Annotated in this window: 53 protein-coding genes, 4 tRNA genes and 1 other RNA gene (1 of these 58 only partly in view); 45 read left to right on the top strand and 13 right to left on the bottom strand. The window is 56.7% G+C overall.

Translation table 11 applies throughout. The features are described from left to right. The 13 genes from wecC to AAE045_RS21470 all read left to right on the top strand — a co-directional run. Nucleotides 1-593, top strand: the 3' portion of a protein-coding gene (gene wecC, locus AAE045_RS21530; RefSeq protein WP_455549437.1) for a UDP-N-acetyl-D-mannosamine dehydrogenase. The gene continues 670 nt to the left of window position 1, outside the view; the window shows 593 of its 1,263 coding nt (coding positions 671-1,263); the start codon falls outside the window, past its left edge; it ends in the stop codon at nt 591-593. Nucleotides 594-615: 22 nt separating this feature from the next. Beyond that, a complete protein-coding gene (gene rffC, locus AAE045_RS21525; protein ID WP_455549436.1) occupies nt 616-1,296 on the top strand; it encodes a dTDP-4-amino-4,6-dideoxy-D-galactose acyltransferase in 681 nt (226 codons plus the stop codon). Between the two features lie 4 nt (nt 1,297-1,300). Then, nucleotides 1,301-2,431: a dTDP-4-amino-4,6-dideoxygalactose transaminase gene (rffA, locus tag AAE045_RS21520; protein ID WP_455549435.1), complete on the top strand. Its 1,131-nt coding sequence runs from the start codon at nt 1,301-1,303 to the stop codon at nt 2,429-2,431. A 1-nt stretch (nt 2,432) separates the two neighbouring features. Then, nucleotides 2,433-3,683 carry a lipid III flippase WzxE gene (gene wzxE / locus AAE045_RS21515; RefSeq protein ID WP_455549434.1) on the top strand — a complete coding sequence of 417 codons (1,251 nt, stop codon included), beginning with the start codon at nt 2,433-2,435 and terminating at the stop codon, nt 3,681-3,683. Beyond that, nucleotides 3,680-4,759, top strand: a complete 1,080-nt coding sequence (locus AAE045_RS21510) for a TDP-N-acetylfucosamine:lipid II N-acetylfucosaminyltransferase (RefSeq protein ID WP_455549433.1) — start codon at nt 3,680-3,682, stop codon at nt 4,757-4,759. Before wzxE ends, AAE045_RS21510 begins: the two co-directional genes overlap by 4 nt. Then, nucleotides 4,756-6,120, top strand: coding sequence for an ECA oligosaccharide polymerase (gene wzyE / locus AAE045_RS21505; protein WP_455549432.1), 1,365 nt, complete (start codon nt 4,756-4,758; stop codon nt 6,118-6,120). The genes AAE045_RS21510 and wzyE overlap by 4 nt, the downstream gene beginning before the upstream one ends. Before the next feature lie 11 nt (nt 6,121-6,131). After that, a complete protein-coding gene (wecG, locus tag AAE045_RS21500; protein ID WP_455549431.1) occupies nt 6,132-6,872 on the top strand; it encodes a lipopolysaccharide N-acetylmannosaminouronosyltransferase in 741 nt (246 codons plus the stop codon). Nucleotides 6,873-7,084: 212 nt separating this feature from the next. Further along, a complete protein-coding gene (gene thrP, locus AAE045_RS21495; RefSeq protein WP_455549430.1) occupies nt 7,085-8,470 on the top strand; it encodes a bifunctional threonine/serine APC transporter ThrP in 1,386 nt (461 codons plus the stop codon). A 102-nt stretch (nt 8,471-8,572) separates the two neighbouring features. Then, a tRNA-Arg gene (locus AAE045_RS21490) sits at nt 8,573-8,649 on the top strand. A 62-nt stretch (nt 8,650-8,711) separates the two neighbouring features. After that, nucleotides 8,712-8,787, top strand: a tRNA-His gene (locus AAE045_RS21485). Between the two features lie 19 nt (nt 8,788-8,806). Beyond that, nucleotides 8,807-8,893 (top strand) — tRNA-Leu (locus AAE045_RS21480). Between the two features lie 48 nt (nt 8,894-8,941). Beyond that, nucleotides 8,942-9,018 (top strand) — tRNA-Pro (locus AAE045_RS21475). A 34-nt stretch (nt 9,019-9,052) separates the two neighbouring features. Beyond that, a non-coding RNA gene (locus AAE045_RS21470) (RtT sRNA) lies at nt 9,053-9,166 on the top strand. Between the two features lie 626 nt (nt 9,167-9,792). Here AAE045_RS21470 and hemY read toward each other — a convergent pair. The 4 genes from hemY to hemC are packed head-to-tail and all read right to left on the bottom strand — an operon-like array spanning nt 9,793 to nt 13,869. Further along, complete coding sequence (gene hemY, locus AAE045_RS21465) at nt 9,793-10,989, bottom strand: protoheme IX biogenesis protein HemY (protein ID WP_455549429.1); 1,197 nt, start codon at nt 10,987-10,989, stop codon at nt 9,793-9,795. 2 nt (nt 10,990-10,991) lie between these two features. Further along, the gene (hemX, locus tag AAE045_RS21460; RefSeq protein WP_455549428.1) at nt 10,992-12,167 is read right to left on the bottom strand and encodes a uroporphyrinogen-III C-methyltransferase; all 1,176 of its coding nucleotides are present in this window, start codon (nt 12,165-12,167) and stop codon (nt 10,992-10,994) included. A 23-nt stretch (nt 12,168-12,190) separates the two neighbouring features. Then, complete coding sequence (hemD, locus tag AAE045_RS21455) at nt 12,191-12,931, bottom strand: uroporphyrinogen-III synthase (protein ID WP_455549427.1); 741 nt, start codon at nt 12,929-12,931, stop codon at nt 12,191-12,193. Beyond that, nucleotides 12,928-13,869, bottom strand: a complete 942-nt coding sequence (gene hemC / locus AAE045_RS21450) for a hydroxymethylbilane synthase (RefSeq protein WP_455549426.1) — start codon at nt 13,867-13,869, stop codon at nt 12,928-12,930. The genes hemD and hemC overlap by 4 nt, the downstream gene beginning before the upstream one ends. A gap of 284 nt (nt 13,870-14,153) precedes the next feature. On the opposite strand from hemC, the gene cyaA reads away from it, so the two are divergent. After that, a complete protein-coding gene (gene cyaA, locus AAE045_RS21445; protein WP_455549425.1) occupies nt 14,154-16,697 on the top strand; it encodes a class I adenylate cyclase in 2,544 nt (847 codons plus the stop codon). On the opposite strand, the gene cyaY is transcribed toward cyaA, so the two are convergent. Next, nucleotides 16,694-17,020: an iron donor protein CyaY gene (gene cyaY / locus AAE045_RS21440; protein WP_455549424.1), complete on the bottom strand. Its 327-nt coding sequence runs from the start codon at nt 17,018-17,020 to the stop codon at nt 16,694-16,696. The two genes, cyaA and cyaY, sit on opposite strands and share 4 nt — an antisense overlap. A gap of 128 nt (nt 17,021-17,148) precedes the next feature. Between cyaY and lptM the strand changes: the two genes are divergently transcribed. From lptM to corA, 8 genes are all read left to right on the top strand, one after another. Further along, nucleotides 17,149-17,358: an LPS translocon maturation chaperone LptM gene (gene lptM, locus AAE045_RS21435; protein WP_455549423.1), complete on the top strand. Its 210-nt coding sequence runs from the start codon at nt 17,149-17,151 to the stop codon at nt 17,356-17,358. 38 nt (nt 17,359-17,396) lie between these two features. Continuing rightward, nucleotides 17,397-18,221, top strand: coding sequence for a diaminopimelate epimerase (dapF, locus tag AAE045_RS21430; RefSeq protein ID WP_455426189.1), 825 nt, complete (start codon nt 17,397-17,399; stop codon nt 18,219-18,221). After that, the gene (locus AAE045_RS21425; protein ID WP_455549422.1) at nt 18,218-18,922 is read left to right on the top strand and encodes a DUF484 domain-containing protein; all 705 of its coding nucleotides are present in this window, start codon (nt 18,218-18,220) and stop codon (nt 18,920-18,922) included. The genes dapF and AAE045_RS21425 overlap by 4 nt, the downstream gene beginning before the upstream one ends. Beyond that, entirely contained in the window at nt 18,919-19,824 is a 906-nt protein-coding gene (xerC, locus tag AAE045_RS21420) for a tyrosine recombinase XerC (RefSeq protein WP_455549421.1), read from the top strand. The genes AAE045_RS21425 and xerC overlap by 4 nt, the downstream gene beginning before the upstream one ends. Beyond that, nucleotides 19,824-20,540, top strand: coding sequence for a 5-amino-6-(5-phospho-D-ribitylamino)uracil phosphatase YigB (gene yigB, locus AAE045_RS21415; RefSeq protein ID WP_455549420.1), 717 nt, complete (start codon nt 19,824-19,826; stop codon nt 20,538-20,540). Before xerC ends, yigB begins: the two co-directional genes overlap by 1 nt. Nucleotides 20,541-20,716: 176 nt before the next feature. Then, nucleotides 20,717-22,879: a DNA helicase II gene (gene uvrD / locus AAE045_RS21410; protein WP_455426185.1), complete on the top strand. Its 2,163-nt coding sequence runs from the start codon at nt 20,717-20,719 to the stop codon at nt 22,877-22,879. Between the two features lie 114 nt (nt 22,880-22,993). Continuing rightward, nucleotides 22,994-23,086, top strand: a complete 93-nt coding sequence (gene ysgD / locus AAE045_RS21405) for a YsgD/CorL family protein (protein WP_455426184.1) — start codon at nt 22,994-22,996, stop codon at nt 23,084-23,086. 162 nt (nt 23,087-23,248) lie between these two features. Further along, entirely contained in the window at nt 23,249-24,199 is a 951-nt protein-coding gene (corA, locus tag AAE045_RS21400; RefSeq protein ID WP_455549419.1) for a magnesium/cobalt transporter CorA, read from the top strand. Between the two features lie 50 nt (nt 24,200-24,249). Here corA and rarD read toward each other — a convergent pair whose 3' ends face one another. After that, complete coding sequence (gene rarD / locus AAE045_RS21395) at nt 24,250-25,146, bottom strand: EamA family transporter RarD (protein ID WP_455549418.1); 897 nt, start codon at nt 25,144-25,146, stop codon at nt 24,250-24,252. Between the two features lie 51 nt (nt 25,147-25,197). Next, entirely contained in the window at nt 25,198-25,668 is a 471-nt protein-coding gene (gene yigI / locus AAE045_RS21390; protein WP_455426182.1) for a thioesterase family protein, read from the bottom strand. A 174-nt stretch (nt 25,669-25,842) separates the two neighbouring features. Here yigI and pldA point away from each other — a divergent pair, with 174 nt between their 5' ends. The 3 genes from pldA to rhtC all read left to right on the top strand — a co-directional run bounded on the left by pldA (nt 25,843) and on the right by rhtC (nt 29,291). Next, a complete protein-coding gene (gene pldA, locus AAE045_RS21385; protein ID WP_455549417.1) occupies nt 25,843-26,712 on the top strand; it encodes a phospholipase A in 870 nt (289 codons plus the stop codon). 64 nt (nt 26,713-26,776) lie between these two features. After that, a complete protein-coding gene (gene recQ, locus AAE045_RS21380) occupies nt 26,777-28,603 on the top strand; it encodes an ATP-dependent DNA helicase RecQ (RefSeq protein WP_455549416.1) in 1,827 nt (608 codons plus the stop codon). Between the two features lie 67 nt (nt 28,604-28,670). After that, nucleotides 28,671-29,291: a threonine export protein RhtC gene (rhtC, locus tag AAE045_RS21375; protein ID WP_455549415.1), complete on the top strand. Its 621-nt coding sequence runs from the start codon at nt 28,671-28,673 to the stop codon at nt 29,289-29,291. Between the two features lie 3 nt (nt 29,292-29,294). On the opposite strand, the gene rhtB is transcribed toward rhtC, so the two are convergent. Continuing rightward, a complete protein-coding gene (gene rhtB, locus AAE045_RS21370; protein WP_455549414.1) occupies nt 29,295-29,915 on the bottom strand; it encodes a homoserine/homoserine lactone efflux protein in 621 nt (206 codons plus the stop codon). Nucleotides 29,916-30,014: 99 nt separating this feature from the next. On the opposite strand from rhtB, the gene pldB reads away from it, so the two are divergent. The 3 genes from pldB to AAE045_RS21355 all read left to right on the top strand — a co-directional run bounded on the left by pldB (nt 30,015) and on the right by AAE045_RS21355 (nt 32,850). Next, entirely contained in the window at nt 30,015-31,007 is a 993-nt protein-coding gene (gene pldB, locus AAE045_RS21365) for a lysophospholipase L2 (protein WP_455549413.1), read from the top strand. A gap of 28 nt (nt 31,008-31,035) precedes the next feature. Beyond that, a complete protein-coding gene (gene yigL / locus AAE045_RS21360; RefSeq protein ID WP_455549412.1) occupies nt 31,036-31,842 on the top strand; it encodes a sugar/pyridoxal phosphate phosphatase YigL in 807 nt (268 codons plus the stop codon). Nucleotides 31,843-31,950: 108 nt separating this feature from the next. Next, nucleotides 31,951-32,850 carry a carboxylate/amino acid/amine transporter gene (locus tag AAE045_RS21355; RefSeq protein WP_455549411.1) on the top strand — a complete coding sequence of 300 codons (900 nt, stop codon included), beginning with the start codon at nt 31,951-31,953 and terminating at the stop codon, nt 32,848-32,850. Here AAE045_RS21355 and metR read toward each other — a convergent pair. Next, nucleotides 32,738-33,691 carry an HTH-type transcriptional regulator MetR gene (gene metR / locus AAE045_RS21350; protein ID WP_455549410.1) on the bottom strand — a complete coding sequence of 318 codons (954 nt, stop codon included), beginning with the start codon at nt 33,689-33,691 and terminating at the stop codon, nt 32,738-32,740. The genes AAE045_RS21355 and metR overlap by 113 nt on opposite strands. Before the next feature lie 124 nt (nt 33,692-33,815). Here metR and metE point away from each other — a divergent pair, with 124 nt between their 5' ends. After that, complete coding sequence (metE, locus tag AAE045_RS21345; protein ID WP_455549409.1) at nt 33,816-36,077, top strand: 5-methyltetrahydropteroyltriglutamate--homocysteine S-methyltransferase; 2,262 nt, start codon at nt 33,816-33,818, stop codon at nt 36,075-36,077. Nucleotides 36,078-36,158: 81 nt separating this feature from the next. Here metE and AAE045_RS21340 read toward each other — a convergent pair whose 3' ends face one another. Continuing rightward, entirely contained in the window at nt 36,159-36,986 is an 828-nt protein-coding gene (locus tag AAE045_RS21340) for a dienelactone hydrolase family protein (RefSeq protein WP_455549408.1), read from the bottom strand. A 248-nt stretch (nt 36,987-37,234) separates the two neighbouring features. Between AAE045_RS21340 and udp the strand changes: the two genes are divergently transcribed. The 10 genes from udp (at nt 37,235) to hemB (ending at nt 46,303) form a co-directional block, all read left to right on the top strand. After that, nucleotides 37,235-37,996: a uridine phosphorylase gene (gene udp / locus AAE045_RS21335; RefSeq protein ID WP_202306998.1), complete on the top strand. Its 762-nt coding sequence runs from the start codon at nt 37,235-37,237 to the stop codon at nt 37,994-37,996. Nucleotides 37,997-38,203: 207 nt separating this feature from the next. Continuing rightward, a complete protein-coding gene (gene rmuC, locus AAE045_RS21330; RefSeq protein ID WP_455549407.1) occupies nt 38,204-39,631 on the top strand; it encodes a DNA recombination protein RmuC in 1,428 nt (475 codons plus the stop codon). A gap of 97 nt (nt 39,632-39,728) precedes the next feature. Then, the gene (ubiE, locus tag AAE045_RS21325; protein ID WP_202306986.1) at nt 39,729-40,484 is read left to right on the top strand and encodes a bifunctional demethylmenaquinone methyltransferase/2-methoxy-6-polyprenyl-1,4-benzoquinol methylase UbiE; all 756 of its coding nucleotides are present in this window, start codon (nt 39,729-39,731) and stop codon (nt 40,482-40,484) included. Between the two features lie 13 nt (nt 40,485-40,497). Further along, complete coding sequence (ubiJ, locus tag AAE045_RS21320) at nt 40,498-41,103, top strand: ubiquinone biosynthesis protein UbiJ (RefSeq protein ID WP_455549406.1); 606 nt, start codon at nt 40,498-40,500, stop codon at nt 41,101-41,103. Then, nucleotides 41,100-42,740, top strand: a complete 1,641-nt coding sequence (gene ubiB, locus AAE045_RS21315) for a ubiquinone biosynthesis regulatory protein kinase UbiB (RefSeq protein WP_455549405.1) — start codon at nt 41,100-41,102, stop codon at nt 42,738-42,740. The genes ubiJ and ubiB overlap by 4 nt, the downstream gene beginning before the upstream one ends. A gap of 79 nt (nt 42,741-42,819) precedes the next feature. Next, on the top strand, nt 42,820-43,080 hold the full coding sequence (tatA, locus tag AAE045_RS21310) for a Sec-independent protein translocase subunit TatA (RefSeq protein WP_202306974.1): 261 nt from the start codon (nt 42,820-42,822) through the stop codon (nt 43,078-43,080). Nucleotides 43,081-43,083: 3 nt separating this feature from the next. After that, nucleotides 43,084-43,638: a Sec-independent protein translocase protein TatB gene (tatB, locus tag AAE045_RS21305; RefSeq protein ID WP_455549404.1), complete on the top strand. Its 555-nt coding sequence runs from the start codon at nt 43,084-43,086 to the stop codon at nt 43,636-43,638. A 2-nt stretch (nt 43,639-43,640) separates the two neighbouring features. Then, a complete protein-coding gene (gene tatC, locus AAE045_RS21300; RefSeq protein ID WP_455549403.1) occupies nt 43,641-44,438 on the top strand; it encodes a Sec-independent protein translocase subunit TatC in 798 nt (265 codons plus the stop codon). 47 nt (nt 44,439-44,485) lie between these two features. Beyond that, the gene (gene tatD / locus AAE045_RS21295; protein ID WP_455549402.1) at nt 44,486-45,265 is read left to right on the top strand and encodes a 3'-5' ssDNA/RNA exonuclease TatD; all 780 of its coding nucleotides are present in this window, start codon (nt 44,486-44,488) and stop codon (nt 45,263-45,265) included. 15 nt (nt 45,266-45,280) lie between these two features. Next, nucleotides 45,281-46,303, top strand: a complete 1,023-nt coding sequence (gene hemB, locus AAE045_RS21290) for a porphobilinogen synthase (protein ID WP_202306967.1) — start codon at nt 45,281-45,283, stop codon at nt 46,301-46,303. A 60-nt stretch (nt 46,304-46,363) separates the two neighbouring features. Here hemB and rfaH read toward each other — a convergent pair whose 3' ends face one another. Then, a complete protein-coding gene (gene rfaH / locus AAE045_RS21285; RefSeq protein WP_455549401.1) occupies nt 46,364-46,852 on the bottom strand; it encodes a transcription/translation regulatory transformer protein RfaH in 489 nt (162 codons plus the stop codon). Between the two features lie 178 nt (nt 46,853-47,030). Between rfaH and ubiD the strand changes: the two genes are divergently transcribed. Further along, nucleotides 47,031-48,524, top strand: coding sequence for a 4-hydroxy-3-polyprenylbenzoate decarboxylase (gene ubiD / locus AAE045_RS21280; RefSeq protein ID WP_455549400.1), 1,494 nt, complete (start codon nt 47,031-47,033; stop codon nt 48,522-48,524). A gap of 47 nt (nt 48,525-48,571) precedes the next feature. Then, nucleotides 48,572-49,273, top strand: a complete 702-nt coding sequence (fre, locus tag AAE045_RS21275; RefSeq protein WP_455549399.1) for an NAD(P)H-flavin reductase — start codon at nt 48,572-48,574, stop codon at nt 49,271-49,273. A gap of 102 nt (nt 49,274-49,375) precedes the next feature. On the opposite strand, the gene fadA is transcribed toward fre, so the two are convergent. Both fadA and fadB read right to left on the bottom strand, forming a co-directional pair. Further along, nucleotides 49,376-50,539: an acetyl-CoA C-acyltransferase FadA gene (gene fadA / locus AAE045_RS21270; protein ID WP_455549398.1), complete on the bottom strand. Its 1,164-nt coding sequence runs from the start codon at nt 50,537-50,539 to the stop codon at nt 49,376-49,378. A 9-nt stretch (nt 50,540-50,548) separates the two neighbouring features. Beyond that, nucleotides 50,549-52,738: a fatty acid oxidation complex subunit alpha FadB gene (gene fadB / locus AAE045_RS21265; protein ID WP_455549397.1), complete on the bottom strand. Its 2,190-nt coding sequence runs from the start codon at nt 52,736-52,738 to the stop codon at nt 50,549-50,551. A 190-nt stretch (nt 52,739-52,928) separates the two neighbouring features. On the opposite strand from fadB, the gene pepQ reads away from it, so the two are divergent. The 4 genes from pepQ to hemG are packed head-to-tail and all read left to right on the top strand — an operon-like array spanning nt 52,929 to nt 56,914. Beyond that, nucleotides 52,929-54,260 (top strand): Xaa-Pro dipeptidase, encoded by a 1,332-nt coding sequence (gene pepQ / locus AAE045_RS21260; protein WP_455549396.1) that lies wholly within the window; start codon nt 52,929-52,931, stop codon nt 54,258-54,260. Beyond that, entirely contained in the window at nt 54,260-54,874 is a 615-nt protein-coding gene (locus AAE045_RS21255; protein WP_455549395.1) for an IMPACT family protein, read from the top strand. The genes pepQ and AAE045_RS21255 overlap by 1 nt, the downstream gene beginning before the upstream one ends. A gap of 42 nt (nt 54,875-54,916) precedes the next feature. After that, nucleotides 54,917-56,368 carry a Trk system potassium transporter TrkH gene (trkH, locus tag AAE045_RS21250; protein ID WP_455549394.1) on the top strand — a complete coding sequence of 484 codons (1,452 nt, stop codon included), beginning with the start codon at nt 54,917-54,919 and terminating at the stop codon, nt 56,366-56,368. A gap of 12 nt (nt 56,369-56,380) precedes the next feature. Continuing rightward, nucleotides 56,381-56,914 (top strand): menaquinone-dependent protoporphyrinogen IX dehydrogenase, encoded by a 534-nt coding sequence (hemG, locus tag AAE045_RS21245; RefSeq protein WP_455549393.1) that lies wholly within the window; start codon nt 56,381-56,383, stop codon nt 56,912-56,914. The last annotated feature ends 293 nt before the right edge of the window (nt 56,915-57,207 follow it).

Raw genomic sequence — 57,207 nt, 5'->3', positions numbered from 1 at the left:
CTTTTGCCAACGAACTCTCGCTGATTTGTGCCGATCAGGGTATTAACGTGTGGGAACTGATTCGTCTGGCAAATCGCCATCCTCGCGTCAACATTCTTCAGCCCGGGCCAGGCGTAGGCGGGCACTGTATCGCGGTCGATCCCTGGTTCATCGTGGCTCAGAACCCGGCGCAGGCGCGCCTGATTCGCACCGCCCGTGAAGTCAACGACGGCAAGCCGCACTGGGTCAATAATCAGGTTAAAGCCGCCGTGGCCGACAGCCTTGCAGAAAGCGGCGGTCGTGCAAGCGAGCTCAAAATCGCCTGCTTCGGCCTCGCCTTTAAACCCAACATCGATGACCTGCGTGAAAGCCCGGCGATGGAAATCACCCGGATGATTGCCGACTGGCACAGCGGTGAAACGCTGGTAGTCGAGCCAAATATCCATCAGCTGCCGAAAAAGCTGCAAGAAAATTGCCAGCTGGTAACCCTGGACGCCGCTCTGCAACAGGCAGATGTGCTGGTAATGCTCGTTGATCATAACGAGTTTAAAGCCGTCGCGGCGGATAAAGTCCAGCAGCGCTGGATTGTCGATACTAAAGGCGTCTGGCGCTAGCTCGCCGCGCTGAGGCCAAATCATGATTGCTCAGCTACGCGCACGGCTTGAAAGCCTGGACTGGGAGAACCAGTTCTTTAGCGTCCACAGCGGCATCGTTCGCTTTGCGGATAATGCCCCGGCGCTTACGCTGGAACAGCTGGCCGCGTACGGAAGAGTGCAGGCTAAAATCCCTGCCCATCGCACCGACTGGCTCGACGGCCTTCAGCAGCTCGGCTTTCAGCTGGTAGAAGGGGAAGTCGATTTGGTGATGGATGTTGGCATGAATCATGCTCGTTCTTCTGCAATAAGGGCGCAATCCGCTGACATTCCCAGGCTGCGCGCTATGGCCGCTCAAATCTTTACCCAGAGCCGCTTTCGCGCACCGTGGTATCAGCCCGACGACAGCGGACGCTTTTACGCACAGTGGATTGAAAACGCCGTGCTCGGCACGTTTGATCATGAGTGTCTGCTGCTTAAAACGGGCGATGAGATAAACGGTTTTGTCAGCCTGCGCCAGCTAAACGATAAAGAAGCTCGCGTGGGATTGCTGGCGGGGCGTGGCGCAGGAGAGAAATTGATGAATGCTGCTGCGGAGTGGTGCCAGCACCGCAATATCTCCACTTTGCGCATCGCCACGCAGATAAGCAATACCGCCGCGCTGCGACGCTACATTCAAAGCGGTGCCACAGTAGAAAGCACCGCCTTCTGGTTATACAGGTGAAAAAATGATCCCATTTAATGCTCCGCCGGTTGTAGGTACGGAAATCGAATACATGCAGGCTGCGATGGGGAGCGGCAAGCTCTGCGGCGACGGCGGCTTCACGCGTCGCTGCCAGCAGTGGATGGAACAGCGTTTTGGCAGCAAAAAAGTGTTGCTGACGCCGTCCTGTACCGCCTCCCTGGAGATGGCCGCCATTCTGCTGAACATTAAGCCCGGCGATGAGGTCATCATGCCGAGCTACACCTTCGTTTCGACCGCGAACGCCTTCGTGCTGCGCGGGGCGACCATCGTCTTTGTGGATATCCGCCCGGATACCATGAACATCGACGAAACGCTGATTGAAGCGGCCATCACCGAAAAAACCCGCGTAATCGTGCCGGTCCACTATGCGGGCGTCGCCTGCGAGATGGACACCATTATGGCGCTGGCGAAGAAGCACGACCTGTTTGTTGTGGAAGATGCCGCGCAGGGCGTGATGTCTACCTATAAAGGCCGCGCGCTGGGTTCAATTGGTCATATCGGCTGCTTCAGCTTCCACGAAACCAAAAACTATACTGCCGGCGGTGAAGGCGGCGCGACGCTGATTAACGACCCATCGTTGATTGAACGTGCGGAGATCGTCCGCGAAAAGGGCACTAACCGCAGCCAGTTCTTCCGTGGTCAGGTCGATAAGTACACCTGGCGCGATATCGGCTCCAGCTATCTGATGGCGGATCTCCAGGCTGCCTATCTCTGGGCGCAGTTAGAAGCCGCGGAGAAGATTAACCAGCAGCGCCTGAAGCTCTGGCAAACCTACCACGACGCGCTGGCCCCGCTTGCACGCGCCGGACGTATCGAACTGCCTTCGGTGCCGGAAAACTGCGTGCAGAACGCCCACATGTTCTACATCAAGCTGCGCGACGTAGAAGATCGTACGGCCCTGATCTCATATCTGAAAGAAGCTGAAATTTTGGCGGTGTTCCACTACATCCCGCTGCACTCCTGCCCCGCAGGGGAGAAGTTCGGTTACTTCCACGGTGAAGATCGTTTCACCACTAAAGAGAGCGAACGCCTGGTGCGCCTGCCGCTGTTCTACAACCTCGCCCCGGCTAACCAGCGTACCGTTATCAATACGCTGTTAAGCTACCTCTCCTGAGATGTCTTTAGCTAAAGCTTCGGTGTGGACCGCAGGGTCCACGCTGGTAAAAATTGCCGTTGGTTTGCTGGTGGTGAAGCTGCTGGCGGTGGCCTATGGGCCAGGTGGCGTTGGCCAGGCGGGTAACTTCCGGCAGCTGGTTACGGTACTGGGCGTGCTGGCCGGCGCCGGTATTTTCAACGGCGTAACCAAATACGTAGCTCAGTACCATGACGACCCGCAGGAGCTGCGCAAAGTCCTCGGCACCTCGTCTGCCATGGTGCTTGGTTTTTCGACCCTGCTGGCGATTATTTTCGTGGCGGCGGCTAAGCCCATCAGCATCGGTCTGTTCGGGCATGAGCAGTATCAGAACTTAGTCCGCCTGGTGGCCCTGGTGCAGATGGGCATCGCGTGGGCGAACCTGTCGCTGGCCATCATGAAAGGCTTCCGGGACGCGGCGGGTAACGCGCTGGCGCTGATTGGCGGGAGCCTTATCGGTGTGGTTGCCTACTATCTTTGTTACCGTCTGGGCGGCTACCAGGGGGCGCTGCTTGGCCTGGCCCTGGTGCCTGCGCTGGTGCTTATTCCGGCGGGCTTCATGCTGGTGCGCCGCGAACACGTCCCGTTAAGCTACCTGAAGCCGCAGTGGGATAAAGTCTACGCCAGCAGCCTGGGCAAATTCACGATTATGGCGGTCATCACCTCCATCACGCTGCCCGTCGCATACGTGATGATGCGAAACCTGCTTGCGGAACATTACAGCTGGAACGACGTGGGTATCTGGCAGGGCGTGAGCAGCATTTCAGATGCTTACCTCCAGTTCATCACCGCATCTTTCAGCGTTTATTTGCTGCCAACGCTCTCGAGACTGACCGCAAAACAAGACATCTCGCGCGAGATTGTGCGTTCTCTGAAGTTTGTGCTGCCAGCGGTGGCCGCCGCGAGCTTCACCGTGTGGCTGCTGCGTGATTTTGCTATCTGGCTGCTCTTCTCCCATAAGTTTATTGCCATGCGCGATCTCTTTGCCTGGCAGCTTGTGGGCGATGTGCTGAAGGTTGGCGCCTATGTTTTCGGTTATTTAGTCATCGCAAAGGCGTCGCTGCGCTTTTATATTTTGACTGAAATCAGCCAGTTTGCTTTATTAACCGGCTTTTCACGCTGGTTGATCCCGGCCCACGGCGCTCTTGGCGCCGCGCAGGCCTATATGGCGACGTACATTGTGTACTTCACCCTGTGCTGCGGCGTGTTTCTTATTTATCGTAGACGACCATGACGACACTGATTCACGTTCTGGGATCGGATATCCCTCATCATAACCAGACGGTTCTGCGCTTCTTTAATGACGCTTTAGCCGCCTCCACGCCGCACGCCCGCCAGTTTATGGTGGTCGCGACGGACAGCGCCCTGGCTTCGGCATTTCCGGAGCTTGCGATTGAGCTTTTCCCGACGAAGAAAGCGCTGTCGCAGGCGGTGGTGGCTAAAGCTCGTGCGGACCGCCAGCAGCGCTTCTTCTTTCATGGCCAGTTCAACAGCCCGCTGTGGATTGCGCTGCTGACCGGCGGTTTAAAACCCGCGCAGGTTAGCTGGCACATCTGGGGGGCGGATTTGTATGAAGCCTCCCGCAGCCTCAAGTTCCGCCTGTTTTATATCCTGCGCCGTATTGCGCAGGGGCGCGTCGGGCGTGTCTTTGCGACGCGGGGAGATCTCACGCATTTCCACCAGAGCCATCCGCGCGTACCGGGCGAGCTGCTCTACTTCCCGACCCGCATGGATCCTTCGCTCAATACGCTGAGCGTTGAGGAAAAAACAGATGGCAAGCTAACGCTGTTGGTGGGTAACTCGGGCGACCGTAGCAACCAGCACATAGCCGCGCTTCAGGCGATTCATAGCCAGTTCGGCGACACCGTACGGGTTGTCGTCCCGATGGGCTATCCGGCCAATAACAGTGCCTATATCGGGGAAGTGCAGCAGGCGGGAAGCGCCTTGTTCAGCAAAGACAATTTGCAGGTGCTGACCGAAAAAATCGAATTTAACGACTATCTGGCGCTGCTTCGCCAGTGCGATTTAGGCTATTTCATCTTTGACCGACAGCAGGGGATCGGCACGCTTTGCCTGCTGATTCAGGCGGGGATCCCGTGCGTGCTGAGCCGCAAAAATCCATTCTGGCAGGATATGGTCGAACAGCATGTTCCCGTGCTGTTTACCGGCGACCCGCTCAATGAAACGGTGGTACGCGAAGCGCAGCGTCAGCTACGGCTGGTGGATAAGCAGCAGATCGCCTTCTTCAGCCCTAACTATCTTGACGGCTGGCATCAGGCGTTAGCGATTGCATCAGGAGAGACCGCATGAGTTTGCCCGAATTTGGCGGTCTGTTTGTCGTGTGGTTTGTCTCGGTGATGTTCATCGGGCTGCTGACGTACCAGGAATTCCGCCGGGTGCGTTTTAACTTCAACGTCTTCTTCTCGCTGCTGTATTTACTGACCTTCTTCTTCGGCTTCCCGTTTACCTGCACGCTGGTATTCAGGTTCGGGGTAAGCGTGGTGCCAGCAGATGTGCTGTTGCAGGCGCAGCTGGCGGCGACGTGTTTTTACGCCATCTACTACGTTGCCTATAAAACCCGGCTGCGCGCGAAGCGAGACGCCGCAGTTCCACGCCGACCTGTCTTCACCATGAACCGGGTCGAAACCCACCTCATGTGGGTGATGCTGGCGACGGTTGCGCTGGTGAGCGTTGCCATCTTCTTCATGCACAACGGTTTCCTGCTGTTTAAGCTGCACTCGTACAGCCAAATCTTCTCAAGCGAAGTCTCCGGCGTGGCGCTTAAGCGCTTCTTCTACTTCTTCATTCCGGCGATGCTGGTGATTTATTTCATTAAGCAGGACGGGCGGGCGTGGATGTTCTTCCTGGTCAGCACCGTGGCGTTTGGCCTGCTGACCTACATGATTGTTGGCGGCACGCGCGCCAATATCATTATTGCCTTCGCCATCTTCCTGTTTATCGGCATTATCCGCGGCTGGATTTCACTGTGGATGCTGGCGGCCGCGGGGGTATTCGGTATTGTGGGCATGTTCTGGCTGGCGCTGAAACGCTACGGCCTTAACGTCAGCGGCGACGAGGCGTTTTATACCTTCCTGTACCTGACGCGAGATACCTTCTCGCCGTGGGAAAACCTGGCGCTGCTGCTGCAAAATTACGACAAAATCGATTTTCAGGGGCTCGCGCCGATCGTGCGTGATTTCTACGTCTTTATCCCGACCTGGCTGTGGCCGGACCGTCCGGGCATCGTGCTGAACAGCGCCAACTACTTTACCTGGGAAATCCTCAACAACCATTCAGGACTGGCGATATCGCCAACGCTGATTGGCTCGCTGGTGGTGATGGGCGGCGTCTGGTTTATCCCGCTGGGTGCGGTAGTCGTGGGCCTTATCATCAAATGGTTCGACTGGCTGTACGAGCTGGGCAATAAAGAATCTAACCGCTACAAGGCAGCGGTTCTGCACAGCTTCTGCTTCGGCGCGATTTTCAACATGATAGTGCTGGCCCGTGAAGGCGTGGACTCGTTTGTGTCCCGCGTTGTTTTCTTCCTGATGGTGTTCGGTATCTGTCTGCTGTTGGCTAAACTTCTGTACTGGTTATTTGAAAGCGCGGGTCTAATCCACCAAAGAATGCGGCGCGCACCGCGAGTGGAGGCGAAAACGCAAAACGCATGACAAGGGATATGATGAACGAATCGGTTACCGCGCCTGAATACAGTATCCGCGGCCTGAAGCTGCTGGGCTGGCGTGATATGCAGCACGCGCTGGATTATCTTTATGACGGCGGGGCGCTAAGATCTGGCACGCTGGTGGCGATCAACGCTGAGAAAGTGCTGACGGCCGAACGCGAGCCGGAAGTGCGCAGGCTGATTGAGGCTGCTGAATTTAAATATGCCGACGGCATCAGCGTCGTGCGCTCTATCCGTAAAAAATTCCCGCAGGCTAAAGTCTCCCGCGTACCGGGCGCCGATCTGTGGGAAGCCCTGATGGAGAGGGCTGGCCGCGAAGGCACGCCGGTCTTCCTCGTCGGCGGCAAGCCTGAAATTCTGGCCCAGACGGAGGCAAAGCTCCGCAAACAGTGGAACGTCAACATCGTCGGCAGCCAGGACGGCTATTTTAATGACGGACAGCGGCAGGCGATGTTTGAACGCATCCGCGACAGCGGGGCGGCGATAGTTACCGTGGCGATGGGCTCCCCTCGTCAGGAAATCCTGATGCGTGACTGCCGCGTGGTTTATCCGCAGGCGTTATACATGGGCGTAGGCGGGACCTACGATGTGTTCACAGGCCACGTTAAACGGGCACCAAAGATCTGGCAAAAACTCGGTCTGGAGTGGCTTTACCGGCTGCTTTCCCAGCCAAGCCGCCTCGGACGACAGCTCAAACTTCTGCGGTATCTGGCCTGGCACTATACTGGCCGACTCTGAACTTCCGAACGCGCTCAAATGGGCGCGTTTTTATTTTCCTCCGCCGTGAATCTGACCAACACTGTAATAGTGGATTTGTAATTTCCTGGAAAATGCGAAACCATTGCGCCCCTTTGAGGCTATGCACGCGAATATCCTCAGCAATCAGGTGGTTAATATCACTGCATGAGCCGGTTTAAACCGGACAGTTTGCGAAGACACTCAGAGGAACTATGGCAGAGAAAGAAGCAGAGCTGCAGCGTGGGCTGGAAGCTCGACATATCGAACTGATCGCTCTCGGCGGCACTATCGGTGTGGGATTATTTATGGGGGCGGCCAGCACGCTCAAATGGGCAGGCCCTTCAGTTTTACTGGCATACATCATCGCAGGCGTGTTCGTCTTCTTAATCATGCGATCCATGGGCGAGATGCTGTTCCTGGAACCTGTAGCAGGTTCGTTCGCCGTGTATGCGCATCGTTACATGAGCCCCTTCTTTGGCTACTTCACCGCCTGGTCCTACTGGTTTATGTGGATGGCGGTGGGCATATCAGAAATCACCGCCATCGGCGTCTACGTTCAGTACTGGTTCCCGGACTTACCCCAATGGCTGCCCGCTTTACTTGCCGTAGGGCTGGTGGCACTGGCGAATCTGGCCGCGGTGCGTCTGTACGGCGAAATTGAGTTCTGGTTTGCGATGATCAAGGTCACCACCATCATCGTGATGATTGTGGTTGGCCTGGGCGTTATCTTCTTTGGCTTTGGCAATCAGGGTCAGGCGATTGGGTTTGGCAACCTGACCGACCACGGCGGCTTTTTTGCCGGGGGCTGGAAAGGATTTTTAACCGCGCTATGTATTGTGGTGGCATCTTACCAGGGCGTCGAGCTGATAGGCATCACGGCGGGTGAAGCGAAGAACCCGCAGGTCACGTTGCGCAGTGCGGTAGGGAAAGTGCTCTGGCGAATTCTGATTTTCTACGTCGGGGCCATCTTCGTGATTGTGACGATTTTCCCGTGGAACCAGATTGGCAGCAGCGGTAGCCCGTTTGTTCTGACCTTTGCGAAGGTGGGTATTACGGCCGCGGCGGGGATCATTAACTTTGTGGTGCTGACGGCAGCCCTGTCGGGCTGCAACAGCGGGATGTATAGCTGCGGGCGAATGCTGTATGCGCTGGCGAAGAACCGTCAGCTCCCGGCTAAGATGGCTAAAGTATCCCGAAGCGGCGTGCCGGTGGCGGGCGTTGCGGTCTCCATTGCTATTCTGCTGCTGGGTTCATGTCTGAACTACGTCATTCCAGACCCGCAGCGCGTGTTTGTCTACGTCTACAGCGCCAGCGTGCTGCCGGGAATGGTGCCCTGGTTTGTGATTCTGATAAGCCAGCTGCGCTTCCGTAAAGCCCACCGCGAAGCCATCGCCAGCCATCCTTTTAAATCAATTATGTTCCCCTGGGCGAACTATCTGACGATAGCCTTCTTAATTTGTGTTCTTGTCGGTATGGGTTTTAACGAAGACACGCGATTATCGCTGCTGGTAGGGATGGGCTTTATGCTGATGGTGACCCTTGTTTACAAGGTTTTTGGCCTGAATAAACAGTATTCTCGGGAAAATCCGGACGGATAAACGGCATAATGCGCAAAGCGTAACCAAACGCGCATTTTATTTAAATAACCACTAGACAGCTGAGCATGAAGGCCGTAATATCCGACCCCGCAACGGCGCTACGCGCCCGTAGCTCAGCTGGATAGAGCGCTGCCCTCCGGAGGCAGAGGTCTCAGGTTCGAATCCTGTCGGGCGCACCATTCCGAGAATGGCGCTAGAGCTGCGGTGGTAATTAACGTACCGCGTGAAAGATTTTACAGTGGTGGCTATAGCTCAGTTGGTAGAGCCCTGGATTGTGATTCCAGTTGTCGTGGGTTCGAGTCCCATTAGCCACCCCATTAATTTAGTGGTTATGATGCGAAGGTGGCGGAATTGGTAGACGCGCTAGCTTCAGGTGTTAGTGTTCTTACGGACGTGAGGGTTCAAGTCCCTCTCTTCGCACCAATCATCTAAATTAAGTAAAATGGGTAGTAAGCAGTAAAAGCAGTATTTCGGCGAGTAGCGCAGCTTGGTAGCGCAACTGGTTTGGGACCAGTGGGTCGGAGGTTCGAATCCTCTCTCGCCGACCACATTTAAGAAACCCCGCTTTTTAGCGGGGTTTTTTGCATCTGTAGTTTCAAGAGGATGAGAATCTCCGAAGGAGGTTTGAGCCGAGCGCAGCGAGACAACGTTGCTTTAGCAACGGCCCGCAGGGGGATAATCCTCTCTCGCCGACCACATTTAAGAAACCCCGCTTTTTAGCGGGGTTTTTTGCGTCTGTATCTCGGGAAAATCGGCGGATGGCACTTCGTTTATCTGCCCTACGCTAATCGTGAAGTAGCCTTCACCTATGTCTTACGCCCCTGGCGTCGTTAATCGACAACAATCGTGTAAACCCTGTCTCTGTTTGGCGACGCATAATCTACTGATAATTATAAATAAATAATTTAACGTTATTTACTGTCTCCAGCAGGAGACAGACGAGGTGGGGCGGATAGCATGCAGGAAGGGCAGAAATTCCGTTATAGAAGGCCTGATAACTAGCTGAATTAGCAGGTAACGCACGAATAAGCCAATTCTTGTTTAAAACCTGGCATGCATCGTGCAATAATAACCGTGTAGATGCTCATTCCACTTCTTATGCTTGCTTCGGCTTCATAAACCCAGGAATGACGCAGAGCCAATTACGGTGCTTATCGTCCACCGACAGATGTCGCCTCAGGCCTCATCCGACACCATGGACATAACGTTGAGTGAAGCACCACTTAGTTGTCAAAAGACCTGTTTTAACACCTGCCAATCGGCAGGTGTTTTTTTTTGTATCGGCGCAATGAAGAAGGGCGAAAGGACTTCGCCCTGAAGGTTTAAGCGTTGGGATTGTTTTGCAGGGTTAACAGCAGGCCGTCGCGGCGCATCAGAGCAGCCTCTTCCGGCTGGTGCAGCCTGTCCAGCGAATCCGCAAGCCATGCGTAATCGAAGGCGTCCGGGCGCTGTTTGATCGCTTCGCGGAAGGCTTCGCTCGCCTGCTGCCATTCGCCGTGCTTCATCAGTAGCTGGCCAAGCGTGCTGTACAGCAAAGGACGGTCGCCCTGGGTTTTAATCTGCTGGCGCAGCGCTTTCTCAAGCTGTTCCGGATTGCCCGACTTCAGGCGAGGCATCAATAGCACCAGACGTTCGTCATACTGGCGCTTCAAACCATCCAGAATGATTTCCTGCGCCGCTTCATGATCGTCACACTCAATTAAATGCTCCGCCATCGCTACCTGTAGCGTGGTTTCCTGACGCGTTTTACGGCTCTGGTTACGCCACCAGGTTTTCAGCCCGTCGTTGCCCTGAACGGCCATCGCGCCATTCATCAGGCCAATCCATGCCTGCTCCTGAAGCGCCGCGCGGTGTGCAGGATCGGCAACCTGTACTTTTTCCATTGCCGGCAGGATATCCAGCACCGAACTCCAGGCACCGGTCCGGACGTAGGCCTGCTCTGCCAGACGCAGCACTTCCGGGTGACGAGAAGCGATCTCAAGCAGCTTGTCCACGCCATGACGTGCGGCGTGGTTTTCGTTGCGGGCGAGCTGCAAACGAACGCGCGTGATCTCAACGGGCAGCTGGTCGCCATCCGCCAGCTCCGCAGCGCGTTCCAGATGCTGGTTGGCACGAATTTCATCGCCACGTTGCTGCGCCGCTTCGGCTGCCAGCAGGTAGTTCACCACCGGCTGTTCCGCATGATCGGCATTCTTCGCCATCAGCTTCTCAACCTGCTGGTAATCCCCCTCCGCCAGCTTCAGCAGCGCGGCTTTCGTTTGTTTGCGGGCACGGCTACTTTTGCGGCCGACAAACCAGCCACGGGTGCGGGCACCGGTATGGAAGACGCGGCGCAGGATCCACTCAATGGCAAACAGCACTACCATGGCGAGGATCAGAACGATCGCAAGGCCCGTCACGCTGGTTTCCACGTTGTAGTTGTCGGTCTGGATCAGGACGTAGCCCTGATGCCCTGCCAGCATTGGCCCGAGAACGATCCCAGCGATCAGCAGCAGGAAAAGTATTAAGACTTTAACCATGCCTATTCTCCCTGGCTTTCGGCTGGAGCCGGTGCGGGCGCTGCTTCAGCTGACGCAGCGTCTGCGGTAGCTGGCTGAGCGAGTAAATTGCGAACGCGGGTCTGCATCAGTTTCTCCAGCAGCGGCTGACTTTGCAGGCTGTCCGGGACATCCATATTGATGCTCTGCTGGCTCAGCGTGTCCAGCTGCTCCAGGAAGGCTTTGGTGGTCGCATCATCGGTATCGTAATAAGCGCGAACCCATGTGGACACGCTCTCCAGAGACTGCTTATAAATCTCTTCCTGATGACGCGGCACGGCCTGAGCGGCAATCAGCAGGCGCGAACGAATATTTTCACGCAGATAGATGTCCTGGTTCGGTGCCAGCAGCGGTACCGCAGTTTCATCACGGCGGCGAATAGTAATGAAGCTGTCCATAAAGCTGTGCCAGCTCTTCACCAGGTTCTGGCGCCATTCGGTCACCGTGCTGGAGAGCTCGCTGCCGTCGGAGTCCATCGGCGTATCGTCATTGTCGTTATCGGCCAGGCGCAGGTTATCCACCTGGTTCGCCAGCTGATTAACCTTCAGAATAATGCCGTCGTAATCGACCTGTGAAACACCGGACAGCGCGCTGATATCGTCGGTGATGGCGCGACGAGCGGCAATCAGGCTTGAATCATTCATATCAGCCAGACTGGCGTCGGCGCTTTTCAGCAGCGCGGCGGCCGTGGTGACGTCCTGGTCGCTCCAAAGCTTACGCCCGGCTAATTTGACCAGGAAGTCCGCCTGGGCCAGCAGCCAGGTTTTAGCGTCGCTGCCTGAAATCGTGGCGACTTTTTGCTGTACCTCGTCGAGCTGACGAGCCAGGCTCGCCTGCTGGCGATTGGCTTCATCCAGCGCGGTGGCCTGCTGTTTGATAGTATTTTCCAGCTCGGTCTTCTGCTGATCCTGCTGCTTTTGCAGCGTGGTGAGCTGGGTGACCAGCGCATCGTTAGCCGCCGTTTGTGCGGAAGCCTGGTGTTTGCCATAGCTGTACAGTCCGCCACCGATCGCCAGCGCGATAGCAATGGCGATAGCCCCCAGCGCAATGCCCGCCACGCCACTGCGATTCTTCTGTGGAGGCTGCTCTGGCAGCGGTGCGCTTTCCACCGCGGGTTTGGTCTCTTCAACCATGGCGGAGGAAGTATTTTGTTCCGTCATTGTGGCGTCCCATATTGTTAGGTTTATTGTAACGCGCGGAGCAGCGCGTCATTGTCTGCGTTATCGGCGACCCGAATATCCTGCCAGCCCAAATCCCGGGCAACGATCGCCAAACGCTCACTGACTACCACCAGCCGGCAGTGGAGTAACCAGTCAGTGCGATACCACTCTGGTATCAATGTATAAAGCTGCTGAAGCATTTCGCCGCTGGTAACCACGAGGGTGTTGATGCCGCGATCGCGCCAGCGAAAGGCTTCTTCAGTGCCGTCATAAATTTTTGCGCAGCGTTGATAGCATTCACAAAAGTCTACTTTAACACCGCGGGAAGCAAGATTGTTCCCGATAAGCTCCCTGCCGCCGTTGCCACGCAGAATGAGCGCGCGCTTCCCGGCAACATTCTGTAATTCAGGTAATTGTAGCAAGACTTCGCTGGTTTCCCGATCTAACGGGTAGCGAACCGGCAGATGGCTGACGGTGTGTAACGCCAGTGCCGTCGTGCGCCCGATGGCGAACCAGGACAGATTTTCTCTCCATTTCATACGGTTGCGTTGCATAACCGGCTGCGCGTAATGTACCACGTGCTGTGAGAGGACAAAGACAAGGTCGCCCGGCGACAAGGCCGCAAGGCGCTCCGGCAGCTGCTCCAGCTGCCGGCCTGGGGAGAATTCGATGAGGGGAAAACTGTACGCCACCTGCCCGAGTGCGCGCAGACGGCTCACTAGCTCTTCCCCTGCGGGAGAGGGGCGGGTGACAAGAATCGTCATGCAGGCGCATCCCCATCATAAATTTCGGCCAGCACTTCACGGGCGCCGTTGTCGAGAAGCTCTTCCGCCAGATCGATCCCCATTGGAACCGCATCCTCTGCTTTACCGCGACGTTCACCGCGCACCATAAAGGAGCCGTCCGGTGCGCCAACCAGGGCACGGAGCCAGAGTTCGCCGTCTTTCAGTTCAGCGTAGCTGCCGATAGGGACCTGGCAGCCGCCTTCCAGACGCATGTTCATCGCCCGTTCAGCGCTAACGCGAATGGCGGTTTCTTCATGGTTCAGGGGGGCGAGCAGGGCGCGGGTGCGCTCATCGTCGAGGCGGCATTCAATGCCGACTGCACCCTGGCCAACGGCCGGTAAGGAGATTTCGGCCGGCATCGCTGAGCGAATTCGGGACTGCAGGCCCAGACGATTTAGCCCGGCGACGGCAAGAATAATCGCGTCGTATTCGCCGCTATCGAGCTTGCTCAGGCGAGTGCCCACGTTGCCACGCAGCGAACGGATAATCAGATCCGGACGACGTTCGGCGAGCTGGCACTGGCGGCGCAGGCTTGAAGTGCCCACCACGCTGCCCTGCGGCAGGGCGTCGAGGCTGGCATACTGGTTTGAAACGAAGGCGTCACGCGGATCGTCGCGCTCGCAAATCGTCACCAGACCCAGGCCTTCCGGGAACTCGACCGGCACGTCCTTCATGGAGTGGACGGCAATGTCCGCACGGCCTTCCAGCAGCGCAAGCTCCAGCTCTTTGACGAACAGGCCCTTACCGCCGACTTTGGCCAGCGGCGTATCCAGGATCACATCACCACGGGTGACCATCGGCACCAGCTCTACGGTGAGCTGAGGATGATTCGCTTCCAGGCGCTGTTTAACATATTGTGCTTGCCAGAGGGCTAGTGGACTCTGACGAGTGGCAATTCTTAATACATTGTCTAACATGCTTGTTACCGTAATTGTCGTCCTGCTGCCATCCTACACTCTTCACGGAAGGCTGTCAGTTTCAACGGTTTTTGCGGAAAAGAGGGACGTGACTCGTATTATGGAATATAAAACGGCTTCCTGGCGTGGAAGGTTGTGCGTAGTGCAACTTTCTTTACGGTCAACCAGCAAGGTGTTAAATTGATCACGTTTCCAGCAATCGCTTGCCCGTTCGTTTATAATCATAAGGGCAACGACCGGGAAACGGGTTTTTTCGAAATACTGAAACCATCAGGCGATATGTCTTGTACCTCTATATTGAGACGCTTAAACAGAGACTGGATGCCATCAACCAACTGCGTGTAGATCGCGCGCTTGCTGCAATGGGCCCTGCTTTCCAGCAGGTCTACAGTCTTCTGCCAACATTGTTACATTATCATCACCCGCTGATGCCGGGTTACCTCGACGGTAACGTTCCCCATGGCATCTGCATCTACACGCCTGATGAAACCCAACGCCACTATCTGAACGAGCTGGAACTGATGCGCGGCATGCCGCCGCAGGCAACCGCCAAGGGCGAGCTGCCGATCACCGGCCTCTATACCATGGGCAGTACCTCCTCCGTCGGCCAGAGCTGTTCTTCAGACCTGGATATCTGGGTGTGCCACCAGGCATGGCTCGATAACGACGAGCGCCAGCTGTTACAGCGCAAATGCAGCCTGCTGGAAAGCTGGGCGGCGTCGCTGGGCGTAGAGGTGAGCTTCTTCCTGATCGACGAAAACCGTTTCCGTCATAACGAAAGCGGCAGCCTCGGCGGCGAAGATTGCGGCTCAACCCAGCATATCCTGCTGTTAGACGAATTTTATCGCACCGCCGTGCGCCTCGCGGGGAAACGTATTCTGTGGAATATGGTGCCGGGCGATGAAGAAGAGCACTATGACGACTACGTTATGTCTCTTTATTCACAGGGCGTGCTGACGCCAAACGAATGGCTGGATCTCGGTGGATTGAGCTCGCTCTCCGCCGAAGAGTACTTCGGTGCCAGCCTGTGGCAGCTCTATAAAAGCATCGACTCCCCCTATAAGGCAGTGCTGAAAACCCTGCTGCTGGAAGCCTATTCCTGGGAATACCCGAACGCCCGCCTGCTGGCAAAAGACATCAAACAGCGCCTGCACGACGGCGAGATCGTTTCGTTTGGTCTCGACCCGTACTGCATGATGCTGGAACGCGTAACGCATTATCTGACGCAAATCGAAGATAACGCCCGCCTGGACCTGGTGCGCCGCTGCTTCTACCTGAAAGTGTGCGAAAAGCTCTCGCGTGAACGCGCCTGCGTAGGCTGGCGTCGTGAAGTGCTGAGCCAGCTGGTTAAGGAGTGGGGCTGGGACGAAGAGCGTCTGGCGATGCTGGATAACCGTGCGAACTGGAAAATTGACCAGGTCCGCGATGCCCACAACGAGCTGCTTGATGCGATGATGCAGAGCTATCGCAACCTGATTCGCTTTGCTCGCCGTAACAACCTCAGCGTCTCCGCAAGCCCGCAGGATATCGGTGTGCTGACCCGTAAACTCTACGCGGCCTTTGAAGCGCTGCCGGGTAAAGTGACGCTGGTTAACCCGCAGATCTCCCCGGACCTGTCAGAATCGCACCTGACGTTCATTCATGTGCCGCCGGGCCGCGCCAACCGTTCAGGCTGGTATCTGTACAACCGCGCGCCAAACATGAATTCCATCATCAGCCATCAGCCGCTGGAATATAACCGTTATCTTAATAAGCTGGTGGCATGGGCCTACTTCAACGGCCTGCTGACCTCACGCACCCGCCTGTTTATTAAGGGCAACGGCATTTGCGATCTGCCTAAGCTGCAGGAAATGGTTGCCGATGTTTCGCACCACTTCCCGCTTCGCCTGCCTGCGCCAACGCCGAAGGCGCTTTACAGCCCGTGCGAAATTCGCCATCTGGCGATTATCGTCAATCTGGAATATGACCCGACGGCGGCCTTCCGCAATCAGGTCGTGCATTTCGACTTCCGCAAGCTGGACGTCTTCAGCTTCGGGCAGCAGCAGCAGTGCCTGATAGGCAGCGTTGACCTGCTGTACCGTAACTCGTGGAACGAAGTGCGAACCCTGCATTTCAACGGCGAGCAGGCGATGATCGAGGCGCTGAAGACCATTCTGGGCAAAATGCACCAGGACGCCGCGCCGCCGGACAGCGTGGAAGTGTTCTGCTACAGCCAGCATCTGCGCGGTCTGATCCGTACCCGCGTGCAGCAGCTGGTTTCCGAATGTATCGATTTCCGCCTTTCCAGCACGCGCCAGGAGCCAGGCCGCTTCAAAGCGCTGCGCGTTTCCGGGCAAACCTGGGGGCTGTTCTTCGAGCGCCTGAGCGTGTCGGTACAAAAACTGGAAAATGCGGTGGAGTTCTATGGGGCAATTTCCCATAACAAACTGCACGGCTTATCGGTGCAGGTCGAAACGAATCACGTCGAGCTGCCGCCGGTGGTGGACGGGTTTGCCAGCGAAGGGATAATTCAGTTCTTCTTCGAGCAGTCCAGCGAAGATCAGGGCTTTAATATTTACATTCTGGATGAGAGCAACCGGGCAGAGGTTTACCACCACTGCGAGGGCAGCAAAGAGGAGCTGGTGCGCGACGTCAGCCGCTTCTACTCGTCATCCCACGACCGCTTTACCTACGGCTCAAGCTTCATCAACTTCAACCTGCCGCAGTTCTACCAGATTGTGAAGGTTGATGGCCGCACGCAGGTCATTCCGTTCCGCACCCAGACCATCGTACCAGCGGCGCCCGCCAATCAGGACGATAGCGACACGCCGCTGCTGCAGCAATATTAGTCCTGGCGGAAGCTGACCGGCTCGCCAGCCTGTGCCGTGCAGGCCTCTTCCAGCAGCTGCCAGAACTCCGCGCCGCTACGGTCGCAAATCCACTCCTCGCCTTTTAAATTAAAGTGATAGCCACCGCTTTTGGTTGCCAGCCACACCTGATGCAGCGGCTCCTGGCGGTTGATGATGATCTTGCTGCTGTTCTCAAAGCTAAGCGTCAGCACGCCGCCGTTGATCTCACAGTCGATATCGCTGTCGCCGTCCCAGTCGTCCAGGCTTTCTTCAATCGTCATCCACAGGCCGTCGCATATGCGATGAAATTCGCTGTCGTTCATCTCTTCTTCTCGGTTGTTCGGGTTCAGGGCAGTATAAAAGCAACCCTGCGGAATAGAAAAGAGTATTGCTTTTCGGGGTTCACCTGCGATGATAGACAACAGCATAATGAATCACAGGCAACTCAATAATGAAGAAAATTTTCTGCCCGCTGGCCGTCGCTCTTGCGCTGTTTAGCCTGACCGGCTGTGGCCTGAAAGGCCCTCTCTATTTCCCACCGGCTGACGGTAAAACCAAACCGGCGACGCAAAACACCGCGCCTGCTCCACAGACGCAGTCACCTACGCCGGTCCGCAACGATCGCGGAATGGGCGACGCGCCGACCCAGACTGTTTACTAGTCGCCAAGAGATAAGTAACCGCGGAAATGGAGCAGAAGATGCAGTTCTCAAAAATGCATGGCCTCGGTAATGACTTTATGGTCGTCGACGCGGTGACACAAAACGTTTACTTCTCGCCAGAGCTGATCCGCCGCTTGTCGGATCGCCATCTCGGCGTCGGGTTCGATCAGCTGCTGGTGGTTGAACCGCCGTACGATCCGGACCTCGATTTTCACTATCGCATCTTCAACGCCGACGGCAGCGAAGTCTCGCAGTGCGGCAACGGCGCGCGCTGCTTTGCCCGCTTTGTGCGCCTGAAAGGGCTCACCAACAAGCGTGATATTCGCGTCAGTACCGCCAATGGCCGTATGGTGCTTAGCGTGACGGATGATGAGCTGGTACGCGTGAATATGGGCGAGCCGAACTTCGAACCTTCCGAAGTGCCGTTCCGCGCAAACAAAGCGGAAAAGACCTATATTATGCGTGCTGCGGAACAGACCATCATGTGCGGCGTGGTGTCGATGGGCAACCCGCACTGCGTGATTCAGGTTGATGATGTCACTACCGCAGCCGTTGAAACCTTAGGGCCGGTAATGGAAAGCCACGAGCGTTTTCCGGAGCGGGCAAACATCGGATTCATGCAGGTCGTTACCCGTGAACACATCCGCCTGCGCGTCTTTGAACGCGGAGCCGGGGAAACGCAAGCTTGCGGCAGCGGTGCCTGTGGTGCCGTCGCCGTGGGTATACAGCAAGGCCTACTGGCCGAACAGGTACGCGTTGAGCTGCCCGGCGGTCGCCTTGATATCGCCTGGAAAGGGCCGGGTTCTCCGCTGTATATGACCGGCCCGGCGGCCCATGTCTATGATGGATTCATACATCTATGAAGAACGCCGAGGAACAGCAAGAAGCCGTACTGGAGCTCAACGATAACGCCGTGGCGGAATACCTGCAGCGCAATCCTGACTTCTTTATTCGTAATGCCCATCGGGTAGAACAGATGCAGGTGCCGCACCCGGTTCGTGGCACGGTGTCGCTGGTGGAGTGGCATATGGCGCGCAGCCGTAACCACATCAACCGCCTCGAAGAGAACATGAACCTGCTGATGGAGCAGGCCAGTACTAACGAGGGCCTGTTCTATCGCCTGCTCAAATTGCAGGGCCGTCTGGCTTCGGCCACCAGCCTGCAGGATATGCTCAACCGCCTGCACCGCTGGGCGCGCGAGATGGGGCTGGCAGGGGCGAACGTCCGTCTTTTTGCTGACCGCTGGCGTATCGGCGCACCTTCTGACTTCGTGCAGCTCTCCCTGAGCCGCCAGGCGTTTGAGCCCCTGCGCATTCAGCGCCTGGGCGACAGCCAGCACTATCTTGGGACGCTCAACGGACCGGAGCTACTGGTGATCCTGCCGCAGGCGAAAGCCATCGGGTCGGTGGCCATGTCGCTGATGGGCAACGATGCCGATCTTGGCGTGCTGCTGTTCAGCAGCCGCGATCCGCAGCATTATCACGAGGGCCAGGGGACGCAGCTGCTGCATGAACTGGCGCTGATGCTGCCCGATTTGCTGGAGCGCTGGATTGAACGCGTATGACCGTCTCACCGCTTCAGCCCGCCGTTGATGGATTCCTGCGTTACCTGAAGGTTGAGCGCCAGCTCAGCCCGCTTACCCTGCTAAACTATGGCCGCCAGCTCGAAACCATCGTCCACCTGCTGGGTGAGATGGGGGTGAAAAACTGGCAGCAGTGCGATGCCGCAGGCGTGCGATCTCTTGCCGTCCGCAGCCGCAGAGCAGGCCTCGGGCCTTCCAGCCTCGCGCTGCGCCTCTCCGCGCTGCGCAGCTTCTTCGACTGGCAGGTCAGCCAGGGTGAACTCAAAGCCAACCCCGCAAAAGGGATTTCCGCGCCAAAATCAGGCCGCCATCTGCCGAAAAATATAGAAGTGGATGACGTTAACCGCCTGCTGGATATCGATCTGAACGATCCGCTTGCGGTACGGGATCGCGCCATGCTGGAAGTGATGTACGGCGCGGGCCTGCGTCTCTCTGAGCTGGTCAACATGGATTGCGGGCACATCGATCTCAGCACGGGCGAGGTCTGGGTGATGGGGAAAGGCAGCAAAGAGCGTCGCGTACCGGTGGGGAAATCCGCCGTGACCTGGGTTGAGCACTGGCTCGATCTGCGCGAGCTGTTTGGTCCGGACGACGACGCGCTGTTTCTGTCGAAGCAGGGGAAACGTATCTCCGCCCGCAACGTCCAGAAACGCTTTAGCGAGTGGGGCATCAAACAGGGGCTTAACAGCCATGTTCATCCCCATAAGCTTCGCCACTCTTTTGCCACGCATATGCTGGAGTCGAGCGGCGATCTGCGCGGCGTGCAGGAGCTGCTGGGCCACGCGAACCTTTCCACCACGCAAATCTATACCCATTTAGATTTTCAACATTTAGCCACGGTGTACGATGCCGCGCATCCACGCGCCAAACGGGGGAAATCGTAATGCATTTTTACCGCCCACTCGGGCCAGTCGCCGCGCTCACCTTCGATCTGGACGATACCCTGTATGACAACCGTCCGGTGATTGAACGTACCGAGCTTGAGTCCTTAAGCTTCGTGCAGAACTACCATCCGAGCCTGAGCGCGTTAAAAAAGCCTGATTTCATGCGCCTGCGCCAGGCGATCCGCCTGGCCGAGCCGGATATCTATCACGATGTGACCGAATGGCGTCGTCGTGCCGTTGAGCAGGCGATGCTCGACGCGGGCTTGAGCGCGGAAGAAGCTTCGGCGGGCGCTACGGCTTCCATGGCGAATTTTGCCGAGTGGCGCAGCCGTATTGACGTGCCGGAAGAAACCCACGACACGCTCGCGAAGCTCGCCGAAAAATGGCCGCTGGTGGCAATTACCAACGGTAACGCGGAGCCGCATCTGTTCGGGCTGGATAAATACTTTAAGTTCGTTCTGCGGGCTGGCCCGCACGGACGTTCAAAACCGTTTAACGATATGTACCATCTGGCGGCGCAGAAGCTCGACGTGCCGCTGGCGCATATCCTTCACGTGGGAGACGACCTGACCACGGACGTTGCCGGAGCCGTCCGCTGCGGCATGCAGGCCTGCTGGATAAACCTGCGCGACGGTGACCTGATGCAGATCGACGACAGCCGCCTGTTACCTCATCTTGAAATTTCGCGGTTGGCATCCCTCACCGCGCTGATATAATCTTCTGTATAAAATTCCAGGGGTATGCCGCTGAGTTATTTATAGGGCGCATAAACGAAGTGTCATCCAGCGGTGCTTAACGGGCATGCTGGCGGATGGCGCAGCGCTTATCCGCCCTACGAATCGCCTTCCCGCTCTCTGCGATACCTCAATCAAATTTTCTTGTGGCGGTGCCAATGGACGTTTCTTACCTGCTAGACAGCCTGAATGATAAACAACGTGAAGCCGTCGCGGCCTCGCGCAGCAATATGCTGGTGCTGGCAGGGGCGGGCAGCGGTAAAACACGCGTGCTGGTGCACCGTATCGCCTGGCTGATGATGGTCGAGAACTGCTCGCCGTACTCTATTATGGCGGTGACCTTCACCAACAAAGCGGCGGCGGAAATGCGTCACCGTATCGGCCAGCTGATGGGCACCAGCCAGGGCGGCATGTGGGTTGGTACGTTCCACGGCCTGGCGCACCGCCTGCTGCGCGCGCACCACATGGACGCCAGCCTGCCGCAGGACTTCCAGATTCTGGACAGTGAAGACCAGCTGCGTCTGCTAAAGCGCCTGATCAAAGCGCTGAATCTCGACGACAAGCAGTGGCCCGCACGTCAGGCAATGTGGTACATCAACGGCAAAAAAGACGAAGGGCTGCGCCCGCACCACATCGAAAGCTACGGCAATCCGGTGGAGCAAACCTGGCAGAAGGTTTATCAGGCCTATCAGGAAGCCTGCGACCGCGCAGGCCTGGTGGATTTCGCCGAACTGCTGCTGCGCGCGCACGAGCTTTGGCTGAACAAGCCGCATATTCTTAACCACTACCGCGAACGCTTCACCAACATTCTGGTGGACGAATTCCAGGATACCAACAGCATCCAGTACGCGTGGATCCGCATGCTGGCGGGCGACACCGGCAAGGTGATGATCGTCGGCGATGATGACCAGTCAATCTACGGCTGGCGCGGCGCGCAGGTGGAAAACATCCAGCGCTTCCTGAAGGATTTCCCCGGCGCGGAAACCATTCGCCTGGAGCAGAACTACCGCTCGACGAACAATATTCTGAACGCCGCCAACGCCCTGATCGCTAACAACTCTGGCCGCTTAGGCAAAGAGCTGTGGACCGACGGCAGCGACGGCGAGCCGATTTCCCTCTACTGCGCTTTCAACGAGCTGGACGAAGCCCGCTTCGTGGTGAACCGCATCAAAACCTGGCAGGAGAACGGCGGAGCGCTGGAGCAGTGCGCCATTCTCTATCGCAGCAACGCCCAGTCGCGCGTGCTGGAAGAGGCATTACTGCAGGTCAGCATGCCGTACCGCATCTACGGCGGCATGCGCTTCTTCGAACGTCAGGAAATCAAAGACGCGCTGTCGTATCTGCGCCTGATCGCCAACCGTAACGATGACGCCGCCTTTGAGCGCGTGGTCAACACCCCAACGCGTGGGATTGGCGATCGCACGCTGGACGTCGTGCGCCAGACCTCTCGTGATAAACAGCTTACGCTCTGGCAGTCCTGCCGCCTGTTATTACAGGAAAAGGCGCTTGCAGGCCGTGCGGCCTCCGCCCTGCAACGCTTTATGGAACTTATCGACGCGCTGGCTCATGAAACCATCGACATGCCGCTGCACGTCCAGACGGACCGCGTGATTAAAGACTCAGGTCTGATGATGATGTACGAGCAGGAGAAGGGTGAAAAAGGCCAGACGCGTATCGAAAACTTAGAGGAGCTGGTGACGGCAACGCGCCAGTTCAGCTATCAGGACGAAGACGAAGACCTGATGCCGCTGCAGGCGTTCCTCTCCCACGCCGCGCTGGAGGCGGGTGAAGGGCAGGCGGACACCTGGCAGGATGCGGTTCAGCTGATGACGCTGCACTCCGCCAAAGGCCTGGAGTTCCCGCAGGTCTTTATCGTCGGCATGGAAGAGGGCATGTTCCCGAGCCAGATGTCGCTGGATGAAGGCGGTCGTCTGGAGGAAGAGCGCCGACTGGCCTACGTCGGCGTGACGCGGGCCATGCAGAAGCTGACGCTGACCTACGCGGAAACCCGCCGTCTGTACGGCAAAGAGGTTTATCACCGCCCGTCGCGCTTCGTCGGCGAGCTGCCGGAAAATACCGTTGAAGAGGTGCGTTTACGCGCCAGCATCAGCCGACCGGTAAGCCATCAGCGTATGGGCACGCCGATTTCCGAAAATGACACCGGCTACAAGCTCGGGCAGCGCGTGCGCCATGCAAAATTCGGCGAAGGCACCATCGTTAACCTGGAAGGCAGCGGCGATCACAGCCGCGTGCAGGTCGCTTTTCCGGGGCAGGGAATTAAGTGGCTGGTGGCCGCTTACGCGAAGCTGGAAACGGTGTAACATCCAGATTTATCGCGCAATTTTCTGAAACACTGCTACCCTTAGAACATCGCGGGTATTTATTCGCAAGCGGTGTCCCGTTGCGTGTTGACGCCATATTTATGGTGGCGTAACATGCGCGCACGAATACGACTTAAGAGGACACTCGCCTTGGACACACCCAGTAGATACTGGCTCAATTACCTGTTATCCAGGTACAACTTCTAAGGCTATCCTCGAATGCTGATAGCCTTAGTGGTTGTCGGCGACTGCTCGTCTATCGTTCCCGTCGCAATGAGTCAGGCTGTTTAATGGTCTGAAACCTCAAGAGTTTCTGTCTGTGTGCCAACCGAACTGTCCCTGATATTTTTTGCATTGGGAGTCCCGGTCATGCTGAGCGCATTTCAACTGGAAAACAATCGTCTGTCCCGCCTTGAAGGGGATGAAACCGACGACCTGACAAACTCCGTCTGGGTCGATCTGGTGGAGCCCGAAGAGAGCGAGCGGGAGCGTGTGCAAACGGAACTTGGTCAGAGCCTGGCAACCCGACCAGAGCTGGAAGACATCGAAGCCTCGGCGCGTTTCTTTGAGGACGAAGACGGGCTGCACATCCACTCATTCTTCTTCTTTGAAGATGCTGACGATCACGCCGGTAACAGCACCGTGGCATTCACCATTCGTGAAGGCCGCCTGTACACCCTGCGCGAACGTGAGCTGCCTGCGTTTCGTCTGTACCGCATGCGCGCCCGCAGCCAGGCGATGGTGGACGGCAACGCCTACGAGCTGCTGCTGGACCTGTTCGAAACCAAAATCGAACAGCTGGCGGACGAAATCGAAAATATCTACAGCGACCTGGAAAAGCTCAGCCGTGTGATCATGGAAGGGCACCAGGGCGACGAATACGACGCCGCGCTGTCAACGCTTGCGGAGCTGGAGGATATCGGCTGGAAGGTTCGCCTGTGTCTGATGGATACCCAGCGAGCACTGAATTTCCTGGTGCGCAAGGCGCGTCTGCCGGGCGGCCAGCTGGAGCAGGCCCGCGAGATCCTGCGGGATATCGAATCCCTGCTGCCGCACAACGAATCCCTGTTCCAGAAGGTAAACTTCCTGATGCAGGCGGCGATGGGCTTTATCAACATCGAGCAGAACCGTATCATCAAGATCTTCTCGGTTGTGTCAGTCGTCTTCCTGCCGCCTACGCTTGTGGCATCCAGCTACGGGATGAACTTCGAATTTATGCCCGAGCTGAAGCTGAGCTTCGGCTATCCGGCGGCGATTATCGTGATGATCCTCGCCGGGCTTGCGCCTTACCTCTACTTTAAACGTAAGAACTGGCTGTAACGCTTTTTCTCCCTCGCCCCTTTGGGGAGAGGGGAAAAATTCGGCTGCGGTTAAGCGATTTTACGCAGCCGACGTTGCGTATACACCGCATCGAGAATAAACAGCGCAAGCGCCGCCCAGATAAAGCCGAAGGTCACCATCTTGTCTTTGCCCACGACCTCACCGTAGAAGGTGACGGCCAGCAGGAACATCAGCGTCGGGCCAAGATACTGGAAGAACCCCAGCGTGGAGAGGCGCAGGCGCGTTGCGGCGGCGGTAAAGCACAGCAGCGGGATCGTGGTCACTACGCCTGCGGCAATCAGCAGGAGATTCAGCGACCAGGGATTCTGCCCCATATAGCTGGTTGCGCTGTCGGCGATGCCGAACAGATAGATTGCCGCAATCGGCAGCAGCCATAGCGTCTCGACTAACATCCCGGTTTGCGCATCCACGGCGATTTTCTTACGGACCAGCCCGTAGAAAGCGAAGCTGAAGGCCAGACCGAGCGCAATGACCGGCAGCGAGCCAAACGTCCACAGCTGCACCAGCACCCCACAGCAGGCCAGCGCCACGGCCAGCCACTGCATGCGGCGGAAGCGCTCGCCCAGGAAAACCATCCCCAGCACGACGTTGACCAGCGGATTAATAAAGTAGCCGAGGCTGGCTTCCAGCATATGGTTATTATTCACCGCCCAGATAAACAGCAGCCAGTTCCCGCCGATAAGCACCGCAGACCCGGCCATCGCCAGCACCTTCCTGCGGTTCCGGCAGGCTTTTTTCACCTGCGGCCACTGACGGCTCAGGCTGATCAGCGCGATCATAAAGAAGAAAGACCAGATAACGCGGTGGGTCAGGATTTCATCTGCCGGAACGTAGTTGATCAGTTTGAAATAAGCAGGCGCGATGCCCCACATTAAATACGCCGCGAGGGCAAACAACACGCCCTGGCGGGTCTGTTTCGCATCCATGAAGAAAACTCGTCGAAGAATAGTGCGCAAATAGTAACAGGATTTATCTTCTTACCCCACCATATAGGTGGCCGTGGCGCTGGCGATATGCAACTGATCTTCGTTATGTAATTCCACACGGGCCACCGCCACTTTGTTACCTGCGCGCAACAAGCTGCTGCTGGCGGTGAAGCGCTGCCCACGGCCTGGGCGCAGGTAATCGACGCGCAGATCGATAGTGCCCATCTTTGACAGGCGCTGGCGCAGCTCCTCTTCGCTGATCGTATCGTGGCGTGTCAGCGTACTCCCCACGCAAACCAGCCCCGCCGCCACGTCCAGCGCCGAGGCAATCACGCCGCCGTGCAGAATGCTCTGCGCCCAGTTGCCGACCATCATCGGCTGGTTGTTAAACCCAAGCTGGGCAAAGGCTTTTTCATAGCGCTCAAGCTCAAGGCCGAGGGCGCGGTTAAAGGGCATGTGATAAACGAAAATTTCACCAACCAGCTGGAGCGCAGCTTCAGTTGTCAGAACATTGCCGGACATAGATCGTTCCTCGATCGCAAAGCGTGAATAAGTAACCTGGATGTGTATTTTATGCTTCTGAATTGTTGCTTTCCACTTTAGGACAGTCAGACGAGCGGGACGAATAATAACTATGTAGAATGTCCGCCAGCTAACAATTCGAAACTAATTATTACGTTCAGGAGAACATCGTCGATGCGCAAGTTTTTGGGATGCTTGATGGCAGCATGCTTGCTGCCTCTTACGGCATACGCACAGGAAGCAACAATTAAAGAAGTGCATGATAAGCCGGCCGTTCGCGGCAGCATCATTGCCAACATGCTGCAGGAGCATGACAACCCGTTCACGCTCTATCCTTATGAATCTAACTATGTGGTTTACTCGGTAACGGACGACCTGAACAAAGAAGCCATCAGCTCCTACAACTGGTCTGATAACGCCCGCAAAGACGAAGTGAAGTTCCAGCTAAGCCTCGCCTTCCCGCTCTGGCGCGGTATTCTGGGCCAGAACTCGGTGCTGGGCGCATCTTATACGCAGAAATCCTGGTGGCAGCTGTCCAACAGCGGAGAATCCTCACCGTTCCGCGAAACGAACTACGAACCGCAGGTATTCCTCGGCTTTGCTACGGATGACACTTTTGCCGGATGGACGCTGCGCGACGTCGAGTTTGGTTACAACCACCAGTCTAACGGACGCTCCGACCCAACCTCCCGCAGCTGGAACCGCATGTATGCACGCCTGATGGCGGAACACGGAAACTGGCTGGTGGAAGTGAAGCCGTGGTACGTGATTGGCTCAACTGACGATAACCCGGATATCACCAAATATATGGGTTACTACCAGCTGAAGGTGGGTTATGCCCTTGGTGACGCGATCCTGAGCATGAAGGGCCAGTACAACTGGAATACCGGCTACGGCGGCGCGGAGCTTGGCTTCAGCTACCCGGTCGGCAAGCATGTTCGCCTGTACACCCAGCTCTACAGCGGCTACGGCGAGTCATTAATTGATTACAACTTTAACCAGACGCGCTTCGGCGTTGGCGTTATGCTTAACGACCTGTTCTAAAAAGTTGCAGTTTTTAACGCAGGCGCTGAAAATAGCGCCTGTTTTTTTTGGTGGTGGAGAGAGCGTGACAGAGGCGGAAGTAATTAATCAGACAGCGCTGGCAAGACAGGTCCTGCAAGAGACCTTCGGCTACCAGCAGTTCCGTCCAGGTCAGGAAACCATCATTGAAACGGTGCTTGGTGGCCGCGACAGCCTGGTCGTGATGCCAACCGGCGGCGGTAAATCCCTCTGCTATCAAATTCCCGCGCTGGTGTTTGGCGGCCTGACGGTGGTGGTTTCGCCGCTGATCTCGCTGATGAAAGACCAGGTGGATCAGCTGCTGGCCAACGGGGTTTCAGCGGCCTGCCTGAACTCTACCCAGAGCCGGGATCAGCAGCAGGAAGTGATGGCTGGCTGCCGAACCGGGCAAATTCGCCTGCTGTATATCGCCCCTGAGCGGCTGATGATGGACAACTTCATCGATCAGATTAGCCAGTGGCACCTGTCGATGGTGGCGGTGGACGAAGCGCACTGTATTTCCCAGTGGGGGCACGACTTCCGCCCGGAATACGCCGCGCTTGGCCAGCTGCGCCAGCGTCTGCCGGACGTTCCGTTTATCGCCCTTACGGCGACGGCCGACGACACCACGCGGCTGGATATCGTGCGCCTGCTCGGCCTGCAGGATCCGTTTATCCAGATCAGCAGCTTCGACCGCCCGAACATTCGCTACATGCTGATGGAGAAGTTCAAACCCCTCGATCAGCTGATGCGCTATGTGCAGGAGCAGAAGGGTAAATCCGGCATTATTTACTGCGGCAGCCGCGCGAAGGTTGAAGACACGGCAGCGCGCCTGCAAAGCAAAGGTATCTCCGCCGGGGCCTATCACGCCGGGCTTGAGCATGATGTCCGGGCGGACGTGCAGGAAAAATTCCAGCGCGACGACCTGCAGATTGTCGTTGCCACCGTCGCCTTCGGCATGGGTATCAACAAGCCTAACGTCCGCTTCGTGGCGCACTTTGATATTCCGCGCAACATTGAATCCTATTACCAGGAAACGGGCCGCGCCGGGCGCGATGGCCTGCCTGCGGAAGCCATGCTGTTTTACGATCCGGCGGACATGGCCTGGCTGCGCAAATGCCTCGAAGAGAAGCCAGCAGGCGCCCTCCAGGACATCGAACGCCACAAGCTCAACGCGATGGGTGCCTTCGCGGAAGCGCAAACCTGCCGCCGTCTGGTGCTGCTGAACTACTTCGGTGAAGGCCGCCAGCAGCCGTGCGGCAACTGCGACGTTTGTCTGGATCCGCCGCGCAGGTACGATGGGCTGATGGACGCGCAAAAAGCGCTGTCCTGCATCTATCGCGTCGGCCAGCGCTTTGGCATGGGCTACGTGGTTGAAGTGCTGCGCGGCTCTAACAACCAGCGTATCCGCGAGTTAGGCCACGATAAACTCAAGATTTATGGTGAAGGCCGTGACCACACCACCGAGCACTGGGTTAGCGTGATTCGCCAGCTCATTCACCTGGGCGTGGTGACGCAAAACATCGCTCAGCATTCGGCGCTGCAGCTGACCGAAGCGGCGCGCCCTTATCTGCGCGCGGAAGTCCCGCTGATGCTCGCCGTTCCCCGGGTTGTGGCGATAAAATCTAAAGCGAGCCAGAAGTTTGCTTCCGGCAACTATGACCGCAAACTGTTCGCCAAGCTGCGTAAACTGCGCAAAGCGATTGCCGACGAAGAAAATATCCCGCCGTACGTGGTGTTCAACGACGCGACGCTTATCGAAATGGCGGAGCAGATGCCGCTATCCCCTGGCGAAATGCTGGGTGTGAACGGCGTGGGGACCCGCAAGCTGGAGCGTTTTGGCCGCGAATTCATGGCATTAATTCGCAGCCACGTCGACGGCGAAGATGAGTAGTAGCCAGTCCTGCCCGAACGTGGCAGGATGGTTATTCATCGACTGATAATCCCGCGAGTTACTTCCTATGCTGATGCTCTTTCTGACCGTAGCGGTACTGCATATCGTTGCCCTGGTCACCCCTGGTCCTGATTTTTTCTTCGTTTCCCAGACGGCCGTTAGCCGCTCCCGCAAAGAGGCGATGATGGGCGTGCTGGGGATTACCGGCGGCGTCATGGTGTGGTCCGGCGTGGCCCTGCTTGGCCTGAACCTGATCCTGGAAAAAATGGCGTGGCTGCACAGCATTATTATGGTCGGCGGTGGCCTGTACCTGTGCTGGATGGGTTACCAGATGCTGCGCGGCGCGTTTAAGAAAAAAGTGGCAACCGAAGAGGCGCCAGCGGTTGAGCTGGCGCACGGTGGACGCAGTTTCCTGAAAGGTCTGCTCACCAACCTTTCGAATCCGAAAGCGATTATCTACTTCGGCAGCGTCTTCTCTCTGTTCGTTGGCGATAGCGTGGGTGGGGCCGAGCGCTGGGGCCTGTTTGTGATGATCGCCCTGGAAACCTTTGCCTGGTTTACCCTCGTGGCGAGCCTGTTTGCCCTGCCGAAAATGCGTCGCGGCTATCAGCGCCTCGCCAGATGGATCGACGGCATGGCGGGCGCTCTGTTTACCGGCTTCGGCATCCACCTGATTATCTCCCGCTAATTCTCAGGCCTGGCGTGCTCCGGCAAGGAGCGCGCCTACCAGCATAAACAGCGAACCAAACACCCGATTCAGCGCTTTCATCTGACGCGGCCCTTTTATCCAGCCCGCAATGCGCGTGGCTAACGTCGCGTAGCCAATCATCACGATGATATCCACCACCACGGTAGTGACGCCCAGAATCACGTACTGCATCGCCTGCGGCTGATGCGGAGCGATAAACTGTGGGAACAGGGCCGCCAGAAACACAATGCTTTTGGGGTTGGTGAGGTTCACAAACACCGCGCGTTTAAACAGGCGGCTGCGCGGCTGGCTGGCCGCCAGGGTATTGAGATCGATTGAGCCTGCCGCCCGCCACTGCTGAATGCCAAGCCAAATGAGATAGGCAACACCTGCCCATTTCAGCACTTCAAACGCCATCAGCGAGCGGGAAAAGAGCGCGCCCAGGCCTACGCCGACCAGCACGATATGGATCGCCAGCCCGGTTTGTAACCCGGCTATGGAAGCTGCCGCTCCCCGGTAGCCGTGGCTGATGGCGGTGGACATGGTATTGATGGCGCCGGAGCCCGGGGAGAGGCTCAGAATAATTGTCGTTAGAAGATAGGTACACCACCATTCGAAAGTCATACGAAATTCCCGATTGAACACTTTTGTGCCACAATACGCTATTGTTTATGGGCGTGCTATGGGTCACAAATATTCAGACAGACGGTGCAAAAACAGCTTATGTGTCAGCATAAAAATGGATGGTTAACACGTGAGAGCGCATTTGCTGCTTTCACACAGGGTCCATTGACGGACTTCTGGCGCGAGCGCGAAGAGCGTGAATTTCTGGGCGTAGACGATGTGCCGGTTCGGTATGTGCGCTTTTGTGCCGCGGAGCACGATCGCGTCATTGTCGTTTGTCCGGGCCGCATTGAAAGCTACGTGAAGTATGCGGAGCTTGCCTACGATCTGTTCCACTGTGGCTACGATGTGCTAATCCTCGACCATCGCGGACAGGGGCGTTCGGGCCGGATGCTTTCCGATACGCACCGTGGGCACGTCGTGAAATTTAGCGACTACGTCGAAGATTTTGACCGCTTTTATCAGCAGGAAGTTGCTACCGGCCCGTGGCGTAAGCGTTACGTGCTGGCGCACTCCATGGGCGGGGCTATCACCACGCTCTGGCTGGAAAAAAATTCTCAGGCCTTTGATGCCGTGGCGCTTACCGCGCCGATGTTCGGTATTACGCTGCGCTGGCCGGACTGGATGGTGCGCCACCTGCTCGACTGGGCGGAAGGCCACCAGCGCATTCGTGAAGGTTACGCAATAGGAACAGGCCGCTGGCGCGCCCTGCCGTTTAGCGTTAATGTCCTGACCCATAGCCGTGAACGCTACCGTCGTAACCTGCGTTTTTATGCTGACGAGCCAGCATTGCGGGTAGGCGGGCCGACATGGCACTGGGTACGCGAAGGGATACTCGCAGGAGAAGAAGTGTTAGCGGGAGCCACCGCTATCACTACGCCGATGTTATTACTCCAGGCAGAAGAGGAGCGGGTGGTGGATAACCGCGCGCACCAGCGATTCTGCGAACTTCGTGCCGCGGCGGGCCATCCCTGTGAGGGGGAAACACCTTACGTCATCAACGGCGCGTATCATGAGATCCTGTTTGAAAAGGACAATATGCGGGCCAGAGCGTTGAATGCCATCCTCGATTTTTTCGACCGGCATCATTAATTTTCTTCACCAGAGGTTTACTAATCTTATGTACCAGGTCGTTGCGTCTGACTTAGATGGCACGTTGCTGTCCCCCGATCACCTGCTTTCCCCTTACGCGAAAGAAACGCTGAAGCTGCTTACCGCGCACGGCGTGCATTTCGTGTTTGCGACAGGGCGTCACCACATCGACGTTGCGCAGATCCGCGACAACCTCGAAATCAAAGCCTACATGATCACCTCCAACGGTGCCCGCGTGCACGACACCGACGGTAACCTGGTGTTCACTCACGATCTGGATCGTGATATTGCAGCCGATCTGTACGGCGTGATGCACGCCAACAAGGATATCGTGACCAACGTCTATCGCGGCGACGAGTGGTTTATGAACCGCCACCGCCCGGAAGAGATGAAATACTTTAAAGAAGCGGTGTTTAACTACTCGCTCTTCGAGCCGGGCCTGCTGGAAACGGACGGCGTGAGCAAAGTGTTCTTCACCTGCGACGACCACGAAAAGCTGCTGCCGCTCGAGCAGGCAATCAACGCCCGCTGGGGCGACCGCGTTAACGTCAGCTTCTCCACGTTAACCTGCCTGGAAGTGATGGCGGGCGGCGTATCAAAAGGCCACGCGCTGGAAGCGGTCGCCAAAGCGATGGGCTACAGCTTAAAAGAGTGCATCTCCTTTGGCGACGGCATGAACGACGCCGAAATGCTCTCTATGGCGGGGAAAGGCTGCATCATGGGCAACGCCCATCAGCGCCTGAAGGACCTGCTGCCGGAGCTGGAAGTGATCGGCACCAACGCCGATAACGCCGTGCCGCACTATCTGCGCAGGATGTTCCTCGGCGCGGAGTAAGCCTACAAACGAGTGGTGAATTAACCACCACTCGTCAATCAAATAATTCCCATCCCGGCAACAAGCTTCGCTACAATGCGGTAAATTTCCTGCTGCGAAGACGCCACCGTGCCGCTACTGATCATCACCACTATCCTGTGGGCCTTCTCTTTTAGCCTGATTGGCGAATACCTTGCCGGGCATGTCGACAGCTATTTCTCCGTGCTGATGCGCGTGGGCCTGGCGGCAGTCGTGTTCCTGCCATTCCTGCGATTTAAAGGCTACAGCGTGAAAACGCTGCTGCTGTATATGCTGGTGGGCGCGCTGCAGCTCGGCGTAATGTACCTGTTCAGCTTCCAGGCCTATCTCTATCTCACCGTGTCGGAATTCCTGCTGTTCACGGTGCTGACGCCGCTCTACATCACGTTTATTTATGATTTGCTCAGCCGCAGGCCGCTGCGCTGGGGCTATGCGCTAAGCGCCGGGCTGGCCGTTGTCGGCGCGGCCATCATCCGCTACGACAAAGTGAGCGATCACTTCTGGACTGGCTTACTGCTGGTGCAGGCGGCAAACATCTGCTTTGCTATCGGGATGGTGGGCTACAAACGGCTGATGGAAACGCGGCCTATGCCGCAAAGATGCGCTTTTTCCTGGTTCTATCTCGGGGCGGCCGTGGTGGCGGTAAGCGCCTGGTTTGTGATGGGCAATCCGCAGAAGCTGCCAACCACTAACCTGCAATGGGGCATTCTGGTCTGGCTGGGCGTGGTCGCTTCCGGACTGGGCTATTTCATGTGGAACTACGGTGCGACGCAGGTCGATGCGGGGACGCTCGGCATCATGAACAACGTGCATGTGCCCGCGGGGCTGCTGGTTAACCTCGCCATCTGGCAGGAGCAGCCCCACTGGCCGAGCTTTATTATTGGGGGAACGGTGATAATGGCTTCGCTATGGGTGCATCGCCATTGGGTCGCTCCGCGTTCCGTACAAACGGAAGATGCTCACAGGCGTGCGAGCGCGTCGAGCGAATAAACGCTTCAGTTACCGGCTGGCGCTGCTCTCCATCGCGAACCGCAGCGTACAGTCGGCTCCACAATCCTTCGCCCAGGGTCCTGGTCACCACCAGCCCCTGGCGCTCAAAACTCTCCACCACCCAGTGCGGCAGCGCGGCAATCCCCATGCGGGCCGACACCATCTGAATCAGCAGCAGCGTGTTATCCACGCTTTTCAGCGACGGGCTAACGCCTGCCGGCTGCAGGAAGTGACGCCAGATATCCAGCCGCTGGCGCTGCACCGGGTAAATCATCAGCGTTTCGCTGCTCAAATCTTCCGGCTCGATGCGCGCCTTGCCCGCCAGCGGATGATCCGTCGCCAGCACCAGGCGCACTTCATAATCAAACATGGGCGAATAGTGCAGGCCGCTGCGTGGCAGGATGTCGGACGTCAGAACGATATCCAGCTCGCTTTGCTGCAGCGCGGGCTGCGGGTCGAACGTCACGCCTGATTTGAAATCCAGATCCACCTGCGGCCACTGTTTGTGGAAATTCTCCAGCGCCGGAGTCAGCCACTGGATGCAGCTGTGGCATTCAATAGCAATGCGCAGCGTGGTCTGATGCGGTTCATTGCAGGCCTGAAGCGCGCGGCCGATCTGCGGCAGCACCTGTTCGGCAAGCTGAAGCAGAATTTCACCCTGCGGCGTAAAGCGCAGCGGCTGACTTTTCCGAACAAACAGGCGGAACCCGAGCCGCTGCTCCAGATCGCTGAACTGATGGGAGAGGGCTGACTGGGTCTGATGCAGCGAGGCGCTCGCGGCGGCCAGCGAGCCGCAGTTTCGTAACGCCTGGAGCGTCCGCAGATGTTTAATTTCGATCATGAAAGTCCTTCACTTCGCGATGAAGATTTTGCGCTTGAGGAAGATACAGTACCTGCGGATTATAGATGTGTAAACATCTGGACGTCTAAATGCGTCAAATTCGAGATATAATGAGGAAAGAAAAATGACAATCCATAATCACACCCTCGGTTTTCCTCGTGTCGGCCTGCGTCGCGAACTGAAAAAAGCACAAGAGAGCTACTGGGCTGGCAGCTCCACCCAGCAAGAGTTACTGGCGGTGGGCCGCGAGCTGCGCGCCCGTCACTGGGATCAGCAAAAACAGGCGGGCGTTGAGCTGCTGCCGGTGGGCGACTTCGCATGGTACGACCACGTTCTGACCACCAGCCTGCTGCTCGGTAACGTGCCGGCTCGTCATCAGAATGCGGACGGCAGCGTTGACCTGGACACCTTATTCCGCATTGGCCGTGGCCGTGCCCCAACCGGCGAGCCAGCCGCCGCCGCTGAAATGACCAAATGGTTTAACACCAACTATCACTACATGGTGCCGGAATTCACCAAAGGGCAGCAGTTCAGACTGACGTGGACGCAGCTGCTTGATGAAGTGGATGAAGCGCTGGCCCTGGGCCACAACGTGAAGCCCGTGCTGCTTGGGCCGGTCACTTACCTGTGGCTGGGCAAAGTGAAAGGCGAACAGTTTGACCGCCTGAGCCTGCTGAAAGATATTTTGCCGGTATACCAGCAGGTGCTGGCCGAGCTGGCAAAACGCGGTATTGAGTGGGTGCAAATCGATGAGCCCGCGCTGGTGCTGGAGCTGCCGCAGGCATGGCTGGACGCTTTCAAACCAGCTTACGACGCGCTGGCTGGCAAAACAAAACTCCTGCTGACCACCTATTTCGAAGGCGTGACGCCGAACCTGAACACCATTACCGCGCTGCCGGTACAGGGTCTGCACGTTGATTTCGCTCACGGCAAAGACGATATCAACGAGATCCATCAGCAGCTGCCTGCCGACTGGCTGCTGTCCGCGGGCGTCATCAACGGTCGTAACGTCTGGCGTGCCGATCTGACTGAGAAATACGCGCAGCTGAAAGCGCTGGTGGGCAAGCGCGACCTGTGGGTGGCTTCTTCCTGCTCCCTGCTGCACAGCCCAATCGATCTGAGCGTGGAAACCCGTCTGGATGAAGAGGTGAAAAGCTGGTTTGCCTTTGCCCTGCAAAAATGCGCCGAGCTGTCACTGCTGACCGAAGCCCTGAACAGCGGCAATACGGACAAAATCGCCGAGTGGAGCGCGCCGATTCAGGCTCGCCGTAACTCCAGCCGGGTGCATAACGCGGCGGTAGAAAAACGCCTGGCGGCCATTACCGCTCAGGACAGCCAGCGCCAGAGCGACTACATATCCCGCGCTAAGGCGCAGCGCCAGCGCTTTAACCTGCCGGCATGGCCAACAACAACTATCGGATCGTTCCCGCAAACCACTGAAATTCGCGGCCTGCGTCTGGATTTCAAAAAAGGCAATCTGGACGCGGGCAACTACCGTACCGGTATCGCTGAACACATTAAGCAGGCGATTGTTGAGCAGGAGCGCCTGGGGCTGGACGTGCTGGTACACGGCGAAGCCGAGCGTAACGACATGGTGGAATACTTTGGTGAAAACCTCGACGGCTTCGTGTTTACCCAGAACGGCTGGGTACAGAGCTACGGTTCCCGCTGCGTGAAGCCTCCGGTGGTCATTGGTGACATCAGCCGTCCGAAGGCCATCACCGTTGAGTGGGCGAAGTACGCGCAGTCTCTGACCGATAAGCCGGTAAAAGGCATGCTGACCGGGCCGGTGACCATCCTCTGCTGGTCATTCCCACGCGAGGACGTGAGCCGCGAAACCATCGCGAAGCAAATTGCGCTGGCGCTGCGTGATGAAGTGGCGGACCTGGAAGACGCGGGCATCGGTATTATCCAGATTGATGAGCCAGCGCTGCGCGAAGGCTTACCGCTGCGCCAGTCCGACTGGCAGGCCTATTTAGAGTGGGGCGTGGAAGCCTTCCGCCTGAACGCCGCCGTCGTGCGCGATGACACGCAGATCCACACTCACATGTGTTACTGCGAGTTCAACGACATCATGGATTCCATCGCGGCGCTGGATGCGGACGTGATCACCATTGAAACGTCCCGTTCCGACATGGATCTGCTGGAGTCGTTCAAAGAGTTCGAATACCCGAACGAAATCGGGCCGGGCGTCTACGACATCCACTCCCCGAACGTGCCGAGCGTAGAATGGATTGAGGCCCTGCTGAAGAAAGCCGCGGAGTCCGTCCCGGCAGAGCGCCTGTGGGTGAACCCGGACTGCGGCCTGAAAACCCGCGGCTGGCCTGAAACCCGCCAGGCGCTGGCAAATATGGTGAAGGCTGCTCAGAACCTGCGTAGCGCTTAAGGCCTGACCCTCACGCCATGCCTTCTCCCTCGTCCCTTTGGGGAGAGGGCTGGGTGAGGGGAACGTCTTACTCAGATTCTCTTATTTCTTGCCGTCAAAACGAGCAAACCACGCCAGCATCCTTTCCCAGCCGTCTTTCGCCGACTCTTCATGGTAGCTCGGGCGATAGTCCGCGTTGAACGCGTGGCCCGCATCGGGATAAACGATAATCTCCGAATTTGCATTAGCGGCACGTAGCGCCTGACGCATCGTTTCCACCGTATCCTGCGGGATCCCCGTATCCTGGCCGCCATACAGGCCCAGCACCGGAGCGTTAAGGTTGATGGCAACATCCACCGGATGATTCGGTGAATTCAGCGTTTTCTCACCGGTCAGTTTGCCATACCAGGCCACCGCTGCTTTAAGCTGCGGGTTGTGCGCGGCGTACAGCCAGGCAATACGTCCACCCCAGCAAAATCCTGTCGCCATAAGGCGATGGGCATCACCCCCATTGCGGGCAGCCCAGCTGGCGACGTGATCGAGATCCGCAAGCACCTGCGCATCCGGCACCTTCGATACCAGACCGCTGAACAGGGTTGGAATATCTGCATAATCGTTTGGATCGCCCTGGCGGAAATAGAGTTCCGGCGCCACGGCCAGATAGCCTTCCAGCGCAAGGCGGCGGCAGACGTCGCGAATATGTTCATGCACGCCGAAAATTTCCTGGACCACAATCACCACGGGTAAAGGACCCTCGGCGTTTTTAGGCCGTGCATGGTAAGCAGGCATGTTCTCGCCCTGAGACGGGACCGACGTTTCGCCGGCCAGAATGGCATCCTCCGGGGTGGTTACAACGGTTGTCGCGAGGGGTTCTGCCGCAGGTGCGAATTTACCGCCCGGCGTGTTCTGTGTTGTGTGCTCTTCTTTCATTGGCATTCTCCGTACCAGCATTAGCGCAGTGAGGTAACTATAGCTAACATCTCTGGTTTAAAAAAAACGCTCTTGCGGACCGATAAGCGCACAATTCGCCTCTCATGCGTGATCTTCATCACCAAACGATTTGTAAATGATGTAATTTGTTTCATTCATGGTGAAACGCGTCACGAAATTATGCGAGCAGGTTCTGTAAAGTACCGCTTTGTGGCACAAGCCAACCCTACTCAACAGAGGAGTCTGTTATGTCCAAGTCTGATGTTTTTCACCTCGGCCTCACGAAGAGCGACCTGCAGGGGGCAACGCTTGCTATCGTCCCGGGTGACCCGGAGCGAGTTGAAAAAATCGCCGCGCTGATGGACAAGCCGGTCAAACTGGCCGCCCATCGCGAATTTACTACCTGGCGTGCTGAAATCGACGGCAAGGCCGTGATCGTCTGCTCCACCGGTATTGGCGGGCCATCTACTTCTATTGCCGTAGAAGAGCTGGCACAGCTGGGCATTCGCACCTTCCTGCGTATCGGCACCACCGGTGCTATCCAGCCGCATATCAACGTTGGAGACGTGCTGGTGACTACCGCGTCCGTGCGTCTTGACGGTGCCAGCCTGCACTTTGCGCCTATGGAGTTCCCGGCGGTTGCTGACTTCGCCTGTACGACGGCGCTGGTTGAAGCAGCCAAATCCATTGGTGCGACGACTCACGTTGGCGTGACAGCATCCTCCGACACCTTCTACCCGGGTCAGGAGCGTTACGACACCTTCTCCGGTCGCGTCGTCAGCCGCTTCAAAGGCTCCATGGAAGAGTGGCAGCAGATGGGCGTGATGAACTACGAAATGGAATCGGCCACGCTGCTGACCATGTGTGCAAGCCAGGGCCTGCGCGCCGGGATGGTAGCCGGTGTTATCGTTAACCGCACCCAGCAAGAAATTCCTAATGCCGAAACCATGAAGAAGACGGAAAGCCACGCGGTGAAAATCGTCGTTGAAGCGGCTCGCCGCCTGATCTAGTCGGGCTAAACGTCCGGTGGAAAATCGGTAGCGGAATCCACGCTAGCCAGACAGGCGGGTGAAAACGTTTCATCCGCCTTTTTTATAGCCAGACGTTCTTTAAATTTACGCTTTGCGTAACGCCTCGCAGTAAACTCCTTTTCATCTGGACATTTATACAGCACAATTTTAGCTTGCTGGTGTTTGGCGTGGATTGCGGGAGGCGCAGTGGATATTTCAGTTCTCTTCGGGGTGGGTATTGCCCTGGTAGGAGTATTAACAGGATGGCTGATCGCGAGCCTGCGGGCGGCGCAAAAGCAGACGCTCCTGCATGAAGAGCAGCGGGAAGTTTATGGCGAGCTTAAGGCGACCCGGCAGGAGCTCGTCCAGAACCAGCACTGGAAAGAAGAGTGCGAACAGCTTAACCGCGAACTGCGCACCCAGCTTGAAATCAACAGCACGCAGGAGGCAGACCTGCGCGAGCTCACCACGCTTCTCGAGCAAACCCGGCTGAACGCCGAAGACAAACATCGCCAGATGATCAACAGCGAACAGCGCCTGAGCGAACAGTTTGAAAACCTCGCCAACCGTATTTTTGAGCAAAGCGGTCGCAAAGTTGAAGAACAAAACCGCCAGAGCCTGAACGGCCTGCTTACGCCGCTGCGTGAACAGCTGGATGGCTTCCGTCGTCAGGTGCAGGACAGCTTCGGGCAGGAAGCTCGCGAACGTCATACGCTCACCCACGAAATTCGCAGCCTCCAACAGCTCAATGCGCAAATGGCACAGGAAGCCCTCAATCTCACTAAGGCGCTGAAAGGCGACAATAAAACCCAGGGCAACTGGGGTGAAGTGGTGCTGACTCGCGTGCTGGAAGCCTCTGGCCTGCGGGAAGGCCATGAATACCAGACTCAGGTAAATATCCAGCTGGAAAACAACAGCCGCATGCAGCCGGATGTTATCGTTCGTCTGCCGCAGGGAAAAGATGTAGTCATCGATGCGAAAATGACGCTGGTGGCCTACGAACGCTACTTTAACGGCGACGATGAATTTACGCGGGAAGGGGCTCTGAACGAGCATATTGCCGCCGTCCGCAACCATATCCGGCTGCTCAGCCGCAAAGACTACCAGCAGCTACCCGGCCTGCGCTCCCTCGATTACGTGCTGATGTTTATCCCGGTCGAACCTGCCTTCCTGCTCGCCATCGATCGCCAGCCGGAGCTGATAAGCGAAGCGCTGAAGAACAACATCATGCTGGTCAGCCCGACAACGCTGCTGGTGGCGCTGCGCACCATTACCAATTTGTGGCGTTATGAGCACCAGAGCCGCAATGCGCAGCAAATTGCAGAACGCGCGGGTCGACTGTATGACAAAATGCGGCTGTTCGTTGATGACATGTCCGCCATCGGCCAGAGCCTGGACAAGGCGCAGGACAACTACCGCCAGGCGATGAAAAAGCTCGCCTCCGGGCGCGGAAATATTCTGGTTCAGGCCGATGCGTTCCGCGGGCTGGGCGTAGAGGTTAAGCGCGAGATTAATCCGGATTTAGTCGACCAGGCGCGGCAGGAAGATGAGGACAATACGGCGCGAGTCGGTCATGAACACAGCGAAGAGATACGCCAGGACAGTGGCTTAGAGGACCGGCAAAGCGTCGGGTAAAGCTAAGCAAAGGTTGCGTCAGCAGGCTTGAAGCATAGGGCTTTAGCGGCCATTCTGTTACACTTCACGAACCTTTTTTTGATAAGCAGGCATTGAGATGGTCGACGAATCCCAGGAAACAACACACTTTGGCTTCCGCACCGTAGCGAAAGAGCAGAAGGCCGATATGGTGGCGCATGTATTCCACTCTGTGGCCGCCAAATACGACGTGATGAATGACCTGATGTCGTTCGGCGTGCATCGTATCTGGAAGCGCTTCACCATTGACTGCAGCGGCGTGCGTCGCGGGCAGCGGGTGCTGGATCTTGCTGGCGGAACGGGCGATTTGACCGCGAAGTTTTCTCGTCTGGTGGGTGAAACGGGTGAAGTGGTTCTGGCAGATATCAACGACTCGATGCTGAAAATGGGCCGTGAAAAGCTGCGCAATATCGGCATTGTCGGCAACGTGAACTACGTGCAGGCAAATGCGGAAGCGCTGCCGTTCCCGGACAATTTCTTCGACTGCATCACCATCTCTTTCGGCCTGCGTAACGTTACCGATAAAGAAAAAGCGCTGCGCTCTATGTATCGCGTACTCAAGCCGGGCGGTCGCCTGCTGGTGCTGGAATTCTCCAAGCCAATCATTGAACCGCTGAGCAAAGCCTACGACGCGTATTCCTTCCACATTCTGCCGCGCATTGGCGAAGTCGTTGCGCAGGACGCAGAGAGCTACCGCTATCTGGCCGAGTCTATCCGCATGCATCCCGACCAGGACACTCTGAAGGCGATGATGGAAGACGCAGGTTTTGAAAACACCACCTATTACAACCTGACCGCCGGGATCGTTGCCCTGCATCGTGGCTACAAATTCTGATCGAGGGTTGCTGATGCCATTTACACCGCTTGTCACCGCCGGGCTGGAAACCGTCCTCAACACCTTTTTATGGCGCGACCGTGGCCTGAAGGCCGCCCGTCAGCGTTTGCTGGGGAAAGTGCTGCGCGTTGAGCTCAGGGAGTTTTCCGCGCCGCTGGTTCTCTCATTCAGTGAACAGCAGATTGACGTGCTGGGCGAGTGGGAAGGCGAAGCTGACTGCGTTGTTATCACGCGCATGGCGGTACTGCCGAAGCTGCGCGACAGGCAGCAGCTGACGGCGCTAATCCGCAGCGGTGACCTTGAAGTGCAGGGCGATCTCCAGGTCGTTCAGAACTGGGTGGCGTTAATGGACCTGGCTGAGTTCGATCCCGCAGAGCTGTTCGCACCTTATATCGGCGACGTGGCGGCAGAGGGCATCAGCAAATTTTTCCGCGGCGGCAGCAGGCTGCTGAAAAAAGGCTTCTCCCGCAATCAGCAGTATCTGGCTGAGGCAATTACCGAAGAGTGGCGCATGGCCCCCGGCCCGCTGGAAGTGGCATGGTTTGCCGAGGAAACGGCTGCCGTTGAACGCGCGGTCGACGCATTAAGCGCGCGGCTGGACAGGCTGGAGGGCAAATGACGCCAGGAGAAATTCGTCGTCTCTATTTCATCGTTCGTACCTTCCTCAGCTATGGTCTGGATGAGCTAATCCCTAAACTTCGTATCACGCTGCCGCTGCGCATCTGGCGGCGGATGCTGTTCTGGATGCCTAACCGCCATAAAGAGAAAGAGCTGGGCGAACGCCTGCGCCTGGCATTGCAGGAGCTGGGGCCGGTGTGGATTAAATTTGGGCAGATGCTCTCCACGCGCCGGGATCTTTTCCCGCCGATGATTGCCGATCAGCTGGCTATGCTGCAGGACAGAGTCGCTCCCTTTGATGGCGAGCTGGCTAAAAAGCAGATTGAGCAGGCAATGGGCGGTATCCCCGTTGAAACCTGGTTTGATGAATTTGAAATTAAGCCGCTGGCTTCTGCTTCTATCGCTCAGGTCCATACTGCGCGACTGAAAGAGAACGGTCGAGAAGTGGTGATTAAAGTTATTCGCCCGGACATTCTTCCTGTCATCAAAGCCGACATGAAGCTTATCTATCGCTTAGCGCGCTGGGTGCCGCGTCTGCTGCCGGACGGCCGCCGCCTGCGTCCGCTGGAAGTGGTACGGGAATACGAAAAAACGCTGATCGATGAGCTGAACCTGCTGCGTGAATCCGCAAATGCTATCCAGCTGCGCCGCAATTTCGAAGGCAGCCCGATGCTGTACATTCCAGAAGTGTTTCCTGACTATTGCAGTGAGGACATGATGGTCATGGAGCGCATCTACGGGATCCCGGTTTCGGATATTCCCACGCTCGAAAGCCAGGGCACCAACATGAAATTGCTGGCCGAACGCGGCGTGCAGGTGTTCTTCACGCAGGTTTTCCGCGACAGCTTCTTCCATGCCGACATGCATCCGGGCAATATTTTTGTCAGCTTTGAGCACCCGGAAGATCCGCAGTATATCGGCATCGACTGCGGTATTGTCGGGTCGCTGAACAAAGAAGATAAACGCTATCTGGCAGAGAACTTCATCGCCTTCTTCAACCGCGACTATCGTAAGGTTGCCGAACTGCACGTAGATTCCGGCTGGGTTCCGCCAGACACCAATGTAGAAGAGTTCGAGTTTGCCATCCGTACAGTTTGCGAACCGATTTTTGAAAAACCGCTGGCGGAGATCTCCTTCGGTCACGTACTGCTTAACCTCTTCAATACGGCGCGCCGTTTTAATATGGAAGTTCAGCCGCAGCTGGTGTTACTGCAAAAAACGCTTTTGTACGTTGAAGGCGTCGGAAGGCAGCTTTACCCGCAGCTGGATTTGTGGAAAACCGCCAAGCCATTCCTTGAAAGCTGGATCAAGGATCAGGTTGGTATCCCCGCTCTGGTGCGTGCTTTTAAAGAAAAAGCGCCTTTCTGGATTGAAAAAATGCCGGAACTCCCGGAACTGGTGTACGACAGTTTGCGCCAGGGCAAGCATTTACAGCACAGCATTGATAAAATCCAACGCGAGCTGCATCAACATCATGTGCGGCAGGGACAGTCGCGCTATCTGTTCGGCATCGGAGCCACGTTGATTCTGAGTGGGACTTTGTTGCTGATAAATAAACCGGAGTGGGAGCTCATGCCCGCCTGGTTGATGGCTGGTGGCATCGTGGCCTGGCTGATAGGCTGGCGTCGCTCTGCCTGAATTTTAATCGTCATTAACAGGCAACGTGCCGTATAATATCGGCCGTTACACAAACATCTTAGTGATTTGAGGCAATATTATGGGTGGTATCAGTATCTGGCAATTAGTGATCATTGCCGTCATCGTCGTTCTGCTGTTCGGTACCAAGAAGCTGGGTTCCATTGGTTCCGACCTGGGCGCTTCTATCAAAGGCTTCAAGAAAGCCATGAACGATGACGAACCTAAAGAGAAAGACACCTCTGTTCAGGACGCGGACTTCACTGCGAAGAACCTGGCGGAAAAACCTGCTGGCGACGTGAAAAAAGACGAAGCAAAGAGCAACGATAAAGAGCAGGTGTAAACCGTGTTCGATATTGGTTTTAGTGAGCTGTTATTAGTCTTCGTGATCGGCCTCGTAGTTCTGGGGCCGCAACGTCTGCCGGTGGCGGTAAAAACGGTTGTCGGCTGGATCAGGGCGCTGCGCTCTCTGGCCTCAACGGTGCAGAACGAGCTTGCTCAGGAGCTGAAAATCCAGGAGCTGCAGGACAGCCTGAAAAAGGTTGAAAAAGCGAGCCTGGATCACCTGACGCCGGAGCTAAAGGCCTCGATGGATGAACTGCGTCAGGCAGCAGAATCCATGAAGCGTTCTTATACCCAGGACCCTGAACAAAGCAGCGATGAGGCGCACACCATCCATAATCCGCTGGTGAAAGATGCGCAGGACAGCCACGAAGGTGTTACGCCCGCTGCGGCCGCTCATCAGGCCAGCGCACCAGACCAGGCGCCTGAAGTTGAAGCAACTCCAGCCACCGCGCCCTCTGTTGTACCGTCAGAAGAACCCGTCCAGCCCCAGGTAAAACCTGTACCGGAGCCTGTTGCCGCCCCAGTTTCACCTCAACCTTCGAGTGATAAAAAGTAAACATGGCCGTTGAAGATACCCAACCGCTCATCACCCACCTGATTGAGCTGCGCAAGCGACTGTTAAACAGCATTATCGCTGTGCTGGTGATTTTTCTGGCGCTGGTTTATTTCGCTAATGACATTTATCAGATTGTCTCCGCTCCGCTGATAAGCCAGATGCCCGTCGGCTCCACGATGATCGCAACAGACGTTGCGTCACCGTTCTTTACGCCGATTAAGCTGACGATCTACGTGTCGTTGATTCTCTCCGCGCCGGTCATTCTCTATCAGCTCTGGGCGTTTATTGCCCCTGCGCTGTACAAGCACGAGCGCAAGCTGGTGATGCCGCTGCTGTTCTCCAGCTCGCTGCTGTTCTATATCGGTATCGCTTTTGCTTACTTCGTGGTGTTCCCGCTGGCGTTTGGTTTTTTGACCAAAACGGCCCCGGTCGGCGTAGTCGTCTCGACGGACATCAGTAAATACCTCGATTTCGTCATGACGCTGTTTATGGCCTTCGGTGCGGCGTTTGAAGTGCCGGTTGCCATCGTACTGCTGTGCTGGATGGGCGTAACAACCCCGGAAGCACTGAAGAAAAAGCGCCCTTATATCTTCGTGGGTGCCTTTATTGTCGGCATGCTGCTGACGCCGCCGGATATCTTCTCCCAGACGCTGCTGGCGATACCGATGTACTGCCTGTTCGAAGTAGGCGTATTCTTCTCTCGTTACTATGTCGGCAAAGGTCGCCGGGATGGGGTCGAGGATGAAGATGCGGAAGCCGAAGCAGAAGCAGAAGACAAGCACTCAGAAAAAGAGTCCTGATTGCAAAACAGACCGCCCGTCAGGGCGGTCGTCGTTTGGAACGCTATATGTTTGATATCGGTGTAAACCTTACCAGCTCACAATTTGCCAAAGACCACGCGGAAGTCGTGCAGCGTGCGTATCAGGCGGGCGTCAGCGGCATGCTGCTGACCGGGACCAGCCTGCATGAAAGCCAGCAGGCATTAGCGATGGCGCAGCAGTATGAAGGCTGCTGGTCCACCGCGGGCGTCCATCCCCATGATGCCAGCCAGTGGCAGGATGCAACGGCAGAGGCAATCTATCAGCTCGCCGGTGCGCCGGAAGTGGTTGCAATAGGGGAGTGCGGCCTGGATTTCAACCGTAACTTCTCAACACCTGCCGAACAGGAGCGGGCCTTTACCGCCCAGCTGGCGCTTGCCGCCGACCTGGTAATGCCGGTGTTTCTGCACTGCCGTGAAGCGCACGAACGTTTTATAACCCTTCTGGACCCATGGCTGGATAAGCTTCCGGGCGTGGTGCTGCACTGTTTTACCGGCACGCAGGACGAAGCGCGTGAATGCCTGGCCCGCGGCCTGTTTATCGGCATCACCGGCTGGGTCTGCGACGAGCGCCGTGGGCTTGAACTGCGTGAGCTGTTGCCCGTCATACCAGCCCAGCAGCTTCTGCTGGAGACAGACGCCCCCTATTCGTTGCCCCGGGATCTAAAACCAAAACCTGCTTCCCGCCGCAACGAACCCTGCTACTTGCCCCATATCCTTAATCAGGTTGCCCTGTGGCGAGGAAAAGATCCCGCCTGGCTTGCGCAAGTAACAGATGACAATGCCCGCCGCTTATTCCGGCTGGCTTAAATCAGGAGAAAGTAAATGAGCTATGCATTTCCCGGTACGTTTCCCGGCCGCCGTATGCGCCGCGTACGCCGCCACGACTTCAGCCGTCGCCTGGTTGCTGAAAACCAGCTTACGGTAAACGATCTCATCTATCCGGTCTTCGTGATGGAAGGGCAGAATCGTCAGGAAGAAGTGGCGTCGATGCCGGGCGTTTACCGCATGACTATCGACCTGCTGCTTAAAGAGGCCGAAGCCGTCGCGAAATTGGGTGTCCCGGTGCTGTCTCTGTTCCCGGTTATCGAAAGTGCGGGTAAATCGTTACATGCCGAAGAAGCCTATAACCCGGATGGTCTGGTGCAGCGTGCAGTACGCGCGCTGAAGGATGCGGTGCCGGAGCTGGGCCTGCTGACGGATGTGGCGCTTGACCCCTATACCACCCACGGTCAGGACGGCGTTATCGATGCGGACGGCTACGTCATTAACGACATCACCCGCGAGATTCTGGTGCGTCAGGCGTTATCCCATGCGGAAGCCGGTGCGGAAATCATCGCGCCAAGCGACATGATGGACGGCCGTATTGGCGCTATTCGCGACCAGCTGGAAGCCGACGGTCTGGTGAACACGCAGATCATGTCCTATGCGGCCAAATACGCCTCCTGCTATTACGGCCCGTTCCGCGATGCAATTGGCTCTTCCGGTAACCTGAAGGGCGGCAATAAAAAAACCTATCAGATGGACCCGGCCAACACTGACGAAGCCCTGCAGGAAGTGGCGCAGGATCTCCAGGAAGGCGCGGACATGGTAATGGTCAAACCGGGTATGCCGTATCTGGATGTGGTCAGCCGCGTGAAGCAAACCTTTGGCGTGCCGACCTTCGCCTATCAGGTGTCTGGTGAATACGCGATGCACATGGCCGCGATCCAGAACGGCTGGCTGGCAGAGAAACCTGCGATTATGGAGTCGCTGCTGTGCTTCAAACGTGCGGGTGCCGACGGCGTGCTGACGTACTTCTCTAAGCGTGTCGCACAGTGGCTGCACGACGAGCAGATGCAGCGCTAGGTTTTATTTTGTAGGGGCGGATGACGCTTAGGCTAATCCGCCCTACGGCTGGCCTTTCGTTTAAACCTTCCTGAAATCCGTATTCTTCACGCTCTGCCTGACCTGCTTGTTCAGCAGATTGAGCAGCAGCATAGATCGCGCTTCCCCGTCCGGCTCGCTGAATATCGCTTCCAGCCCTTCGAATGCCCCTTCGGTAATGACCACGCTGTCGCCGGGATAGGGGGTATCCGGGTCGGTAACATTTTCAGGATGGTAGTTAATGAGCTGGTCAATAACGTCTTCCGGCACGCTGGCAGGCTGTGCGCCAAACCGAACGAAATGGCTGACGCCACGGGTGGAGTTCACCGTGGTGGTATGGATGCTTTCAGGATCGAATTTGACGAACATATAGTTCGGGAACAAAGGCTCGCTGACTGCAGTTCTTTTGCCACGCACCAGTTTTTCCAGCGTGATCATCGGAGTAAGGCAATTCACCGCCTGGCGCTCAAGATGCTCTTGCGCCCGCAGCAGCTGTCCTCGTTTACAGTACAGAAGATACCAGGATTCCATAATTTCTCATCTCACCTCATTGAGGGCGCAAGAATAGCAAAAGCCCGTACCGAGAGATAGCCAGCACAAGTATAACCAATCGCCATGCGGTTATTGTCCAGGCTGTTACTCGTTTTTAACAAAAATACAGCATGCTCCGGATGAAGTCCGTATAATGGCGGGCATTCTCAGGGCCAGGATGAATTGCATGAAATACCACGACCTGCGCGACTTTATGACGCTGCTTGAACAGCGCGGTGAGCTGAAACGTATCTCGATGCCCGTCGATCCGCATCTGGAAATGACCGAAATCGCCGATCGTACGCTACGCGCCAACGGTCCGGCGCTGCTGTTCGAAAACCCTAAAGGGTACAGCATGCCGGTGCTGTGCAACCTGTTCGGCACGCCGAAGCGAGTGGCAATGGGCATGGGGCAGGAAGATGTCACCGCCCTGCGCGAAGTGGGTAAACTGCTGGCCTTTCTGAAAGAGCCGGAGCCACCAAAAGGCTTCCGCGACCTGTTCGATAAACTCCCCCAGTTCAAACAAGTGCTGAACATGCCAACCAAACGGCTGCGCGGCGCGCCCTGTCAGGAACGCATCTGGGAGGGCGACGAGGTCGATCTCTCCCGCATCCCGATCATGCAGTGCTGGCCCGAAGATGCCGCTCCACTTATTACGTGGGGGTTAACGGTAACGCGCGGCCCGCACAAAGAGCGGCAAAACCTGGGGATTTACCGCCAGCAGCTTATCGGCAAGAACAAGCTGATTATGCGCTGGCTGTCCCATCGCGGCGGCGCGCTGGATTTCCAGGAGTGGTGCGCGGCGCATCCCGGTGAGCGCTTCCCGGTTTCCGTGGCGCTGGGTGCAGACCCGGCTACCATTCTTGGCGCAGTGACGCCGGTGCCGGATACGCTCTCTGAATATGCTTTTGCCGGGCTTTTGCGCGGCACAAAAACCGAAGTGGTGAAGTGTCTTTCCAACGATCTCGAAGTCCCGGCCAGCGCTGAAATCGTGCTGGAGGGCTACATCGAACAGGGCGAAATGGCGCCGGAAGGGCCGTATGGCGACCACACGGGCTACTACAATGAAATAGACAGCTTCCCGGTGTTTACCGTCACGCACATTACCCAGCGTGAGGATGCGATTTATCACTCCACCTACACTGGCCGCCCACCGGATGAACCGGCGGTGCTGGGCGTGGCGCTAAACGAAGTCTTCGTGCCGATTCTGCAAAAGCAGTTCCCGGAAATTGTCGATTTCTACCTGCCGCCGGAAGGGTGCTCCTATCGCCTTGCGGTTGTGACCATTAAAAAGCAGTACGCCGGCCACGCGAAGCGCGTGATGATGGGCGTCTGGTCATTCCTGCGGCAGTTTATGTACACCAAGTTTGTCATTGTATGCGATGACGATGTGAACGCACGTGACTGGAACGATGTTATCTGGGCCATCACTACGCGTATGGATCCGGCGCGTGATACCGTACTGGTTGAGAACACGCCGATTGATTACCTGGATTTTGCCTCGCCGGTTTCCGGCCTTGGTTCAAAAATGGGACTGGATGCCACCAATAAATGGCCAGGAGAGACCCAGCGTGAGTGGGGGCGTCCTATCAAAAAAGATGCGGAAGTCTGCGCGCGGATAGATGCAATCTGGGATGAACTGGCTATTTTCGATAACGACAAAAACGCCTGAGGGCGACTTTTTACCGTTTAGCATTATTGACCCGACAGAGGGGACGCATGACAACCTTAAGCTGTAAAGTGACCTCGGTAGAAGCGATAACGGACACGGTATATCGCGTTCGATTGCTGCCGGAAGCGGATTTCTCCTTTCAGGCAGGTCAGTATCTGATGGTGGTGATGGACGAGCGGGACAAGCGCCCGTTTTCTATGGCCTCCACGCCGGGCGAACATGAGTTTATCGAGCTGCACATCGGTGCCTCGGAGCTGAATCTGTATGCGATGGCCGTCATGGACCGCATCCTGAAAGACAAAGAGATCGTGGTGGATATTCCCCACGGCGACGCCTGGCTGCGTGACGATGAAGAACGTCCTCTGATTCTGATTGCCGGCGGCACCGGTTTCTCCTACGTTCGTTCGATTCTGCTGACGGCGCTGGAGCGCAATCCTCAACGTGAAATCGCAATCTACTGGGGCGGTCGTGAAGAGAAGCATCTTTACGATCTGGCCGAGCTGGAGGCGCTTTCGGTTCAGCATGAAAATCTGCGTGTTGAAGCGGTGGTTGAGCAACCTGAAGGTGACTGGCGCGGGCGTAATGGCACCGTGTTGACGGCAGTGATGCAGGATTACGGTACGCTGAGCGGGCACGATATCTATATCGCAGGGCGCTTTGAGATGGCGAAAATTGCCCGCGAGCTGTTCTGCAATGAGCGTGGTGCCAATCCCGAGCGTATGTTTGGCGATGCCTTCGCGTTTATCTGACGCCATAAAAAACCCGCCCCTGACAGGCGGGAAGAACGGCAACTAAACTCTGCGAAGCATTTTTTAAGGCGGATAAGCGTAAGCGCCATCCGCCGCTACCCTTTAAACCCTTTCTATAACCGTAGCGATCCCCTGACCTAATCCAATACACATCGTGGCAAGTCCGAACTGCGCATCGCGACGCTCCATCAGGTTAAGCAGCGTGGTGCTGATACGCGCGCCGGAGCAGCCGAGCGGGTGGCCCAGCGAAATGGCACCGCCGTTCAGGTTGATCTTCTGGTCGATCTGCTCCATCAGCCCCAGATCCTTAATGCACGGCAGGATCTGCGCCGCAAAGGCTTCATTCATTTCGAACAGGTCGATATCTGAAGCTGTCAGGCCTGCCTTCTTCAGCGCCATTTTCGACGCTGGTACCGGGCCGTAGCCCATGATTGACGGATCGCAGCCGACGACCGCCATTGAGCGGATGCGGGCGCGAATAGTCAGGCCCAAATCTCTGGCGCGTGATTCGCTCATCAGCAGCATGGCTGCGGCACCGTCAGACAGAGCAGAAGATGTTCCCGCCGTAACGGTCCCGTTGACCGGGTCGAACGCGGGCTTCAACTGTGACAAACCTTCCACCGTAGTTTCCGGGCGAATAACTTCGTCGTAATCAAAGCGCTTTAGCACGCCGTCAGCGTCGTGGCCGCTGGTGGCAACAATTTCATTTTTGAAATGGCCAGCCTCCGTTGCGGCCCAGGCGCGCTGGTGGGAGCGGGCGGCAAACTGATCCTGCATTTCGCGGCTGATGCCGTGCATGCGGGCGAGCATCTCGGCGGTCAGGCCCATCATACCCGCCGCTTTCGCAACGTTGCGGCTAAGGCCTGGATGGAAGTCAACGCCGTGGCTCATCGGCACGTGGCCCATGTGTTCCACGCCGCCAATCAGGCAGGCATGGGCATCACCGGTCTGAATCATACGGGCTGCATCGTGCAGCGCCTGCATGGAAGAGCCGCACAGGCGGTTCACGGTGACTGCCGGAACCGAATGCGGAATCTCTGCCAGCAGGGCGGCGTTACGCCCGATGTTAAAACCCTGCTCCAGGGTCTGCTGCACGCAGCCCCAGTAAATATCATCCAGCGCGGCGGCTTCCAGAGCCGGGTTACGGGACAGAATGCTGCGCATCAGGTGGGCAGAAAGATCTTCCGCACGGACGTTACGGAACGCCCCGCCCTTAGAGCGGCCCATCGGGGTGCGGATGGCATCAACAATTACAACCTTTTCCATGATCACTCCTCAGGCGCTTTGCAGGTCGGTGGCCGGGCGTGCTGGCTCAACCGGTGGATAATAAGGCTCGTTACGGGACGCTTTTGCACGCAGACCGTCCGGCACCTGGTAGAGCGGGCCAAGATGCTCATACTGCTGCGCCATATCGAGATACTTCGCGCTGCCAATCGTGTCCAGCCAGCGGAACGCGCCGCCGTGGAACGGAGGGAAGCCCAGGCCGTAAACCAGCGCCATGTCCGCTTCTGCGGGGCTGGCAATAATGCCTTCTTCCAGACAGCGCACGACTTCGTTGACCATCGGGATCATCATACGGGCGATAATCTCTTCATCGCTGAAGCCGTGGCGCGGCTTGCTGACGTCCGCCAGCAGCGCGTCCGTGGATTCATCCTGCTCTTTGCGCGGCTTGCCCTTGCTGTCTTCTTTATAACGATAGAAACCCTGTTGCGTTTTCTGGCCGTAGCGGCCCGCGTCGAACATGGCATCAATCGCATCGCGATAATCTTTCTGCATCCGCTGTGGGAAGCCAGCGGCCATCACGTCCTGCGCGTGGTGCGCGGTATCGATGCCCACAACGTCCAGCAGATAAGCCGGGCCCATCGGCCAGCCAAACTGTTTTTCCATCACTTTGTCGATCTGGCGGAAGTCCGCGCCGTCGCGCATCAGCTGGCTGAAACCTGCAAAGTACGGGAACAGCACGCGGTTAACAAAGAAGCCAGGGCAGTCGTTAACCACGATTGGCGTTTTGCCCATCTTGCTGGCCCATGCCACGACGGTCGCTACGGTTTGCTCAGACGTTTTCTCGCCGCGAATCACTTCGACCAGCGGCATACGGTGCACCGGATTAAAGAAGTGCATGCCGCAGAAGTTTTCCGGCCGCTTCAGGCTGCTGGCCAGCTCGCTGATTGGAATGGTGGACGTATTGGAAGCCAGCACTGTATCCGGGCGAACTTTATCTTCCACTTCCGCCAGCACGGCTTTCTTCACCTTCGGGTTTTCGACAACGGCTTCCACCACCACATCAACCCGCTCGAAACCTGCGTAATCAAGCGTCGGATGAATGGTGGCAATCACGCCCGCCAGCTTCATGCCGTCGATTTTGCCGCGTTCCAGCTGTTTATTAAGCAGCTTGCTGGCTTCGTTAATGCCCAGCGTCAGCGACCTGTCGTTAATATCCTTCATTAATACCGGCACGCCCTTCCAGGCGGACTGGTAAGCAATGCCGCCACCCATGATCCCGGCGCCGAGTACGGCAGCCTGTTTCGGGGTTTCGGTATTTTTGGTCAGTTTCTTAGCCTGACCTTTGACGTACTGGTCATTAAGGAAAATCCCAACCAGCGCACGGGCTTCATCAGAGCGGGCCAGAGGCACAAAGCTTTGCGTCTCCAGCTGTAGTGCTTCGTCGCGGCCCAGCTTTGCGGCAGCTTCGATAGTTTTCACGGCGGTCATCGGGGCAGGGTAGTGCCTGCCCGCAATCTGCATCACCATGCTTTTGGCGATGGTGAAGCTCATGGTCGCTTCGATTTTGCTGAGCTTCAGCGGCTGAAGCTTGGGCGCGCGTTTTGCTTTCCAGTCCAGATCGCCGTTAATCGCCTGGCGCAGGACGGCAATCGCGCCGTCGCGCAGTTTCTCCGCTTTTACTACGCCGTCGACCAGACCTATTTTCAGTGCTTCATTTGCGCTGACGTCTTTGCCAGCGGTGATAATTTCCAGCGCGCTGTCTGCGCCGAGTAAACGCGGCAGGCGAACGGAGCCGCCAAAGCCCGGCATAATGCCCAGCTTGGTTTCCGGCAGGCCAATGCGCGCGTCCGGCGTTGCCAGGCGATAATCGGTTGCAAGCACACACTCACATCCACCGCCCAGCGCGTAGCCGTTAACGGCGGCGATTGTCGGGACCGGCAGATCTTCCAGGCGGTTGAAAACGCCGTTGGCAAACTGCAGCCAGTGGGTCAGCTGTTCGGCAGGAACCTGGAACAGCGACAGGAATTCGGTAATGTCTGCGCCAACGATAAACGCGGCTTTGCTGGAACTTAGCAGCAGGCCTTTAAGCCCGCTCTGCTTTTCCAGCACGTCGAGCGCGTGGCCGAGGCTGGCGACGGTCGCGGTGTCGAGTTTGTTAACCGAGCCGGGCGCATCAAACACCAGTTCTGCGATGCCATCTTCCAGCCAGTCGAGATGTAGGGTTTCACCTTGGTAGAGCATGTCAGTCTCCTGAATCCTGCAATGGGATCTGGTCGTACCAGATGAAAGGGAGTGTGGAATTGATGTTAATGAAATGCAAATAAGTCTTTAAATATTTGCAGCAGTGATCACAGGCCCCGGAAATAAGTCGGCTGAGTTCTGGTGTGCTAAGATGCGTGGCGAACACATCATAAAAACAGAAGGGTAAATCATGGATTCACTGGCCTCGCTTTATAAAGATCATGTGGCAACCTTGCAGGAGCGCACCCGCAACGTTCTGGCACGTTTTAACCTTGATGCGCTGTTAATTCACTCCGGAGAGCTGTTCAACGTCTTCCTTGACGACCATGCATATCCGTTCAAAGTGAACCCGCAGTTCAAGGCCTGGGTACCGGTGACACAGGTGCCAAACTGCTGGCTGCTGGTGGATGGCGTTAACAAACCTAAATTATGGTTCTACCTGCCGGTGGACTACTGGCATAACGTAGAGCCGCTGCCTGAGTCCTTCTGGACCGAAGATATTGACGTGGTCGCGCTGCCGAAGGCGGACGGCATTGGTAGCCAGCTTCCCGCCGCCCGCGGCAATATCGGCTATATTGGCCCGGTGCCGGAGCGCGCTTTGCAGCTTGATATTCAGGCGGCGAACATCAACCCGAAAGGGGTTATCGACTACCTGCACTACCATCGCGCTTATAAGACTGACTACGAGCTGGCGTGTATGCGTGAAGCCCAGAAGACTGCCGTAGTGGGTCATCAGGCTGCCCATGAAGCGTTCCTGTCAGGCATGAGCGAGTTCGACATTAACCAGGCTTATCTGACCGCAACCGGACATCGGGATACCGATGTGCCTTACGGCAACATTGTGGCGCTGAACGAACACGCTTCGGTACTGCATTACACTAAGCTTGATCATCGCGCACCGGCTGAAATGCGCAGCTTCCTGCTGGACGCTGGTGCGGAATACAACGGTTATGCCGCTGACCTCACCCGTGCCTGGGCAGCCAACGGTGACAGCGACTACGCCCAGCTCATTAAAGATATGAACGCCGAAGAGCTGGCGTTGATCGATACGCTGAAAGCAGGCGTGCGCTATACCGACTATCACGTCCAGTTCCATCAGCGCCTTGCTAAGCTGCTGCGCCGCCATCAGTTGGTTAACGACATCAGCGAAGAAGCGATGGTCGAAACCGGGATCACTGGACCATTTATGCCGCACGGCATTGGTCATCCGCTCGGGTTACAGGTGCATGATGTTGCAGGCTTTATGCAGGATGACACCGGCACGCATCTTGCGGCTCCGTCCCAGTATCCGTACCTGCGCTGCACCCGCATGCTTGAACCGCGCATGGTGTTAACCATCGAGCCGGGGATCTACTTTATCGAATCCCTGCTTGCGCCGTGGCGTGAAGGGCAGTACAGCAAGCATTTCAACTGGCAGAAAATCGAAGCGATGAAGCCGTTCGGCGGCATTCGTATCGAAGACAACGTGGTTATCCACGAAAACAGCGTCGAAAACATGACCCGCGACCAGAAACTGGCGTAATGGACAGCTGGCCGATCCCCGCTGAACCTGTTTCCGTCAGCGAGGAAATCAAGAAAAGCCGCTTTATCACCCTGATAGCTCATACTGATGGGGTTGAGGCGGCGAAAGGTTTTGTGGAAAGCGTAAGGTCTCAGCATCCCGACGCCCGGCATCACTGCTGGGCCTGGGTTGCTGGCGCGCCGGATGATTCGCAAAAGCTTGGGTTTTCAGATGATGGAGAACCTGCCGGGACGGCCGGTAAACCGATGCTCGCGCAGCTAATGGGCAGCGGTATTGGCGAGCTGACCGCCGTAGTGGTGCGCTACTCTGGCGGCATTAAGCTTGGCACGGGTGGCCTGGTCAAAGCCTATGGCGGCGGCGTGCAGCAGGCGCTGAATCAGCTGGCAACCGTCCACAAAGTGCCGTTGACCGAATATACTTTGCCATGTGATTACGCCCAGCTGGCGGGAATAGAAGCTTTACTCAGGCAATATGAAGGGCTAATCGTCGACAGTGACTTTCAGGCATCGGTATTGTTAAAAGTGGCGTTGCCGCGTAGCCAGCAGCCCGGGTTTTCAGCCAGGCTCGCGGATTTTAGCCGTGGCGCATTGCATTTATTGCCGATTGAAGAATAATCCCCACCTCGCAATTATTTGATATTTAAGGAAGCGGCTGAAATGCATTTTCGTGCCATAACCCGAATCGTTGGTCTGCTGGTCATCCTGTTCTCCGGGACCATGATAATCCCGGGGCTGGTCGCCTTGATTTACCGCGATGGTGCTGGCCGCGCCTTTACACAGACTTTCTTCGTCGCGCTGGTGATTGGCTCGCTGCTGTGGTGGCCAAACCGTCGTGAGAAAAACGAGCTTAAGCCACGCGAAGGATTTCTGATCGTCGTGCTATTCTGGACCGTGCTGGGAAGCGTGGGGGCCTTGCCGTTTATCTTCTCCGAAAGGCCAAACCTGACGGTCACCGACGCCTTCTTTGAATCCTTCTCGGGTTTAACGACCACGGGTGCAACCACGCTGGTGGGCCTGGACACGCTTCCTCACGCCATTCTCTTTTACCGGCAGATGCTGCAATGGTTTGGCGGCATGGGGATCATCGTGCTGGCCGTCGCTATCCTGCCTATTCTCGGCGTTGGGGGTATGCAGCTTTATCGCGCTGAAATGCCCGGGCCGCTGAAAGATAATAAAATGCGCCCACGCATTGCGGATACGGCTAAAACGCTGTGGCTTATCTATGTCCTGCTGACCATCGCCTGCGCGGCAGCGCTGTGGTTTGCGGGTATGCCGATGTTCGATGCGATAGGGCATAGCTTCTCGACTATCTCCATCGGCGGCTTTTCAACGCATGATGCAAGCGTGGGCTATTTTAATAACCCAACAATCAACTCCATTATTGCCGTCTTCCTGCTGATCTCGGGCTGTAACTATGGTCTGCACTTCTCGCTGCTGAGCGGGCGTAATCTTAAGGTCTACTGGCGCGATCCTGAGTTCCGTATGTTTATCGGCGTGCAGCTCACGCTGGTCATCATCTGCACCCTGGTTCTGTTCCTGCATAATACCTACGGGTCCGTACTGCAAACGCTGAACCAGGCGTTCTTCCAGGTTGTCTCAATGGCGACCACGGCTGGCTTCACGACAGACAGTATTGCCCGCTGGCCGCTGTTCCTGCCGGTGCTGCTGCTTTGCTCTGCTTTTATCGGCGGCTGTGCGGGTTCTACCGGCGGTGGCCTGAAGGTGATTCGTATCCTCCTGCTGTTCAAACAGGGGAATCGTGAATTAAAGAGGTTGGTGCACCCGAACGCGGTATACAGCATCAAGTTGGGTAATAGGGCGCTGCCGGAACGTATCCTCGAAGCGGTGTGGGGATTCTTCTCTGCGTATGCATTAGTGTTCATCCTCAGCATGCTGGCGATTATCGCTACGGGCGTTGATGACTTCTCTGCGTTTGCCTCGGTTGCGGCAACGCTCAATAACCTTGGGCCTGGGCTGGGCGTGGTGGCGGACAACTTCGCCAGCATGAACCCGGTGGCCAAATGGATCCTGATCGGCAACATGCTGTTTGGTCGTCTGGAAGTGTTTACTTTATTAGTACTGTTCACGCCAACCTTCTGGCGAGAGTAACCGGAGCCTGTAGTGAAAACTTTAATTCTGTTTTCGACCCGTGATGGTCAAACCCGTGAAATCGCTTCTTATATAAGTTCCGAGCTTAAAGAGCTGGGCGTGGAGAGTGATGTTGTGAACCTACATCGCTGTGAAGAGATTACCTGGAGCAATTACGACCGAGTGATTATTGGTGCTTCCATTCGTTACGGCCACTTCCACTCTTCAGTAGATGCTTTTGTGAAAAAGCATCAGCAGGCATTGCAGGCAGTCCCCAGCGCTTTCTTCTCCGTCAACCTTGTAGCGCGTAAGCCTGAGAAGCGTTCACCGCAAACTAACTCTTATACGCGCAAGTTTCTTCTTAGCTCACCCTGGCAGCCAGATCACTGCGCCGTATTCGCCGGAGCCCTGCGCTACCCGCGTTATGGCTGGTTAGATCGCTTCATGATTCGCTTAATTATGAAAATGACCGGCGGCGAAACGGATACCAGAAAAGAAGTGGTTTATACCGACTGGCAGCAGGTAGCGCGTTTTGCCCACGAAATAGCACATTTAACCGCCAAATAGCGTTCAAAATGCGCGGGTTGATGAAAAAAAATGCGGTCAGTAATAATTTTGAAATAAACCCTTGTCACGTTCCGAAAAATCCCTATACTGCGCCTCCACTGACACGGCACAACGGCTTACAAACCGGCCCGTCAGGCGGAGTGAAGCAGGAAATAAATGCTTGACTACGTCGCGGGAAAGCGTAATATGCACAGCCCGCGCCACCGAAGATTGTGGCACTGCTCTTTAACAATTTATCAGACAATCTGTGTGGGCACTCGCAGGATTGATATCTCAGCATCTCCGGATGCAAA

It is taken from the genome of Dryocola clanedunensis (assembly GCF_038405435.1).
GTDB lineage: Bacteria > Pseudomonadota > Gammaproteobacteria > Enterobacterales > Enterobacteriaceae > Dryocola > Dryocola clanedunensis_A.
Note: the sequence above shows the minus strand (reverse complement) of the source record. Positions and strands in the feature narration are given on the sequence as shown.

Excerpts from the sequence above, each read along its gene's own strand:
- rffC (WP_455549436.1), top strand. The coding sequence starts at position 616 with ATGATTGCTCAGCTACGCGCACGGCTTGAAAGCCTGGACTGGGAGAAC.
- rffA (WP_455549435.1), top strand. The coding sequence starts at position 1,301 with ATGATCCCATTTAATGCTCCGCCGGTTGTAGGTACGGAAATCGAATAC.
- wzxE (WP_455549434.1), top strand. The coding sequence starts at position 2,433 with ATGTCTTTAGCTAAAGCTTCGGTGTGGACCGCAGGGTCCACGCTGGTA.
- AAE045_RS21510 (WP_455549433.1), top strand. The coding sequence starts at position 3,680 with ATGACGACACTGATTCACGTTCTGGGATCGGATATCCCTCATCATAAC.
- wzyE (WP_455549432.1), top strand. The coding sequence starts at position 4,756 with ATGAGTTTGCCCGAATTTGGCGGTCTGTTTGTCGTGTGGTTTGTCTCG.
- wecG (WP_455549431.1), top strand. The coding sequence starts at position 6,132 with ATGAACGAATCGGTTACCGCGCCTGAATACAGTATCCGCGGCCTGAAG.
- thrP (WP_455549430.1), top strand. The coding sequence starts at position 7,085 with ATGGCAGAGAAAGAAGCAGAGCTGCAGCGTGGGCTGGAAGCTCGACAT.
- hemY (WP_455549429.1), bottom strand. The coding sequence starts at position 10,989 with ATGGTTAAAGTCTTAATACTTTTCCTGCTGCTGATCGCTGGGATCGTT.
- hemX (WP_455549428.1), bottom strand. The coding sequence starts at position 12,167 with ATGACGGAACAAAATACTTCCTCCGCCATGGTTGAAGAGACCAAACCC.
- hemD (WP_455549427.1), bottom strand. The coding sequence starts at position 12,931 with ATGACGATTCTTGTCACCCGCCCCTCTCCCGCAGGGGAAGAGCTAGTG.
- hemC (WP_455549426.1), bottom strand. The coding sequence starts at position 13,869 with ATGTTAGACAATGTATTAAGAATTGCCACTCGTCAGAGTCCACTAGCC.
- cyaY (WP_455549424.1), bottom strand. The coding sequence starts at position 17,020 with ATGAACGACAGCGAATTTCATCGCATATGCGACGGCCTGTGGATGACG.
- lptM (WP_455549423.1), top strand. The coding sequence starts at position 17,149 with ATGAAGAAAATTTTCTGCCCGCTGGCCGTCGCTCTTGCGCTGTTTAGC.
- dapF (WP_455426189.1), top strand. The coding sequence starts at position 17,397 with ATGCAGTTCTCAAAAATGCATGGCCTCGGTAATGACTTTATGGTCGTC.
- AAE045_RS21425 (WP_455549422.1), top strand. The coding sequence starts at position 18,218 with ATGAAGAACGCCGAGGAACAGCAAGAAGCCGTACTGGAGCTCAACGAT.
- xerC (WP_455549421.1), top strand. The coding sequence starts at position 18,919 with ATGACCGTCTCACCGCTTCAGCCCGCCGTTGATGGATTCCTGCGTTAC.
- yigB (WP_455549420.1), top strand. The coding sequence starts at position 19,824 with ATGCATTTTTACCGCCCACTCGGGCCAGTCGCCGCGCTCACCTTCGAT.
- uvrD (WP_455426185.1), top strand. The coding sequence starts at position 20,717 with ATGGACGTTTCTTACCTGCTAGACAGCCTGAATGATAAACAACGTGAA.
- ysgD (WP_455426184.1), top strand. The coding sequence starts at position 22,994 with ATGCGCGCACGAATACGACTTAAGAGGACACTCGCCTTGGACACACCC.
- corA (WP_455549419.1), top strand. The coding sequence starts at position 23,249 with ATGCTGAGCGCATTTCAACTGGAAAACAATCGTCTGTCCCGCCTTGAA.
- rarD (WP_455549418.1), bottom strand. The coding sequence starts at position 25,146 with ATGGATGCGAAACAGACCCGCCAGGGCGTGTTGTTTGCCCTCGCGGCG.
- yigI (WP_455426182.1), bottom strand. The coding sequence starts at position 25,668 with ATGTCCGGCAATGTTCTGACAACTGAAGCTGCGCTCCAGCTGGTTGGT.
- pldA (WP_455549417.1), top strand. The coding sequence starts at position 25,843 with ATGCGCAAGTTTTTGGGATGCTTGATGGCAGCATGCTTGCTGCCTCTT.
- rhtC (WP_455549415.1), top strand. The coding sequence starts at position 28,671 with ATGCTGATGCTCTTTCTGACCGTAGCGGTACTGCATATCGTTGCCCTG.
- rhtB (WP_455549414.1), bottom strand. The coding sequence starts at position 29,915 with ATGACTTTCGAATGGTGGTGTACCTATCTTCTAACGACAATTATTCTG.
- pldB (WP_455549413.1), top strand. The coding sequence starts at position 30,015 with ATGTGTCAGCATAAAAATGGATGGTTAACACGTGAGAGCGCATTTGCT.
- yigL (WP_455549412.1), top strand. The coding sequence starts at position 31,036 with ATGTACCAGGTCGTTGCGTCTGACTTAGATGGCACGTTGCTGTCCCCC.
- metR (WP_455549410.1), bottom strand. The coding sequence starts at position 33,691 with ATGATCGAAATTAAACATCTGCGGACGCTCCAGGCGTTACGAAACTGC.
- metE (WP_455549409.1), top strand. The coding sequence starts at position 33,816 with ATGACAATCCATAATCACACCCTCGGTTTTCCTCGTGTCGGCCTGCGT.
- AAE045_RS21340 (WP_455549408.1), bottom strand. The coding sequence starts at position 36,986 with ATGAAAGAAGAGCACACAACACAGAACACGCCGGGCGGTAAATTCGCA.
- udp (WP_202306998.1), top strand. The coding sequence starts at position 37,235 with ATGTCCAAGTCTGATGTTTTTCACCTCGGCCTCACGAAGAGCGACCTG.
- ubiE (WP_202306986.1), top strand. The coding sequence starts at position 39,729 with ATGGTCGACGAATCCCAGGAAACAACACACTTTGGCTTCCGCACCGTA.
- ubiJ (WP_455549406.1), top strand. The coding sequence starts at position 40,498 with ATGCCATTTACACCGCTTGTCACCGCCGGGCTGGAAACCGTCCTCAAC.
- ubiB (WP_455549405.1), top strand. The coding sequence starts at position 41,100 with ATGACGCCAGGAGAAATTCGTCGTCTCTATTTCATCGTTCGTACCTTC.
- tatA (WP_202306974.1), top strand. The coding sequence starts at position 42,820 with ATGGGTGGTATCAGTATCTGGCAATTAGTGATCATTGCCGTCATCGTC.
- tatC (WP_455549403.1), top strand. The coding sequence starts at position 43,641 with ATGGCCGTTGAAGATACCCAACCGCTCATCACCCACCTGATTGAGCTG.
- tatD (WP_455549402.1), top strand. The coding sequence starts at position 44,486 with ATGTTTGATATCGGTGTAAACCTTACCAGCTCACAATTTGCCAAAGAC.
- hemB (WP_202306967.1), top strand. The coding sequence starts at position 45,281 with ATGAGCTATGCATTTCCCGGTACGTTTCCCGGCCGCCGTATGCGCCGC.
- rfaH (WP_455549401.1), bottom strand. The coding sequence starts at position 46,852 with ATGGAATCCTGGTATCTTCTGTACTGTAAACGAGGACAGCTGCTGCGG.
- ubiD (WP_455549400.1), top strand. The coding sequence starts at position 47,031 with ATGAATTGCATGAAATACCACGACCTGCGCGACTTTATGACGCTGCTT.
- fre (WP_455549399.1), top strand. The coding sequence starts at position 48,572 with ATGACAACCTTAAGCTGTAAAGTGACCTCGGTAGAAGCGATAACGGAC.
- fadA (WP_455549398.1), bottom strand. The coding sequence starts at position 50,539 with ATGGAAAAGGTTGTAATTGTTGATGCCATCCGCACCCCGATGGGCCGC.
- fadB (WP_455549397.1), bottom strand. The coding sequence starts at position 52,738 with ATGCTCTACCAAGGTGAAACCCTACATCTCGACTGGCTGGAAGATGGC.
- pepQ (WP_455549396.1), top strand. The coding sequence starts at position 52,929 with ATGGATTCACTGGCCTCGCTTTATAAAGATCATGTGGCAACCTTGCAG.
- AAE045_RS21255 (WP_455549395.1), top strand. The coding sequence starts at position 54,260 with ATGGACAGCTGGCCGATCCCCGCTGAACCTGTTTCCGTCAGCGAGGAA.
- trkH (WP_455549394.1), top strand. The coding sequence starts at position 54,917 with ATGCATTTTCGTGCCATAACCCGAATCGTTGGTCTGCTGGTCATCCTG.